General features: G+C 61.4%; 55 protein-coding genes, 1 tRNA gene and 4 pseudogenes (2 of these 60 cut by a window edge). 39 read left to right on the plus strand and 21 right to left on the minus strand.

Going from position 1 to position 54,239, the window contains the following annotated elements; translation table 11 throughout:
- The 3 genes from ABCR88_RS11400 to ABCR88_RS11410 all read left to right on the plus strand — a co-directional run.
- A protein-coding gene (locus tag ABCR88_RS11400; RefSeq protein WP_053150255.1) for a glycosyl hydrolase family 18 protein crosses the window boundary here: on the plus strand, positions 1-975 show its 3' portion. 492 nt of this gene lie to the left of the window's left edge; the window shows 975 of its 1,467 coding nt (coding positions 493-1,467); its start codon lies beyond the left edge, outside the window; its stop codon occupies positions 973-975.
- A 163-nt stretch (positions 976-1,138) separates the two neighbouring features.
- Positions 1,139-1,600, plus strand: coding sequence for a DUF2214 family protein (locus tag ABCR88_RS11405; RefSeq protein WP_041120597.1), 462 nt, complete (start codon positions 1,139-1,141; stop codon positions 1,598-1,600).
- 79 nt (positions 1,601-1,679) lie between these two features.
- On the plus strand, positions 1,680-2,120 hold the full coding sequence (locus ABCR88_RS11410) for a VOC family protein (protein ID WP_053157365.1): 441 nt from the start codon (positions 1,680-1,682) through the stop codon (positions 2,118-2,120).
- Between the two features lie 238 nt (positions 2,121-2,358).
- Here ABCR88_RS11410 and csrA read toward each other — a convergent pair whose 3' ends face one another.
- Positions 2,359-2,553: a carbon storage regulator CsrA gene (gene csrA, locus ABCR88_RS11415; protein ID WP_350404565.1), complete on the minus strand. Its 195-nt coding sequence runs from the start codon at positions 2,551-2,553 to the stop codon at positions 2,359-2,361.
- 265 nt (positions 2,554-2,818) lie between these two features.
- Here csrA and ABCR88_RS11420 point away from each other — a divergent pair, with 265 nt between their 5' ends.
- Positions 2,819-3,169, plus strand: coding sequence for a hypothetical protein (locus tag ABCR88_RS11420; protein WP_011060401.1), 351 nt, complete (start codon positions 2,819-2,821; stop codon positions 3,167-3,169).
- A 51-nt stretch (positions 3,170-3,220) separates the two neighbouring features.
- On the opposite strand, the gene ABCR88_RS11425 is transcribed toward ABCR88_RS11420, so the two are convergent.
- From ABCR88_RS11425 to ABCR88_RS11435, 3 genes are all read right to left on the minus strand, one after another.
- A complete protein-coding gene (locus ABCR88_RS11425) occupies positions 3,221-3,910 on the minus strand; it encodes an endonuclease I family protein (RefSeq protein WP_011060402.1) in 690 nt (229 codons plus the stop codon).
- Positions 3,911-3,914: 4 nt separating this feature from the next.
- Positions 3,915-4,184: a DUF1654 domain-containing protein gene (locus ABCR88_RS11430; protein ID WP_015634917.1), complete on the minus strand. Its 270-nt coding sequence runs from the start codon at positions 4,182-4,184 to the stop codon at positions 3,915-3,917.
- Positions 4,185-4,372: 188 nt separating this feature from the next.
- Complete coding sequence (locus ABCR88_RS11435; RefSeq protein WP_011060404.1) at positions 4,373-5,461, minus strand: asparaginase; 1,089 nt, start codon at positions 5,459-5,461, stop codon at positions 4,373-4,375.
- A gap of 338 nt (positions 5,462-5,799) precedes the next feature.
- Between ABCR88_RS11435 and ABCR88_RS11440 the strand changes: the two genes are divergently transcribed.
- The 8 genes from ABCR88_RS11440 (at position 5,800) to ABCR88_RS11475 (ending at position 13,500) form a co-directional block, all read left to right on the plus strand.
- Complete coding sequence (locus ABCR88_RS11440) at positions 5,800-6,249, plus strand: hypothetical protein (RefSeq protein WP_232644240.1); 450 nt, start codon at positions 5,800-5,802, stop codon at positions 6,247-6,249.
- A 272-nt stretch (positions 6,250-6,521) separates the two neighbouring features.
- A complete protein-coding gene (locus ABCR88_RS11445; protein ID WP_011060406.1) occupies positions 6,522-7,478 on the plus strand; it encodes a sugar ABC transporter substrate-binding protein in 957 nt (318 codons plus the stop codon).
- 57 nt (positions 7,479-7,535) lie between these two features.
- Positions 7,536-9,089 (plus strand): sugar ABC transporter ATP-binding protein, encoded by a 1,554-nt coding sequence (locus tag ABCR88_RS11450; protein WP_041117041.1) that lies wholly within the window; start codon positions 7,536-7,538, stop codon positions 9,087-9,089.
- Positions 9,086-10,060: an ABC transporter permease gene (locus tag ABCR88_RS11455; protein WP_011060408.1), complete on the plus strand. Its 975-nt coding sequence runs from the start codon at positions 9,086-9,088 to the stop codon at positions 10,058-10,060. The genes ABCR88_RS11450 and ABCR88_RS11455 overlap by 4 nt, the downstream gene beginning before the upstream one ends.
- A 3-nt stretch (positions 10,061-10,063) precedes the next feature.
- On the plus strand, positions 10,064-11,086 hold the full coding sequence (locus tag ABCR88_RS11460; RefSeq protein WP_011060409.1) for a LacI family DNA-binding transcriptional regulator: 1,023 nt from the start codon (positions 10,064-10,066) through the stop codon (positions 11,084-11,086).
- Positions 11,087-11,110: 24 nt separating this feature from the next.
- A complete protein-coding gene (gene rbsK / locus ABCR88_RS11465) occupies positions 11,111-12,028 on the plus strand; it encodes a ribokinase (RefSeq protein WP_283987604.1) in 918 nt (305 codons plus the stop codon).
- The gene (gene rbsD, locus ABCR88_RS11470) at positions 12,025-12,429 is read left to right on the plus strand and encodes a D-ribose pyranase (RefSeq protein WP_041117045.1); all 405 of its coding nucleotides are present in this window, start codon (positions 12,025-12,027) and stop codon (positions 12,427-12,429) included. The genes rbsK and rbsD overlap by 4 nt, the downstream gene beginning before the upstream one ends.
- 42 nt (positions 12,430-12,471) lie before the next feature.
- On the plus strand, positions 12,472-13,500 hold the full coding sequence (locus tag ABCR88_RS11475) for a nucleoside hydrolase (RefSeq protein WP_325985778.1): 1,029 nt from the start codon (positions 12,472-12,474) through the stop codon (positions 13,498-13,500).
- Positions 13,501-13,533: 33 nt separating this feature from the next.
- Here ABCR88_RS11475 and ABCR88_RS11480 read toward each other — a convergent pair whose 3' ends face one another.
- The gene (locus ABCR88_RS11480) at positions 13,534-13,746 is read right to left on the minus strand and encodes a hypothetical protein (RefSeq protein ID WP_011060413.1); all 213 of its coding nucleotides are present in this window, start codon (positions 13,744-13,746) and stop codon (positions 13,534-13,536) included.
- A gap of 165 nt (positions 13,747-13,911) precedes the next feature.
- On the opposite strand from ABCR88_RS11480, the gene ABCR88_RS11485 reads away from it, so the two are divergent.
- Both ABCR88_RS11485 and ABCR88_RS11490 read left to right on the plus strand, forming a co-directional pair.
- Positions 13,912-14,217: a hypothetical protein gene (locus ABCR88_RS11485; RefSeq protein ID WP_011060414.1), complete on the plus strand. Its 306-nt coding sequence runs from the start codon at positions 13,912-13,914 to the stop codon at positions 14,215-14,217.
- Positions 14,218-14,378: 161 nt separating this feature from the next.
- Positions 14,379-14,690, plus strand: a complete 312-nt coding sequence (locus ABCR88_RS11490; RefSeq protein WP_041117049.1) for an I78 family peptidase inhibitor — start codon at positions 14,379-14,381, stop codon at positions 14,688-14,690.
- A gap of 71 nt (positions 14,691-14,761) precedes the next feature.
- On the opposite strand, the gene ABCR88_RS11495 is transcribed toward ABCR88_RS11490, so the two are convergent.
- A complete protein-coding gene (locus tag ABCR88_RS11495) occupies positions 14,762-14,974 on the minus strand; it encodes a cold-shock protein (RefSeq protein WP_003179963.1) in 213 nt (70 codons plus the stop codon).
- A gap of 292 nt (positions 14,975-15,266) precedes the next feature.
- A complete protein-coding gene (locus ABCR88_RS11500) occupies positions 15,267-15,566 on the minus strand; it encodes a hypothetical protein (protein ID WP_350023847.1) in 300 nt (99 codons plus the stop codon).
- A 384-nt stretch (positions 15,567-15,950) separates the two neighbouring features.
- Between ABCR88_RS11500 and thrS the strand changes: the two genes are divergently transcribed.
- From thrS to ABCR88_RS11545, 9 genes are all read left to right on the plus strand, one after another.
- The gene (gene thrS / locus ABCR88_RS11505; RefSeq protein WP_011060417.1) at positions 15,951-17,873 is read left to right on the plus strand and encodes a threonine--tRNA ligase; all 1,923 of its coding nucleotides are present in this window, start codon (positions 15,951-15,953) and stop codon (positions 17,871-17,873) included.
- Entirely contained in the window at positions 17,873-18,424 is a 552-nt protein-coding gene (infC, locus tag ABCR88_RS11510) for a translation initiation factor IF-3 (protein WP_169893379.1), read from the plus strand. Before thrS ends, infC begins: the two co-directional genes overlap by 1 nt.
- Positions 18,425-18,484: 60 nt before the next feature.
- The gene (gene rpmI / locus ABCR88_RS11515; protein WP_002553160.1) at positions 18,485-18,679 is read left to right on the plus strand and encodes a 50S ribosomal protein L35; all 195 of its coding nucleotides are present in this window, start codon (positions 18,485-18,487) and stop codon (positions 18,677-18,679) included.
- Between the two features lie 30 nt (positions 18,680-18,709).
- The gene (rplT, locus tag ABCR88_RS11520; protein ID WP_011060418.1) at positions 18,710-19,066 is read left to right on the plus strand and encodes a 50S ribosomal protein L20; all 357 of its coding nucleotides are present in this window, start codon (positions 18,710-18,712) and stop codon (positions 19,064-19,066) included.
- A gap of 110 nt (positions 19,067-19,176) precedes the next feature.
- On the plus strand, positions 19,177-20,193 hold the full coding sequence (gene pheS, locus ABCR88_RS11525) for a phenylalanine--tRNA ligase subunit alpha (protein ID WP_011060419.1): 1,017 nt from the start codon (positions 19,177-19,179) through the stop codon (positions 20,191-20,193).
- A gap of 35 nt (positions 20,194-20,228) precedes the next feature.
- Positions 20,229-22,607 carry a phenylalanine--tRNA ligase subunit beta gene (gene pheT / locus ABCR88_RS11530; protein WP_015634924.1) on the plus strand — a complete coding sequence of 793 codons (2,379 nt, stop codon included), beginning with the start codon at positions 20,229-20,231 and terminating at the stop codon, positions 22,605-22,607.
- 3 nt (positions 22,608-22,610) lie between these two features.
- Positions 22,611-22,913: an integration host factor subunit alpha gene (ihfA, locus tag ABCR88_RS11535; protein WP_002553164.1), complete on the plus strand. Its 303-nt coding sequence runs from the start codon at positions 22,611-22,613 to the stop codon at positions 22,911-22,913.
- On the plus strand, positions 22,894-23,250 hold the full coding sequence (locus ABCR88_RS11540) for a MerR family transcriptional regulator (RefSeq protein WP_007920509.1): 357 nt from the start codon (positions 22,894-22,896) through the stop codon (positions 23,248-23,250). Before ihfA ends, ABCR88_RS11540 begins: the two co-directional genes overlap by 20 nt.
- Positions 23,251-23,338: 88 nt before the next feature.
- Positions 23,339-23,415, plus strand: a tRNA-Pro gene (locus ABCR88_RS11545).
- Positions 23,416-23,497: 82 nt separating this feature from the next.
- Here ABCR88_RS11545 and ABCR88_RS11550 read toward each other — a convergent pair.
- Positions 23,498-24,106, minus strand: a pseudogene (locus ABCR88_RS11550) (tyrosine-type recombinase/integrase); the annotation flags it as partial.
- A 483-nt stretch (positions 24,107-24,589) separates the two neighbouring features.
- On the opposite strand from ABCR88_RS11550, the gene ABCR88_RS11555 reads away from it, so the two are divergent.
- The 3 genes and pseudogenes from ABCR88_RS11555 to ABCR88_RS11565 all read left to right on the plus strand — a co-directional run.
- The gene (locus ABCR88_RS11555; RefSeq protein ID WP_041117058.1) at positions 24,590-25,552 is read left to right on the plus strand and encodes a hypothetical protein; all 963 of its coding nucleotides are present in this window, start codon (positions 24,590-24,592) and stop codon (positions 25,550-25,552) included.
- 479 nt (positions 25,553-26,031) lie between these two features.
- Entirely contained in the window at positions 26,032-26,352 is a 321-nt protein-coding gene (locus ABCR88_RS11560; RefSeq protein WP_041117060.1) for a hypothetical protein, read from the plus strand.
- Positions 26,353-26,661: 309 nt separating this feature from the next.
- Positions 26,662-26,799, plus strand: a pseudogene (locus ABCR88_RS11565) (phage head morphogenesis protein); the annotation flags it as partial.
- 23 nt (positions 26,800-26,822) lie between these two features.
- Here the strand turns inward: ABCR88_RS11565 and ABCR88_RS11570 are convergent.
- Entirely contained in the window at positions 26,823-27,689 is an 867-nt protein-coding gene (locus ABCR88_RS11570; RefSeq protein WP_041117061.1) for an IS3 family transposase, read from the minus strand.
- Entirely contained in the window at positions 27,686-27,979 is a 294-nt protein-coding gene (locus ABCR88_RS11575; protein WP_033974343.1) for an IS3 family transposase, read from the minus strand. The genes ABCR88_RS11570 and ABCR88_RS11575 overlap by 4 nt, the downstream gene beginning before the upstream one ends.
- Positions 27,980-28,362: 383 nt before the next feature.
- On the opposite strand from ABCR88_RS11575, the pseudogene ABCR88_RS11580 reads away from it, so the two are divergent.
- Positions 28,363-28,560, plus strand: a pseudogene (locus ABCR88_RS11580) (lysis protein); the annotation flags it as partial.
- A 21-nt stretch (positions 28,561-28,581) separates the two neighbouring features.
- Here the strand turns inward: ABCR88_RS11580 and ABCR88_RS11585 are convergent.
- The 6 genes and pseudogenes from ABCR88_RS11585 to ABCR88_RS11610 form a co-directional block, all read right to left on the minus strand.
- On the minus strand, positions 28,582-29,121 hold the full coding sequence (locus ABCR88_RS11585; protein WP_080774177.1) for a DUF4189 domain-containing protein: 540 nt from the start codon (positions 29,119-29,121) through the stop codon (positions 28,582-28,584).
- Positions 29,122-29,585: 464 nt separating this feature from the next.
- On the minus strand, positions 29,586-30,263 hold the full coding sequence (locus ABCR88_RS11590; protein WP_041117066.1) for an SOS response-associated peptidase family protein: 678 nt from the start codon (positions 30,261-30,263) through the stop codon (positions 29,586-29,588).
- 128 nt (positions 30,264-30,391) lie between these two features.
- Positions 30,392-30,844 (minus strand): annotated as a pseudogene (locus tag ABCR88_RS11595) (DNA polymerase ligase N-terminal domain-containing protein); the annotation flags it as partial.
- Between the two features lie 623 nt (positions 30,845-31,467).
- Complete coding sequence (locus ABCR88_RS11600) at positions 31,468-31,677, minus strand: hypothetical protein (protein ID WP_053157386.1); 210 nt, start codon at positions 31,675-31,677, stop codon at positions 31,468-31,470.
- A gap of 107 nt (positions 31,678-31,784) precedes the next feature.
- Positions 31,785-32,069, minus strand: a complete 285-nt coding sequence (locus ABCR88_RS11605; protein WP_019094684.1) for a hypothetical protein — start codon at positions 32,067-32,069, stop codon at positions 31,785-31,787.
- 59 nt (positions 32,070-32,128) lie between these two features.
- On the minus strand, positions 32,129-32,857 hold the full coding sequence (locus ABCR88_RS11610; protein ID WP_350404573.1) for a helix-turn-helix transcriptional regulator: 729 nt from the start codon (positions 32,855-32,857) through the stop codon (positions 32,129-32,131).
- Between the two features lie 109 nt (positions 32,858-32,966).
- Between ABCR88_RS11610 and ABCR88_RS11615 the strand changes: the two genes are divergently transcribed.
- Complete coding sequence (locus ABCR88_RS11615) at positions 32,967-33,137, plus strand: Com family DNA-binding transcriptional regulator (RefSeq protein ID WP_072444854.1); 171 nt, start codon at positions 32,967-32,969, stop codon at positions 33,135-33,137.
- Positions 33,138-33,381: 244 nt separating this feature from the next.
- Positions 33,382-34,224 carry a putidacin L1 family lectin-like bacteriocin gene (locus ABCR88_RS11620; RefSeq protein WP_011060428.1) on the plus strand — a complete coding sequence of 281 codons (843 nt, stop codon included), beginning with the start codon at positions 33,382-33,384 and terminating at the stop codon, positions 34,222-34,224.
- A gap of 110 nt (positions 34,225-34,334) precedes the next feature.
- Here the strand turns inward: ABCR88_RS11620 and ABCR88_RS11625 are convergent, their stop codons facing one another.
- The gene (locus tag ABCR88_RS11625) at positions 34,335-34,886 is read right to left on the minus strand and encodes a GNAT family N-acetyltransferase (protein WP_041117072.1); all 552 of its coding nucleotides are present in this window, start codon (positions 34,884-34,886) and stop codon (positions 34,335-34,337) included.
- Between the two features lie 251 nt (positions 34,887-35,137).
- On the opposite strand from ABCR88_RS11625, the gene ABCR88_RS11630 reads away from it, so the two are divergent.
- On the plus strand, positions 35,138-36,061 hold the full coding sequence (locus ABCR88_RS11630; protein ID WP_350404575.1) for a hypothetical protein: 924 nt from the start codon (positions 35,138-35,140) through the stop codon (positions 36,059-36,061).
- Complete coding sequence (locus ABCR88_RS11635; protein ID WP_325985781.1) at positions 36,052-36,177, plus strand: hypothetical protein; 126 nt, start codon at positions 36,052-36,054, stop codon at positions 36,175-36,177. Before ABCR88_RS11630 ends, ABCR88_RS11635 begins: the two co-directional genes overlap by 10 nt.
- Here the strand turns inward: ABCR88_RS11635 and ABCR88_RS11640 are convergent, their stop codons facing one another.
- Positions 36,178-37,095, minus strand: coding sequence for a LysR family transcriptional regulator (locus ABCR88_RS11640; RefSeq protein WP_011060434.1), 918 nt, complete (start codon positions 37,093-37,095; stop codon positions 36,178-36,180). It lies immediately after the preceding gene.
- Between the two features lie 95 nt (positions 37,096-37,190).
- Here ABCR88_RS11640 and ABCR88_RS11645 point away from each other — a divergent pair, with 95 nt between their 5' ends.
- The 3 genes from ABCR88_RS11645 (at position 37,191) to ABCR88_RS11655 (ending at position 40,582) form a co-directional block, all read left to right on the plus strand.
- A complete protein-coding gene (locus ABCR88_RS11645; RefSeq protein ID WP_011060435.1) occupies positions 37,191-38,417 on the plus strand; it encodes an MFS transporter in 1,227 nt (408 codons plus the stop codon).
- A 2-nt stretch (positions 38,418-38,419) separates the two neighbouring features.
- The gene (locus ABCR88_RS11650) at positions 38,420-39,244 is read left to right on the plus strand and encodes a hypothetical protein (RefSeq protein WP_011060436.1); all 825 of its coding nucleotides are present in this window, start codon (positions 38,420-38,422) and stop codon (positions 39,242-39,244) included.
- A 102-nt stretch (positions 39,245-39,346) separates the two neighbouring features.
- On the plus strand, positions 39,347-40,582 hold the full coding sequence (locus ABCR88_RS11655) for an MFS transporter (RefSeq protein WP_350404576.1): 1,236 nt from the start codon (positions 39,347-39,349) through the stop codon (positions 40,580-40,582).
- 71 nt (positions 40,583-40,653) lie between these two features.
- On the opposite strand, the gene ABCR88_RS11660 is transcribed toward ABCR88_RS11655, so the two are convergent.
- Positions 40,654-41,589, minus strand: a complete 936-nt coding sequence (locus ABCR88_RS11660; protein ID WP_011060438.1) for a LysR substrate-binding domain-containing protein — start codon at positions 41,587-41,589, stop codon at positions 40,654-40,656.
- Positions 41,590-41,755: 166 nt separating this feature from the next.
- On the opposite strand from ABCR88_RS11660, the gene ABCR88_RS11665 reads away from it, so the two are divergent.
- The 4 genes from ABCR88_RS11665 (at position 41,756) to aepX (ending at position 46,336) form a co-directional block, all read left to right on the plus strand.
- A complete protein-coding gene (locus tag ABCR88_RS11665; protein WP_015634929.1) occupies positions 41,756-42,985 on the plus strand; it encodes a pyridoxal phosphate-dependent aminotransferase in 1,230 nt (409 codons plus the stop codon).
- 120 nt (positions 42,986-43,105) lie between these two features.
- A complete protein-coding gene (locus ABCR88_RS11670) occupies positions 43,106-43,936 on the plus strand; it encodes a hypothetical protein (protein WP_015634930.1) in 831 nt (276 codons plus the stop codon).
- 81 nt (positions 43,937-44,017) lie between these two features.
- A complete protein-coding gene (fumC, locus tag ABCR88_RS11675; protein ID WP_350404577.1) occupies positions 44,018-45,403 on the plus strand; it encodes a class II fumarate hydratase in 1,386 nt (461 codons plus the stop codon).
- A gap of 42 nt (positions 45,404-45,445) precedes the next feature.
- Positions 45,446-46,336: a phosphoenolpyruvate mutase gene (aepX, locus tag ABCR88_RS11680; RefSeq protein ID WP_011060442.1), complete on the plus strand. Its 891-nt coding sequence runs from the start codon at positions 45,446-45,448 to the stop codon at positions 46,334-46,336.
- 352 nt (positions 46,337-46,688) lie between these two features.
- Here the strand turns inward: aepX and ABCR88_RS11685 are convergent, their stop codons facing one another.
- Together ABCR88_RS11685 and ABCR88_RS11690 are read right to left on the minus strand one after the other, a co-directional pair.
- Entirely contained in the window at positions 46,689-48,119 is a 1,431-nt protein-coding gene (locus ABCR88_RS11685; protein ID WP_350023856.1) for an efflux transporter outer membrane subunit, read from the minus strand.
- Between the two features lie 59 nt (positions 48,120-48,178).
- Positions 48,179-48,979 (minus strand): helix-turn-helix transcriptional regulator, encoded by an 801-nt coding sequence (locus ABCR88_RS11690; protein ID WP_041117082.1) that lies wholly within the window; start codon positions 48,977-48,979, stop codon positions 48,179-48,181.
- Between the two features lie 595 nt (positions 48,980-49,574).
- Here ABCR88_RS11690 and ofaA point away from each other — a divergent pair.
- Positions 49,575-54,239, plus strand: the 5' portion of a protein-coding gene (ofaA, locus tag ABCR88_RS11695; RefSeq protein ID WP_350404578.1) for an orfamide A non-ribosomal peptide synthetase OfaA. The gene runs 1,701 nt beyond the window's last position; 4,665 of the gene's 6,366 nt are visible here — the first part of the coding sequence; its start codon is at positions 49,575-49,577; its stop codon lies beyond the right edge, outside the window.

Genomic DNA, 54,239 nt, shown 5'->3' on the forward strand with positions numbered 1-54,239 from the left:
GATCATTACGCCGGCCAGGGCAAGCACTTCATCATCAGCATGGCGCCTGAGTTTCCCTACCTGACCAGCAATGGCAAGTACGTGGCCTACCTACAGGCCCTGGAAGGCTATTACGACTTTGTCGCGCCGCAGTTCTATAACCAGGGAGGCGACGGGCTCTGGGTGCAGGAGGCCAATGGTGGGCAGGGCGCCTGGATCGCCCAGAACAATGACGCGATGAAAGAGGATTTCCTCTACTACCTGAGCGAAAGCCTGGCCTCCGGTACCCGCGGTTTCACCCGCATTGCCGCGGACAAGCTGGTGATAGGTCTACCAAGCAATGTCGATGCTGCGGCCACCGGCTATGTGATCGACCCGTCGGCGGTGAGCAATGCGTTCAAGCGCTTGCAGGGCGCCGGTCACGCCATCAAGGGGTTGATGACCTGGTCGGTGAACTGGGATGCCGGCGTCAGTCGGCAGGGCGTGCCCTACAACTGGGAGTTTCGTCATCGCTATGCGCCGCTGATCCATGGCGATGGCGGTGAGCCGGAGCGCCCAGGTGCACCTGGAAACCTGATGGTACTGGGCACCAGTCGCAGCAGCGTCAACCTGAGTTGGGGCGTTTCCGGTAGTGTGCGGCCGGTGGAGTTCTACACCTTGTACCGCGACGGCAATGCGGTCGCTCGCACCCCCTCTCCGGGCTTCGAGGATCAGGGGCTGAGTGCGGACACCCAATACAGCTATTTTGTGACCGCTACCGACACTCAGGGCCAGGAGTCGCTCCCCAGTCGCAGTGTGAGTGCCAGGACCGCAGGCGGTGCGGTCGATCCGAGCTTTCCCGAGTGGCGCACCAGCCAGCACTACCTCAGGGAGGATGGAGTGACTTACGAAGGCAATCGTTACCTGTGCCTTCAGGAGCACACCTCCAACCCGGGCTGGACGCCATCCGTAGCGTTCACCCTGTGGAGCAAGGTGCTGCAGGAGCGTCATGGCTGAGTTGTGACGGCCATTGCTGAAGTTGAGTGGCCAGGCGGTTCTCGCGGAAGTTGTCGATCCGTGCGAGCCGCCTTTTTCGTTTCCGCTGGCCGGCAACTGCCCGGGTTATGAGCTATTACTGAGCTGCCCGGATGTGTCGATCAATCAAGCGGAGATGGGCTCGATGTTGCAGCAATGGTTGTGGGCGGCTGTGCATTTGCTGGCGTTTGCCAGTGCCTTTGCCGGGGTGCTGGCGCGCGCTTCGGCATTGCGTCGCCTGAGCGGCGGCGCTGCGGCGCCCGGGCAGGTGTTGCGGGCCGACAATGTTTGGGGGTTGATGGCCGCGGTGTTGTTGATCACCGGGTTGTTGCGGGCTTTTGGCGGTTATGGCAAGGGTACAGAGTATTACCTGCACCAGCCGCTGTTCCACCTGAAGATGACGCTGTTCGTGATCATCCTGTTGCTGGAGATCCTGCCGATGCTGACCTTGATCCGCTGGCGCATGGCCCTGGGGCGAGGGGTGGCGCCACAGATCGGGCGGGCGCTGCTGTTCGCCCGTATCAGCGATGTGCAGGCCCTGCTCATGGTGTTGATGGTCATCGCCGCCAGCGGCATGGCGCGTGGGGTGACCTGGGCTCAGTTGTAATCATTGGTAAGCGGGGCTGCACTGCGTGGCTGCTTGAGAGTAGGCTCGCGGCTCTATCAATGAGCAATGGAAGCCTTCGATGTTTCAAATGAATGACCTGGTGCCGGAGATGCTGGTCACCGACCTGCAGCGCAGTCTGGCCTTCTACTGCGATCTTCTGGGCTTCAAGGTGGAGTATCAGCGGCCGGAACACTTCTTTGCCTTCCTCTCCCTCAATGGTGCCCAACTGATGCTGGAGCAGGATGACCAGCAGGAATCGGAGTGGCGCGTGGGGCCCTTGCAGGCTCCATTTGGCCGCGGCATGAACCTGTCCATCGAGTGCCCGGACATTCGCCAGTTGGCAGCCGCCCTGGCTCGGGCGGGCATTGCCTTGCGTCGAGAGATTCAGGAGTGCTGGTACCGTCACGACGAATTGCTGCACGGCGAGTTGAACCTGCTGGTACTCGACCCGGATGGTTACCTGCTGCGCTTTACCCAGGACCTGGGCTTCAAGCCTGTGGAGCCTGCAGCGGGCGCCTGACCGCCGCACCGGTGCGCCGCCTGCAATGCAGCGGCGGCGTGTGTCGGGAATCAACGGTCGGGCTCGCTATCGCGAAAGGGCGATAATCAGTGGTTGACGACAGTCTGATGGGCGGGAATCTGCTGTGGCTGCAACTGGGCGAGGGTGTGCGGGCCGTCTGCGGGGAAAAGCTCAAGGCAAACAAGACAGGCGCTGCGCCAGCCGTTGTGCGCGGGCAAAAGGCTGGTGCTCATGCTGTTCAGGGGGGTTCGCGTTTGTCCGGAGCGGTCAGGCCTGCCTGAATGCGTTGATAGATTTCTTCACGGTGTACCGCGACGTCTTTTGGCGCGTTGATACCAATGCGCACTTGCTGGCCGCTGACGCCGAGAATGGTGATCGTAATGTCGTCACCGATGTTTATGCTTTCACCGACTTTGCGGGTGAGTATCAGCATGATCTTCTCCTTGATAGCTTTGTAGGGCACCAGATTCAAACAGTGCAGAGGTCGGTCTTAGGTATAGATTAGTGCGAAGTTCCACTGAGTGGGTGCCTCTTTCTGACGCGCAGAAGATCTATTAATTCCCAAGGCGCAACTATACATAGGCAATAAATATCATTCTTCCTGTTTCGGTCCGATTTTGTGACGAGGTCTCTCGGGTCATGAGTGCTAAAATCGCCACCTCAGACTTTCTAGGGGTTAGGTTGTGCGCACAGTAGCGATGATGATGGCGGTATTGGCGTTGGCCGGTTGTGGGGAAGGCAAGCGGGTCGAAGCGAACAAGAGCACGGCGGTGGCAGTACAGACCCAGCCGGCCTCGACCGAGCCGCAATGGGATGTGCTGGTGGGCAGCCCGCTCCCCCTGGCGGTGAGTGACCTGACCGGCTGGCTGATCGAGCACGGGGTGATTTCCAATGTGGTGACCGTGGACGGCAAGCGTCTGGTCGTGGTCGGTCCGTTTGCTTCCCAGGCCGAGGCCGAGGCGAAGAAGAATGAAGTGACCGAAAAGCTGGTCAAGGCCAAGAAGCGTGACATCGAAGTCACGGTCATCGAGCATCAAGCCGCGCAGTAAGCCCGTTTCCATAGGCTCAATGATCGCCCGCCACCCGCGGGCGATCTGCGTTCAGCCACAAGCCTTGAGGTTGACTGCGCCGACGAATTCATTGCCGCGCCCCATCACGCAAGCCACGCTCTGATTGCGCTGGCGCTCCCAGGCCTGTACTGGATAGGTCTTGTTCCAGGCTTCGAAGAGCTGCCGATCCTGTTTGGAAAGGCGCAGTCCGTACTGCTTGCTCATGTAGAAGTAGGTGCGGGCGATCATCCCGCGAATCGAAGGGCGAGGCATGACCTTCTTGGCCTTGAAGTCGACCTGGGTCAGGCACGAACCGTACTGGCCCGATTGTTCCGGCAGCCAGCCGAAGCTGAAATTGCTGCGGTCACCATTCACTTCGCCAATGCTCGGTACCAGATTGTGCAGGTCGGCCTCGGCGCGCTGATAGACCGAATCGGTGCGTGTGCAGTTCTTGCGACCGCCTTGTTGCCAGCACTGGCGCTGATGGCCGATCTGCCAGGCCGGCACTATATGCTCCCATTCAATGCGTTCGGCGCGCTTGGCGTTCTTGCGCGGAACATAGCCGCAGGCCGCCAGGTTCACCCGGTTGCCGTTGTATTTGCAGCCGCAATAGAACTCGGTGGATTGGGGGGCGTAGAGCTTCCAGGCGACTTTCTTGGCTTCGCTGAAGGTGCGGGGCGCATCGGCTTGGGCGGAACAGGCGAGAAACAGCAACAGCAGGGCAAAACAACGGACGCTCATCGACTCAATCTTCCTTCGGCACGACCCAGAAAATCTGCACACCGCCATCGTCGCGGTAGGCGAGGGTGACGTTGTCGTTTTCGGCGATCTCCTCCAGCAGGCGCTCCCACTCATCCTGTGGCTCATCGGCGAGGCGGAAGATCAGTGCTGCCTTGGCCTTTTGTGCGGTGGGAGAGTTGATGATTTTCTGGATGCGCACACCCAGGCGTTCGTAGGAGCTGAGGGGCGTTTGGGTCGTGGCCACGGAACATTCCTTATTAAGCTGTACGTGCATACAGTATTTAACTGTAGGGCATTTCGCAACTGCTTAAAATTCAAGAAGTTCCTCTGACAACGCTTTATGCATTTGTCTCACGAGGAGAGCAGATTTTTTTGCATGGGGGAAAGAGGGGGGAACCACCCGCCCGGGCGGGCGAGTGGTTGCAAGCATGCTCGACCGGGGCCGGTCGAGCAGAGGGGCTGTCAGTATTCCCAGAACATGCGTTGCAGTTCCTTGCTGTCCTGGGTCTTGGTCAGGGCGACCATGGCCAGGATGCGGGCTTTCTGCGGGTTCAGGTCATGAGCCACGACCCAGTCATACTTGTCGTCAGGCTGTTCGGCGTTGCGCAGTACGAAACCGCCGGCATTGACGTGGGAAGAACGAATGATCTGTACGCCATTCTTGCGCAGTTCCTGCAGGGCAGGGACCACACGGGAAGACACCGAGCCGTTGCCGGTACCGGCGTGGATGATGGCTTTGGCGCCACCTTGGGCCAGGGCCTTGTAGGCGGTGTCGCTGACGTTGCCGTAGCCGTAGGCGATTTCTACGTCAGGCAGGCTCTTGATGTTCTTGATGTCGAATTCCGAATCCATGGTGTGGCGCTTGGCTGGCAGGCGGAACCAGTAGGATTTGCCTTCCACCACCATGCCCAGCGGGCCCCATGGGCTCTTGAAGGCTTCGGTCTTGATGTTGATCATCTTGCTGACATCGCGGCCGGACTGGATTTCGTCGTTCATGGTCACCAGTACGCCTTTGCCGCGGGCGTTCTTGCTGCCGGCCACAGCCACAGCGTTGTACAGGTTGAGCATGCCGTCAGCCGACATTGCGGTACCCGGGCGCATGGAACCGACTACAACGATTGGTTTGTCGGTCTTTTCCACCAGGTTGAGGAAGTAGGCGGTTTCTTCCAGGGTATCGGTACCGTGGGTGATGACGATGCCATCGACGTCCTTGCTGTCGGCCAGTTCGGCAACGCGGCGGCCCAGTTGCAGCAGGTTTTCGTTGGTGATGCTTTCCGAGGCGATCTGCATGACTTGCTCGCCACGCACGTTGGCCAGTTGGCTCAACTCGGGAATGCCGGCGATCAGTTGTTCGATGCCGACCTTGGCCGCCTGGTAGGTGGCGCTGTTGGCCGCGCTGGCACCGGCGCCGGCGATGGTGCCGCCGGTGGCGAGAACCACGACGTTGGACAGTTTCTGTTGGGTTTCAGCTTCTTTGGCTTGCAGGGCTGCAGGTAGAAGCAGGAGGAGGGCCAAAGCGCCCGGGGCGAAGGATTTGAAGGCAGATTTCATTATTTTCTCTCTAGTAGTGAGACGGTGCTGATGCAGGTTCATCTAGAAACACCCCGGCGGCAGATCTGTATGCGCCGGGGCAGCGAGGGTGGAGCAGGATCTGTACCAGCGCTACCTTGGCTGGATGACTATTTTAAGTTACTGATTTATATCAATTTTATTTCTGTTTTTATGCGTAAGAAATCATGTGGCGTCCGGGTTTCCGAACGTTTTCAAGGTGGCGCGTTCGGCAATCCGAAAATGCTCGTCACAAGTCCCGGGATGACTTCTCGCTCATCCATTAAAGATTGTTCTGCAGCGGTCGATGATCCTTCTAGGATTTTTCACCAGGAGTTCCCATGTCACTGTCAGTAGGATTTCCAGGGGCAGGAGCCATTCTGATCAATGGCAAGTCGCCCGCGACCATCGATGCATTGAGTAATGCCGCCGCCGAACAGGCGTCTACGGCGTTGGGTACCGACGAGTCGGGCACTTTGCGGGTCGGTTCCAGCAAGCAGGCCGAACAGTCTGAAAGCGAAAGCCCAAGCGAAGACAAGCACGGCATCGTGGTAAAGATGCTGCTCAAGCGCATGCAGGAGCTGCAGCAGCAACTTCGCGAGCAGCAACAGCAACTGGCTGCCGCCCAGGCCGCCAACTACCCAACCCCTGAGGCCAAGCAGACGGCAGTCATGGCCATTCAAGGGCAAGTCGCCGATACCAACGGCGCGCTGGCGGAAGTCTCTGGCAACCTGGTCCGAGAGTTGGCCAAGGAGTCTTCTTCCGGTGGCCTGGTGAACACCACTGCCTGAATCATCAGCCTGTCCGGGAGCATTTTTCGGGCAGGTTTTTCTCCTCGTGGCCGGCTGCGGATGGCTACCCACTCTCTCTGATCGCATTTTGAACAGCGTTGACAAACGCTGGCGAGGTTCGCATAGTTCGTTTTACGCAAACGTTTGCGCGGCCTTCGGACAAGGATAATCGTCTATCTTTGCAAGGTTCGCCGTCGGCCAGTGGTGCTGCCTACCTGGCGGTTCCGTTTGACGAACGCTGCTCACAATAATCATAAGATCGGAGTGAACCCATGAAGCTGCCCTTTGCTGGACGTCTCCTCGCTGTCGCCGTTCTCGCCGCTGCATCCGCGGCCCTTCCTTTCTCCTCGGCTCAAGCCGATACCCCGCAGAAACCCAAGGTCGCCCTAGTCATGAAATCCTTGGCCAACGAGTTCTTCCTGACCATGGAAGATGGTGCCAAGGCCTATCAGAAAGAGCATTCCGCCGATTTCGACCTGGTCTCCAACGGCATCAAGGATGAAACCGATACCGCCAACCAGATCCGCATCGTCGAGCAGATGATCGTCTCCAAGGTCAACGCCCTGGTGATTGCGCCGGCTGACTCCAAGGCCATGGTTCCGGTGATCAAGAAGGCCGTGGACGCCGGGATCACGGTGATCAACATCGACAACCAGCTCGACCCCGGCGTGCTGAAGAGCAAGAACATCAGCGTGCCTTTCGTTGGCCCTGACAACCGCAAGGGCGCGCGTCTGGTGGGTGAGTACCTGGCCAAGCAACTCAAGGCCGGTGACGAAGTGGGAATCATCGAAGGGGTTTCCACTACCACCAACGCGCAGCAGCGCACCGCCGGCTTCAAGGATGCAATGGAAGCCGCGCAGATCAAGGTGGTGTCGCTGCAGTCGGGCGACTGGGAAATCGACGCCGGCAACCGTGTGGCCTCGGCCATGCTCAGCGAATACCCGAACCTCAAGGCATTGCTGGCCGGTAACGACAGCATGGCGGTAGGCGCGGTTTCGGCAGTCCGGGCTGCCGGCAAGGCAGGCAAGGTACAGGTCGTGGGCTACGACAACATCAACGCCATCAAGCCGATGCTCAAGGATGGTCGGGTCCTGGCCACTGCCGATCAGTTCGCTGCCAAGCAGGCGGTCTTCGGTATCGAGACTGCGCTGAAGATCCTCAAGGGCGAGAAAGTCGACAGCGGTACCAATGGCGTGATCGAAACTCCGGTTGAGCTGGTCACTCAGTAGTCATTGCGGCGGTACAACGGCGCTCGCCCGGTTGGGCGGGCGCATGGAGAGTTTCCTATGTCAGTTTCTGCTGCCAACGCTGTCCTATCGGTCAGCGGTATCGGCAAGACTTATGCGCAACCGGTGTTGACCGGCATCGACCTGACGCTGTTGCGCGGTGAAGTGCTGGCGCTCACCGGCGAGAACGGTGCCGGCAAGAGCACCCTGTCGAAGATCATCGGTGGCCTGGTCAGCCCCACCACAGGGCACATGCAGTTCAATGGTCAGGATTATCGTCCGGGCAGTCGCGCCCAGGCCGAGGATCTGGGCATTCGCATGGTGATGCAGGAGCTCAACCTGCTGCCGACCCTGTCGGTGGCCGAGAACCTGTTCCTCGACAACCTGCCCAGCAGTGGTGGCTGGATCAGCCGCCGGCAATTGCGCAAGGCGGCGATCGAGGCCATGGCCCAGGTCGGTCTGGATGCCATCGACCCCGACACCCTGGTGGGCGAGCTGGGCATCGGCCACCAGCAGATGGTGGAGATCGCCCGTAACCTGATCGGCGACTGCCATGTGCTGATTCTCGATGAGCCCACCGCCATGCTCACGTCCCGCGAGGTAGAAATGCTCTTCGAGCAGATCACCCGCCTGCAGGCCCGCGGCGTGTCGATCATCTATATCTCCCATCGCTTGGAAGAGCTGGCCCGGGTTGCCCAGCGCATCGCGGTATTGCGTGACGGCTGCCTGGTCTGTGTCGAGCCGATGGCCAACTACAACAGCGAGCAACTGGTGAACCTGATGGTGGGTCGCGAGCTGGGCGAGCACATCGACCTGGGCGAGCGCCGGATCGGCGCGCCGGCCTTGACGGTGAGCAACCTCAGCCGCTCGGACAAAGTACGCGATGTGTCCTTCGAGGTCCGCAGTGGCGAGATCTTTGGGATTTCCGGGTTGATCGGGGCAGGGCGCACCGAGCTGCTGCGCCTGATCTTCGGTGCTGATGTCGCCGACAGCGGCACCATCGCCCTGGGCACCCCGGCGCGCCCGGTGAGCATCCGCTCGCCAGTGGATGCGGTGGCCAACGGCATCGCCCTGATTACCGAGGACCGCAAGGGTGAGGGGCTGCTGTTGACCCAGTCCATCAGCGCCAATATCGCCCTGGGCAACATGCCGGCGATTTCCAGCAGCGGCCTGGTCAATGGCCAGGACGAGGAGCATCTGGCGCGGCGGCAGATCGACGCCATGCGTATCCGCAGCTCCAGCCCGGCGCAACTGGTCAGCGAGCTGTCCGGTGGCAACCAGCAGAAGGTGGTGATCGGCCGCTGGCTGGAACGCGACTGTTCGGTGCTGCTGTTCGATGAGCCGACCCGTGGCATCGATGTCGGTGCCAAGTTCGATATCTACGGCCTGTTGGGGGAGTTGACCCGGCAGGGCAAGGCCATTGTGGTGGTGTCCAGCGACCTGCGCGAGCTGATGCTGATCTGCGATCGCATCGGCGTGCTCTCGGCCGGGCGGCTGATCGATACCTTCGAGCGCGACAGCTGGACCCAGGATGAACTGCTTGCCGCGGCATTTGCCGGCTATCAAAAACGAGATGCGCTGATCGATGAAGCGGCGCCTAGGAATGCATCATGAAAACTGCAGCAAGCGGCAAGCGAGGCGGCCACTACTACGGCCTCGGCACTTATCTGGGGTTGGCGGGGGCGCTGCTGGGGATGATCGTGCTGTTCTCCCTACTCAGCAGTCATTTTCTGTCCTATGACACCTTCAGTACCCTGGCCAACCAGATTCCCGACCTGATGGTGCTGGCGGTGGGCATGACCTTCGTCCTGATCATCGGTGGCATCGACCTGTCCGTGGGCTCGGTACTGGCCCTGGCGGCGTCGACCGTCAGCGTGGCGATTCTCGGCTGGGGCTGGAGCGTGGTGCCCGCGGCGTTGCTGGGCATGGCTTGCGCGGCGCTGGCGGGAACGGTGACCGGTTCCATCACCGTGGCCTGGCGCATTCCTTCGTTCATCGTGTCTCTGGGTGTACTGGAAATGGCCCGCGGCGTGGCCTACCAGATGACGGGCTCACGCACCGCCTACATCGGTGACGCCTTCGCCTGGTTGTCGAATCCGATTGCCTTCGGCATTTCGCCGTCGTTTATCATTGCCCTGCTGATTATTTTCCTGGCCCAGGCGGTGCTGACTCGCACCGTGTTCGGTCGCTACCTGATCGGCATCGGTACCAACGAAGAGGCGGTTCGTCTGGCGGGGATCAACCCCAAACCCTACAAGATCCTGGTCTTCAGCCTGATGGGGTTGCTGGCAGGTATCGCTGCACTGTTTCAGATTTCTCGCCTGGAGGCGGCAGATCCGAACGCGGGCTCCGGTCTGGAGTTGCAAGTCATCGCTGCGGTGGTGATTGGCGGCACCAGCCTGATGGGCGGGCGCGGTTCGGTGATCAGTACCTTCTTCGGCGTCTTGATTATTTCCGTGCTGGCTGCGGGCCTGGCGCAAATCGGCGCATCCGAACCGACCAAGCGCATCATCACTGGTGCGGTCATCGTGATTGCCGTGGTGCTGGACACTTATCGCAGCCAGCGCGCCAATCGGCGGGTTTGATTCATGGCAACAATCAAGGATGTGGCGGCGCTGGCGGGGATTTCCTACACCACGGTGTCCCATGTGCTGAACAAGACGCGGCCAGTCAGTGAGGAAGTTCGGGTCAAGGTCGAGGCCGCTATCGCGCGCCTGGACTATGTACCCAGCGCGGTGGCGCGTTCGCTGAAGGCCAAGACCACGGCTACCATCGGCTTGCTGGTACCCAACAGCCTCAACCCGTACTTCGCCGAGTTGGCTCGGGGGATCGAGGATTATTGCGAACGCAACGGCTACTGCGTGATCCTCTGCAACTCCGACGACAACCCGCAGAAGCAGCGCAACTACCTGCGGGTATTACTGGAAAAACGTATCGACGGGTTGATTGTCACCTCGGCCGGTGGCGACAGCGGCCTGGCCCAGGGGCTGGCCGGCGTACGCACGCCGATGGTGATTGTCGACCGTGGGCTGGAAGGGGTGAACGCCGACCTGGTGCGTATCGACCACCAGCACGGTGCCTACCTGGCCACCCGACACCTGCTGGAGCTGGGGCATCGGGACATTGCCTGCATCGGCGGCCCGGGCAATACCAGTGTGGCGCAGATGCGCCTGGCGGGATTCCAGCAGGCGCTGCGTGAGGCCGGTGTCGAGGCGCCTGCCGAGCGCATCCTGGAAAGTGATTTCAGCAGCACTGGTGGTTATCGCGCAGCCGCGCAGTTGCTCGATGGCGGACAGCCGCCGAGCGCGATTTTCGCTGGCAACGACATGATGGGCATCGGTGTGCTGCGCGCGGCAGCGGAGCGCAATATCCGCGTGCCCAGCGAGCTTTCGGTGATTGGCTTCGACGACATCCTCATGAGCCGCTACGTCTACCCGGCGCTGACCACGGTCGGCCAGTCGATCCTGCAACTGGGGGAAACCGCGGCAGAGTTGCTGCTGCGGCGGATCGCCTGCCGGGAGCTGCCGGTCGACCAGCGCATCGTTACGCCGAATATCGTCTTGCGGGAGTCGACGGCGCCGCTCGGTGGCGCTTTCGCCGAATACCGCTGAATCCAACTGATTGAGTACCGATGTATGTCAGCAAAAGTAGTGGTAGTGGGTAGCCTCAACATGGACCTGGTGACTCGGGCCGAGCGCCTGCCCCGAGGGGGCGAGACGCTGATTGGCAAATCCTTCGCCACGGTATCCGGTGGCAAGGGCGCCAATCAGGCGGTGGCTGCGGCCAGGCTGGGAGCGCAGGTGTCGATGGTCGGCTGTGTCGGCGACGATGCCTATGGCGAGCAACTGCGAGGTGCCTTGCTGGCCGAGCAGATCGATTGCCAGGCGGTGAGTGTGGTCGAAGGCTCCAGTGGGGTGGCGCTGATCGTGGTGGACGACAGTAGCCAGAATGCGATTGTCATCGTCGCCGGCGGCAATGGCCAGCTCACTCCCGAGAAGGTCGCCGGGTTCGATGGGGTGCTGCAGGATGGGCAAGTCATCATCTGCCAGCTTGAAGTGCCGCTGGCGACTGTGGGCTACACCCTCAAGCGCGGGCGCGAACTGGGCAAGACGGTGATCCTCAATCCGGCGCCGGCCAGTGGCCCGCTGCCGGCGCAGTGGTATGGCGCGATCGACTACCTGATTCCCAACGAGAGCGAGGCTTCGGCCTTGAGCGGGGTAGTGGTGGACTCCTTGGAGAGCGCTGAAGTGGCTGCCAGTCGCTTGATCGCTGCGGGTGCAGGCAAGGTGATCATCACCCTCGGTGCACAAGGCTCGCTGTTTGCCGATGGCCAGCGTTTCGAGCATTTCCCGGCGCCCAGGGTCAAGGCAATCGATACCACGGCGGCCGGGGACACCTTTGTCGGCGGTTTTGCCGCGGCCCTGGCTGCCGGCAAGAGCGAAGCCGAGGCCATCCGCTTTGGCCAGGTGGCTGCGGCGCTATCGGTGACGCGCGCCGGTGCGCAACCTTCCATTCCCACGCTGTCCGACGTTCAGGCGTTTATCCCTTCATGAAAAAGACACCTTTGCTCAACATTGCCTTGTCACGCTTGATCGCGTCCCTGGGCCACGGCGATATCGTGGTGATCGGCGATGCCGGCCTGCCGGTGCCCCCGGGCGTGGAGTTGATCGACCTGGCGCTGACCCACGGCGTTCCCGACTTTCTCACTACCTTGAAGGTGTTGCTCAGCGAGATGCAGGTGGAGCGTCATGTGCTGGCCGAAGAAATTCTGCTCAAGCAGCCTACGCCGCTGGCGGCGCTTGAAGGCATGACCGCCGCTGGTGAGCTGGGGCAGCGGCAGCTCATGAGCCACGAGGATTTCAAGGTGCTCAGCCGCCAGGCCCGTGCGGTGATCCGCACCGGGGAGTGCCAGCCGTATTGCAATATCGCCCTGATTGCCGGGGTGACCTTCTAGGCCGCTGTCGGGCCTTTTTCCATCTTGCACAAGGAGTGCGCCATGCGCCGCTATGCTCAGTTGTTTCACCACTGGTTCCGGAGTCTGCTGCTCTTGTCTCTGCTCACTGCTACCGGCGCTCAGGCGGCGGAAAAAATCGATCTGATCATCGACACCGATCCGGGGGCCGACGATGTGGTAGCCCTGCTGTTCGCCCTGGCTTCCCCCGAGGAGCTGCAGATCCGCGCCCTGACCACGGTGGCGGGCAACGTGCGGTTGGACAAGACCTCGCGCAATGCGCGCCTGGCCCGTGAGTGGGCGGGGCGCGAGGAGGTGCCGGTATACGCCGGAGCGCCCAAGCCGCTGCTGCGTACCCCCATCTATGCCGAGAATATCCATGGCAAGGAAGGCATTTCCGGGGTGACGGTGCACGAGCCCAAGGCGCCTCTGGCCAAGGGCAATGCGATCAACTACCTGATCGATACGCTACGGGCGGCCAAGCCCCACAGCATCACCATCGCCATGCTCGGCCCGCAGACCAACTTGGCGCTGGCGCTGATCCAGGCACCGGACATCACCCAGGGCATCAAGGAAGTGGTGGTCATGGGCGGTGCGCACTTCAACGGTGGCAACATCACGCCGGTGGCCGAGTTCAACCTGTTCGCCGACCCCCAGGCGGCCGAAGTGGTGCTCAAGAGCGGCGTCAAACTGACCTATCTGCCGCTGGACGTGACCCACAAGGTGCTGACCAGCGATGCGCGGCTGCAGAAGATCGCGGCGTTGAACAATAACGCCAGCAAGGTGGTGGGGGACATCCTCAACGAGTACGTCAAGGGCGACATGGAGCACTACGGTATTCCCGGCGGCCCGGTGCATGACGCTACAGTGATTGCCTACCTGCTCAAGCCCGAGCTGTTCAGCGGCCGTCAAGCCAATATGGTCATCGACAGCCGCGAGGGGCCGACCTTCGGACAGACCATCGTCGATTGGTACGACGGCCTGAAGCAGGAAAAAAACGTGTTCTGGGTTGAGAACGGCGATGCCCAGGGCTTCTTCGACTTGCTCACTGAGCGCCTGGCGCGTCTCAAGTAAACCTTGCCCCCGCAGGTACCTGCCTGTGGGGGTCTATTCCCGTTCCGGGTCCTGTACGCCCAGGTGGTCGGCCGGGTATTTCTCGAAGACTTGTTCAATAAAGGCTCGGGCGGACTGGGTGCCCAGTTCCTTGACCAGCAGGTCTATGCCAATGATCGCCAGCTCCTCCGGGCTCCCCGGGCTGTAGGAGCATTGGCCCTGGGGCCATTTGGCTTTGATGTCGGCGTCGATACTCACGGTGGCCATGAAAGTCTCACGAATTCGGATAAGGCGGGCGCCAGGGCAGGGCTCTGGGCGGGTATTTGCTGCGTCGCAGAGTTAACCATGTTGCCGGGCGTTTGGCACTCCGACTTAGGCATCAGGCGAGTGCTGTGTGACACTGCGGCTTTTCCTGTGCTCAAGGAAGCCTCCGTGCAAATCGATTTGAACCAGCCTGATGCCCTGACCCTGGAGGCGGTGCGTCAGCTGCTGGCGTCTGCCAGCGACAACGTGCATACCCAGTTGCGCGTGAGCAAAACCGGAATTGCCTATATCTCTTCGGGGGTGGTGGGCGGTGCCGAGATAGAAGGTTTGCTGTTTCGCCTGGAAACCTGGGCGGCCGGCTCCGGGTATGTCGGCAAGGTGGCTGCCGCCGACGAGGTCTGGGTGATGCAGATCTTCAATGCGCTCAAACAGAACTGGCCCAAGCCGGCGTTCGACTACATCGACATCTATTGAGCGTCGTTCATATCCGGTGACGATTGTCCCGTGAAAGAGTGGCACCGGCTGAGGCAGACTTGCCCGCTGTTCACCTGATACGGCAAATGGCCATTTGTTTTGAAACCAAAAGCCAAATCGGCTGTCGCACGATCTCTGCTTAATTTTGAAAAGGAGGCTTCATGCCTTGGAAGCTCGCTTCATTCGGAACCTTGTTGGCCGCTGTCGTCCTTGGTGGGTGCAGCACTGCCGGGTCGACAAAGGAGCCTGTGGCCGCTGAGTCCGGGCACACTCGTTGTGAAGCATCGGCCGCCGAATTCGCCGTCGGCAAGAAGGCTTCTCCCGAGTTGCTCGAGCAGGCCCGTACACGCGCAGGCGCGCAGTACGCGCGGTTCCTCAAGCCCAACGACATGATCACCCTGGAGTACCGCTCGGATCGCCTGAACCTGAACACTGATGCCGGCCTGGTGGTGACCCGGGTCAACTGTGGTTGAGGGCTGAGGCCTTTGGATCACGCATAAAAAACCCCGTCACATGGACGGGGTTTTTTTAGCTCGCTGAGAAATTACTCAGGGCGAACTTGTGCAGCTTGCATACCCTTTTGGCCTTTCTCAGCCACGAAGGAAACGGTCTGGCCTTCTTTCAGGCTTTTGAAACCGTCGCTTTCAATAGCTTTGAAGTGTACGAACAGGTCGTCACCGCCACCTTGAGGAGTGATGAAGCCGAAGCCTTTTTCATCGTTGAACCATTTTACGGTGCCGGTTTGGCGATTAGACATGGTGTATCTCCAAGAAACATATATTTTCAGTAGTGCTGTGCTGCTCAGGCCAACTGGGCACACCGAGCTATCATAGTCGAAATGTTCGGCTTGGGAGCCCCCCAGAGGCGCTCTTTGCCCGATGTACCTGTGTATTTTGCCATCTGAGTTGGCTGCAGGCCCCGGTTTAAGGGGCTTTGGCGTAAAACAGAGGGTAATAAAAAAACCCGTAAAAGCTGCGTAAATTGTGAAAAAGACCGCGTTTCAGGCTCTGTGGCGAGCACTGGCGCAGCCTGTTCCGGGCATCAGCAGCTTATTTGGCCACCCGGCAAGCAGCGATGGCGTCCAGTGCTCGGGTTCGCAGATCTGCGCTGGGTTGCTTGGTTTTGCTCATCAGCTCCTTGATCTCCTCGGTGGTGAATTTTTCATTTAGCTTGTCGGCGCCGCAGGCACAGTGCTTTTCAGCGCTCTTGGCGTCGATGTTCTGGCTGGCCGCCGCGGTGCAGTCCTTCATGTAGTCGGCGCGTGCTCCGGCAGGCCATGCCGCCTGTGCACTCAAAGGCAGTAGCAGGGTGAGCGGTGCGGCAATGGCGAGCAGTTTGATAAGGCGCATGAGTCGGGTTCTCCTGAAGTCGGTAGCAAGGACGACGATTCTCCGGTTATTTGAGGCTCGACGTACATCTCAAGTTCACTTTCAACAATAAAAGACTGTAAACCAGGCTCGCGATAATTTGCTGCACGGCGATTGCGATGTATCTGTGCTAGCATGCCCGGCTTCGGTGTTTTCAAGCTTTGGGCCTTTTCTAGCCCTTGCCGTCTATGCCTCATTAATCTTGATGTGAACCCCAGTCACTCTGGTTCGGTTTTTCGGTTGGCCGCAAGGCTCTTGCCACTGTGAGGCAGGCGTTCGTAGCAGAACGGCCGGACTGAATCGCGTACTGGCTCATCCCAACCCACGTGACCTTTGGTAGGGGTCACCACTAGGAGAGGAGGCGCCATGCCCACTATTACTCTTCCCGACGGCAGTCAACGTTCATTCGATCATGCAGTATCCGTAGCCGAGGTCGCCGCTTCCATTGGCGCGGGCCTGGCCAAGGCCACATTGGCTGGCAAGGTCAATGGCAAGCTGGTCGACGCCTGCGACGTGATCGACGGCGATGCAACCCTGCAAATCATCACGCCAAAGGACGAAGAGGGGCTGGAGATCATTCGCCACTCTTGCGCTCACTTGGTGGGGCATGCGGTCAAGCAGTTGTATCCGACCGCGAAAATGGTCATCGGTCCGGTCATCGATGAAGGCTTCTATTACGACATCGCCTATGAGCGTCCTTTCACGCCTGAGGATATGGCCGCCATCGAGCAGCGCATGCAGCAGCTGATCGAGAAGGACTACGACGTGATCAAGAAAGTCACGCCGCGCGCCGAAGTGATCGAGGTGTTCAAGGCTCGTGGCGAGGACTACAAGCTGCGTTTGGTCGAAGACATGCCGAACGAGCAGGCGATGGGCCTGTACTACCACGAAGAATATGTCGACATGTGCCGCGGTCCGCACGTGCCGAACACGCGTTTCCTGAAGTCCTTCAAGCTGACCAAGTTGTCCGGTGCCTACTGGCGCGGTGATGCCAAGAACGAGCAGTTGCAGCGGATCTACGGTACTGCCTGGGCGGACAAGAAGCAGCTCGCTGCCTACATCCAGCGTATCGAAGAGGCCGAGAAGCGCGATCATCGCAAGATCGGCAAGCGCCTGGGCCTGTTCCATACCCAGGAAGAAGCGCCGGGCATGGTGTTCTGGCACCCTAATGGCTGGACCCTGTACCAGGTGCTCGAGCAGTACATGCGCAAGGTGCAGCGTGACAACGGTTACCTGGAGATCAAGACCCCGCAGGTGGTTGACCGCAGTCTCTGGGAAAAATCCGGGCACTGGGCCAACTACGCCGAGAATATGTTCACCACCGAGTCGGAAAGCCGCGACTACGCAATCAAGCCGATGAACTGCCCTTGCCATGTGCAGGTGTTCAATCAGGGACTGAAGAGCTATCGCGAGCTGCCGATGCGCCTGGCCGAGTTCGGTGCCTGCCACCGGAATGAACCCTCGGGCGCTTTGCACGGCATCATGCGTGTGCGTGGCTTTACTCAGGATGATGCTCACATCTTCTGTACTGAAGACCAGATGCAGGCCGAGTCTGCGGCGTTCATCAAGCTGACCATGGATGTCTATGCCGATTTCGGCTTCAAGGACATCGAGATGAAGCTGTCCACTCGCCCTGAAAAGCGCGTGGGCTCCGATGATCTGTGGGACCGTGCGGAAAGCGCACTGGCAGCGGCTCTGGATAGCGCCGGCCTGCCATACGACCTGCAGCCGGGCGAGGGCGCATTCTACGGTCCGAAGATCGAGTTCTCGCTGAAGGACTGCCTGGGTCGTGTCTGGCAGTGCGGTACCTTGCAGTTGGACTTCAACCTGCCGATCCGCCTGGGCGCCGAGTACGTTTCCGAAGACAACAGCCGTAAGCACCCGGTGATGTTGCACCGGGCGATCCTCGGTTCCTTCGAGCGTTTTGTCGGGATTCTGATCGAGCATTACGAGGGCGCATTCCCTGCGTGGCTGGCTCCGACTCAAGCCGTGGTGATGAATATCACTGATAAACAGGCAGATTTTGCCCTCGAAGTGGAAAAAACACTCAATCAAAGCGGATTTCGTGCCAAGTCCGACTTGAGAAATGAAAAGATCGGCTTTAAAATCCGCGAGCATACTTTGCTCAAGGTTCCCTATCTCTTGGTTATTGGAGATCGGGAGGTCGAGATGCAGACTGTCGCTGTGCGTACCCGTGAAGGTGAAGACCTGGGCTCGATGCCTGTCGCCCAATTCTCGGCGTTCCTCGCACAAGCGGTTTCCCGGCGTGGTCGCCAAGATTCGGAGTAATTATTATTAAGCGTGATATGAGACAAGATAAACGAGCTGCACCGAAAGCCCCGATCAACGAGAATATCTCGGCACGCGAGGTTCGGTTAATTGGCGCTGACGGCGAGCAGATTGGCATCGTCTCGATTGATGAAGCGCTTCGTATAGCTGAAGAAGCCAAGCTGGATCTGGTGGAAATTTCCGCCGACGCAGTCCCACCTGTTTGCCGGGTGATGGATTACGGCAAGTCGATCTTCGAAAAGAAGAAGCAGATTGCTGCTGCGAAGAAGAACCAGAAGCAGATTCAGGTTAAAGAAATCAAGTTTCGTCCAGGGACGGAGGAAGGGGATTACCAGGTAAAACTGCGCAACCTGGTACGTTTCCTGAGTGACGGGGACAGGGCCAAGGTATCCTTGCGATTCCGCGGCCGTGAGATGGCCCACCAGGAGCTGGGGATGGAACTCCTCAAGCGGGTTGAAGCTGACCTGCAAGAGTACGGTTCGGTCGAACAGCATCCTAAGATGGAAGGACGCCAGCTGATCATGGTCATCGCCCCGAAAAAGAAGAAGTAATCAACAGGGCACGGCAGGCCTTCTGATTATGTTTATCAACTGAATGCGGAGTATCCGAACATGCCAAAGATGAAAACCAAAAGTGGTGCTGCTAAGCGGTTTCTGAAAACTGCTAACGGTATCAAGCACAAGCACGCTTTCAAGAGCCACATCCTGACCAAAATGTCGACCAAGCGTAAGCGTCAACTGCGCGGTAGCAGCTTGCTGCATCCGTCTGACGTGGCAAAAGTCGAGCGCATGCTGCGCCTTCGTTAATTTTTGGATCAAGAATAGAGGAAGTAACTCATGGCTCGTGTAAAGCGTGGCGTCATTGCCCGTAAACGTCACAAAAAAATTCTGAAACTTGCTAAAGGCTACTACGGCGCTCGCTCGCGCGTATTCCGTGTTGCCAAGCAAGCGGTAATCAAGGCAGGCCAATACGCCTACCGTGACCGTCGTCAGAAAAAACGTCAGTTCCGCGCTCTGTGGATTGCTCGTATCAACGCTGGTGCTCGTAATAACGGTCTGTCGTACAGCCGTCTGATCGCTGGCCTGAAAAAGGCGTCCATCGAGATCGACCGTAAGGTTCTGGCTGATCTGGCAGTGAACGAAAAAGCGGCGTTTGCTGCGATTGTCGAGAAAGCTAAAGCCACCTTGGCTTAAGTACCCCCGACAGTCATCCGGGCTCACCTTTCGTGAGCCCAGATGTTAAACGTCATAAATAGGGGAAGAGCCTTCAAGCTCTTCCCCTATTTTGTATCTGGAGTCTGTACATGGAAAACCTGGATGCGCTGGTTTCTCAAGCACTTGAGGCCGTGCAACACGCTGAAGACATCAATGCCCTGGAACAGATCCGGGTTCACTTCCTTGGCAAGAAGGGCGAGCTGACTCAGGTGATGAAGACCCTGGGCAACCTGCCTGCCGAAGAGCGTCCGCAAGTCGGTGCGCTGATCAACGTTGCCAAGGAGCGTGTAACAGAGGTTCTCAATGCTCGCAAAGCGGCTTTCGAGGAGGCGGAACTCAGCGCCAAGCTCGCCGCCGAGTGCATTGACGTCACTCTGCCGGGCCGTGGCCAGACCTCGGGCGGTCTGCACCCGATTACGCGGACCCTGGAGCGTATCGAACAGTTCTTCACTCATATTGGCTATGGCATCGCCGAAGGCCCTGAGGTTGAAGACGACTATCACAACTTTGAAGCGCTCAACATCCCAGGCCACCACCCGGCCCGGTCGATGCACGACACCTTCTATTTCAACGCGAACATGTTGTTGCGCACCCATACCTCGCCGGTACAGGTCCGCACCATGGAGTCGCAGCAGCCGCCGATTCGCATTGTCTGCCCAGGCCGTGTGTACCGTAGCGACTCCGATATCACTCACTCGCCGATGTTTCACCAGGTCGAAGGCCTGCTGGTCGATCGTGACATCAATTTCGCCGACCTGAAGGGCACGATCGAAGAGTTCCTGCGGGTATTCTTCGAGAAGGAACTGGCGGTGCGTTTCCGTCCTTCGTACTTCCCGTTCACCGAGCCTTCCGCCGAAGTCGATATGGAATGCGTGATGTGCAGCGGTAAAGGCTGCCGGGTCTGCAAGCAGACTGGCTGGCTGGAAGTCATGGGATGCGGCATGGTTCATCCGAATGTGCTGCGTATGTCCGGGATCGATCCGGAAGAGTTCCAGGGCTTTGCCTTCGGCATGGGCGCCGAGCGTCTGGCCATGCTGCGTTACGGTGTCAATGACTTGCGCCTGTTCTTCGACAACGACTTGCGGTTCCTTGCGCAATTTCGCTAGTCGCGCGTCCGTAACGAATCTATTAGGAGAGCAGGATGAAATTCAGTGAACAATGGCTGCGCGGCTGGGTTAGCCCGCAGGTAAGTCGTGACGAGCTGGTAGCCCGTCTATCGATGGCCGGTCTTGAGGTCGACAGCGTAACGCCGGCCGCCGGTGATTTCAGTGGCGTGGTAGTGGGCGAGGTGTTGAGCACCGAGCAGCACCCGGATGCCGACAAGCTGCGCGTTTGCCAGGTCAGCAATGGTTCGGAGACCTTCCAGGTTGTCTGCGGCGCGCCGAACGTGCGCCCGGGCCTGAAGGTCCCGTTCGCCATGATCGGTGCCCAGTTGCCGGGCGACTTCAAGATCAAGAAGGCCAAGCTGCGTGGCGTGGAATCCAACGGCATGTTGTGCTCCCAGGCTGAGCTGCAAATCGGTGAGGGCAATGACGGCCTCATGGAGTTGCCGGTCGATGCGCCAGTGGGTGAGGACGTTCGCACCTACCTGAGCCTGGACGATGCCAGCATCGAGGTCGACCTGACCCCTAACCGCGGGGACTGCCTGTCCCTGGCCGGCATGGCCCGTGAAGTGGGTGCCTTGTACGCGGCCAAGGTGCAGCGTCCGGAAGTGCCGGCGATTCCTGCGGCGCATGACGAGGTGCGTCCAGTGGAAGTGCTGGCTCCGGCTGCCTGCCCACGTTACCTGGGGCGTGTCGTCCGCAATGTCGACCTGTCCAAGCCTACTCCGCTGTGGATGGTCGAGCGCCTGCGTCGCGCCGATGTGCGCAGTATCGATGCTGCAGTGGACATCACCAACTACGTGATGCTCGAACTGGGCCAGCCGCTGCATGCCTTCGATCTCGCCGAGATCAATGGCGGCATCCGTGTACGAATGGCTGAAGAGGGCGAGAAGCTGGTATTGCTCGACGGTCAGGAAGTGACCCTGCGCAGCGATACCCTGGTGATTGCCGACCATACCCGAGCCCTGGCGATTGCCGGCGTGATGGGGGGGGAGCACAGTGGCGTCACCGCCAATACCCGTGACGTATTCCTGGAAAGTGCCTTCTTCGACCAGATCGCGGTTGCTGGCAAGGCACGCTCCTATGGCCTGCATACCGATGCTTCCCATCGCTATGAGCGTGGTGTGGACTGGCAGCTTGCTCGCGAAGCCATGGAGCGGGCTACTGGCTTGCTGCTGGAAATCACGGGCGGCGACGCGGGGCCGATCATTGAAACGCTCAGCGAGCAGCATCTGCCATCCGTTGCGCCTGTCACCTTGCGCGCTGAACGCATCACTCAGATGCTGGGCATGGAAATCGACGGCCTTGAGGTAGAGCGTTTGCTCACCGCCCTGGGCCTGACTGTAACTGCCGATGGGGCAGGGCAGTGGCGTGTTGAGGTGCCGAGCCATCGCTTCGATATCAGTCTTGAGGTTGACCTGATCGAAGAACTGGCACGTCTTTATGGTTACAACCGTCTTCCGGTTCGCTATCCGCAGGCTCGTCTGGCGCCTCAAGCCAAGGCCGAGGCCGAGGGTGACCTGCCTGCTTTGCGTCGTTTGCTGGTTGCTCGTGGTTATCAGGAAGCGATCACCTACAGCTTCATCGATCCGAAGCTGTTCGAACTGTTCAACCCAGGCGTCGAACCGCTGTTGCTGGCCAATCCGATTTCGGCCGACATGGCAGCCATGCGTTCCTCTCTGTGGCCGGGCCTGGTCAAGGCGCTTCAGCACAACCTGAACCGTCAGCAGGACCGTGTCCGCATGTTTGAAAGCGGCCTGCGTTTTGTTGGTCAGCTGGAAGGTTTGAAGCAGCAGCCGATGCTGGCAGGTGTTGTATGTGGCAGCCGCTTGCCTGAAGGCTGGGCGCAAGGTCGCGATGGCGTGGACTTCTTCGACGTCAAGGCGGATGTCGAAGCGGTACTGGGTTTTGCCGGTGCTCTTGATGCATTCACCTTTGTGCCGGGCAAGCATCCAGCGCTTCATCCTGGTCAGACGGCTCGCATCGAGCGTGACGGTCGTGAAGTCGGTTTCCTGGGGGCCATTCACCCAGAGCTGGCGAAGAATCTCGGTCTGGACCGCCCTGTCTATGTGTTTGAACTGGTCCTGAGTGAAGTGGCTCAAGGGCGTTTGCCGAAATTCCATGAGCTGTCGCGCTTCCCGGAAGTGCGTCGCGACCTGGCATTGCTGGCGGATCGTGACGTGGCGGCCAGCGCCGTTCTGGACGTAATCCGTGAAAATGCAGGTGAGTGGCTGACAGACCTCAGGCTGTTTGACGTCTATCAGGGTAAAGGCATTGATCCTCATAGAAAAAGCCTTGCCGTCGGCTTGACCTGGCAGCATCCATCGCGCACTCTTAACGACGATGAGGTGAACTCTACGACGCAAAATATCCTCACCTCGCTCGAACAAAGGTTGAACGCCACGTTAAGGAAGTGACGTATGGGGGCTCTGACGAAAGCTGAAATGGCCGAACGTCTCTACGAAGAGCTAGGCCTGAATAAACGCGAGGCCAAGGAATTGGTCGAGCTATTCTTTGAAGAAATCAGGCACGCTCTCGAAGATAACGAACAGGTCAAATTGTCCGGTTTCGGTAACTTCGACCTTCGGGATAAACGCCAGCGTCCTGGCCGCAACCCGAAAACGGGTGAAGAAATCCCGATCACGGCGCGCCGTGTGGTCACCTTTCGTCCAGGGCAGAAGTTGAAGGCCCGAGTTGAGGCTTATGCTGGAACCAAGTCATAACGACGAGCTCCCGGTCATTCCGGGCAAGCGCTACTTCACCATTGGTGAAGTCAGTGAGCTCTGTGCGGTCAAGCCGCATGTGCTGCGTTATTGGGAGCAGGAGTTTCCTCAACTCAACCCCGTCAAGCGCCGCGGAAATCGCCGGTATTATCAGCGCCAGGATGTGCTGATGATCCGGCAGATCCGCGCGTTGCTTTATGACCAGGGGTTCACCATCGGCGGGGCGCGCCTGCGTCTTTCCGGTGATGAGGCCAAAGACGATACCACCCAGTACAAGCAACTGATCCGTCAGATGATCTCTGAGCTGGAAGACGTGCTTGTGGTGCTAAAAAAGTAATTCTCTGTTTTAAATACTTCCACTTTTCAAAAGCTTGCGGTATATTCCTCAACGTTTCCTGAGAAGTGAAACAGGTTTCACGCCTAGTCGGGGCGTAGCGCAGTCCGGTAGCGCACTAGCATGGGGTGCTAGGGGTCGAGTGTTCGAATCACTCCGTCCCGACCATATTTTTCAATGACTTAGCCGCTTTCGAGCGGCTTTGTTGTTTCTGCCATAGTGACTTTACGAGTGACCCTGGCCTTTTTCTTCATGCCTCCCTCCTTTTCAAAATCGTCAGCGCTGGTGCACGTGAGTCAGTTGCTGATACCTTGTTTGCCGCCTCAATGAGCTGATCCAGTTCTGCTGCCGAGTAGTGACTGGTGATGCTTCCGTTCTTGTGGCCGAGCAGTGCTTTCCGATCTTCCTCTGTCACCCCTGCAGCGCGTAGTCTTCTCCCAAAGGTGTGCTTCAGGTCGTGAATGCGGATCCTGGCAAAGCCATCATGCGCCGGCCGCAGGAACTTCTCCTGCCACTTCTTTGCCGCTCTGATCCTGGCCTTCTTCCAGGCCGAGTCATTCATGCGGTGCACCGTCGTTTCATTCCCCTCGCCATCAGGCTTGCCAAACGGGAACACGTAGAGTGGGGGCTTTCCGCGCTGCTTCTCGATCACCGACTTGGCCACGTCATTCAAAACGACCAAGCGCTCGTCTCGGTTCTTAACGCCAGATCTGGCGCTCCTTCCCCCAAACCCGGCCGGTATCAGAAACACACTGGTTCCAAGTTCCGGCACCGCAATATCCCAATTCCACTGAAGCTTGCAAACCTCCTGCTCCCGGCACCCCGTGTTTACCTTGAACATCGCCATGGTCTGTAGGTGAGCCTAAGCATTGGAATCGTGACTGGCTCGCCTTATGGGAATCACTGAAAGCAGTGATCAAGGAAGTGGATATTCAGGCTCATCAGCTGATCTGGCAGGTGATTCACTCGGAAAATGATGAAATAGCGGCATAAAGATATTGACATGGTGGGGTTCTGTGCGTACTTTTCCCATAGTGCACAAGTAACGCGAAACGCACACGAAACCCTGAACCCGGCCAAGCGCCGGGTTTTTATTACTCCGATTTCAGCAGAATGATTTTTGTAGGGGGGGCAGCAGTATGAAAAATACTGTTTGCATGTACAGTATTTTGATGAGAGAGTAATTTCACTCCTCGGGTGTATCAGAAGCGAAACCCACCGCATTGCTGGTGCTTACCTTCTCGACTCGTGTGAAGGCCTTGAGCCCCGAGCAATCGCCCATGAGCGCCATACGCCCGATACAGAGGCCTGAACTTAAATCAGCTCAGTAACGGAGTTTAAAATGGAAAACGCAAACTCAGCCTCTCAAACCTTGCAAGATCTTTGGACTCAATTGGAACCGGTGGATAACACCGGCATGCTTAGGCGCGTGGTTTTTGCGGACGGCAAGTTTTATGCGGCTGGTGGCAACGGTCTTCCCACAACCACTCAGCTTGTCAGCGGAGGCGCGACTGGTACAGCGTGGACCAAGCTTAAGGGCGCCGTCACCTCTGATAGCGGAAAGGTCCTCAACGACCTGTACTGGAACGGTCTTGGGACACAGCTTCAAGCCCTTTCTCAATCCGGCAATGTGGTCTATGGCAGCACAGCACGCCCTGAAAGGGCTTGGACAGACATTACGACAACTGTTCGCGCGTCCGGAGACTTGCAAGGCATTGTGTATTATCAGCCAATTAACGGCAGCAACACGACCTGGATACTGGTTGGGTCCAACGGTAAAGTCTTTTCCCGTTATGGCGATTGGTCAGGCCAGGTGGAGCGCACTACGACCTTCACTTCTAGCGAGACTGTGTACTGCGTCAATGTCATTGGCGTTTTTGTGTTGGTTGCTGGATCGAATGGGAAGCTGCTTAGCGCTGTGAAGATGGCGACGAATGATTCGCAATCATTCGCGACCAGAACCAGCACCTTCGGTACTAGCACCATCCTTTCCATGAAGCTTTGCAACGGGAAAATGTTTATCGTTGGTGCGGATGGCAAGATGGCATATTCATCCGATGGGCTTACCTGGACTGCTGTTGGAGATACCAGTTTCGGTGGAACCATCATCCGCGACATTGCTTACGGTAATGGCAAGTATGTAGCTGTCGGCGACGGCGGCAAGACAGCTGTTTCCGAGGATGGGATCGGCTGGGTTCAGCAAGCCAACACTTTCGCAGGAACCGATATCCGGAGCGTCGCCTACGGCAACGGCAATTTTGTAGCTGTTGGTGCAGGCGGCAAGATTGCTTACTGGACTCCATGATCTTCTATCTCCTTGCGTAATAGAGCCCGGCCGTTGCGCTGGGCTTTTTCATTTCTGATTCAGGCACGCCAAAGCCAGAGTGGCCCTTCGGGGGATGCCTGGACGCGAATAAGCCGGTAGTGCCGCGATGCAAGAAAACGCCGGCAGCTCAAGCACCCTGACCTCAAACTTGCTTTCGGGGGGGGGGGCGCGAGACTGGATCAGCGAGATTGATGCAATGGGGCGTCCGCGCCGGGAGCGTTATCGGTAGAGTGAGATTTGTAGGGATGGAAAATAGCGCGTGAAATACTGGTTGCATGTACAGTATTTTGTTGAGATAGTCATTCCACTCCTCGGACGCACAGGATGCGGAGATCAGCTCGATATAGGTTCTGATCTACACGTGTCCGAGTGAAGGTCTTGAGCCTCGAACCATCGCCTTTGAGCGACATGAAAGCGGAACTATCCGCACCACTCATTTCATTCAAAAGGTATATCTCATGACTCAAGTTACTGTGGGTAGCAAGTTCATCAACCAAGTAGGTTACAGGCAATACGTCAATGCTCTTGTAGAGCCAGCGGCAAACACTACTGGCATCGTCATTCGTACGGTCTCAGCATGCGGTGGTCGTTTGTATGCGGATACCGTGAAGCCGCCTCTCAGCCATCGGATGGATAGCTACCCTGCAATTTTTGCGGCGTCGTCCGGCTCCAACTTCGACACTCTTCCTTATGAGCTGGTGGTTCCCGCTGGGCTTGGTATTTTCTGGGCCCCAGGGAATGACAACTCCAGCGTATGGATGACCTACGACAACCTGTAAGCGTTCATGAGCGTCCGACTTTTGTGCCGGACGCTCTGCTTCCTGCAAAAAAGCATACGAAATCCTCAATCCCATTGTGCTTCCGATGCCCCCTTTTTCTTGAATCATGCCCACGGAGTCGAGCGCATGGAGTTTCTATACCGCCTGCTCGACAGGTTGGATACCTGCTTTACCGCGGGGTTGGTTGGCGCGTTCGCCGCGAGCTGGTGGCACCGCGACGACCTGGTAGACCGAAAGGCCTGGGCCGTCTTCATTTTCTCGGGTGCTGTCTGCGGCCATTACCTGACTGGACTCGTAAGCGCTTACCTGGGAGTGGTCGAGCCCCGTAACCGCAATGCGGGCGCCATTGTGCGGACGGCAGTGCAGCACGTCGCCACCCAGGCGCGCATGGAGACACTGAAAGAGAACCCCGACGTCGTCCAGGCCGTGGAGTGGGTCAGTGGTCTGTCCCGGAGCTGGTGGACAGGTAGTTAAGAGTTACTGCTCGCATAGCGCCGCTCAAACTCCATCGGGCTGAGATAGCCCAGCGTCGAGTGGCGGCGACGGTTATTGTAAAAGCGGATGTAGTCGAACAGGTCGGTTTTCGCCTCGTGGTAGCTGGCATAGCGCGTCAGGTACACCCGCTCAGCCTTCAGCGAACGGAAGAAGCTCTCCATCGCGGCGTTGTCCCAGCAGTTCCCGGGACGTGAATGGCTGGGCACGATTCGATGTCGTCGAAGTAAGGCCTGGTAGTCGTACGCGCAGTATTGGCTGCCTCGATCCGAGTGCAGCAGCACTTCTTCTTTCGGCTGTCGGCGTGCAATGGCCATCTCCAGTGCGGCGTGTACCAAGGCCTGCTGCATGCGGTGGTGCATCGCCCAACCGACGACGGCTCGTGAATAGAGATCGAGCACGACTGCCAGATACAGCCAACCTTGGGCCGTCCGCACGTAGGTCATGTCCGAGACCCAGTGCCGATTGGCGCGATCCGAGGCGAACTGGCGATCCAGGTGGTTCGGGGCAATCGGCAGAGTATGACGACTGCTGGAAACCAGCCGCCAGCGCTTGCGCGAGCGAACGCGCAGACCGGCTTCGCGCATCAGTCGAGCAACCCGGTGTCGACCACAAGCATGCCCCATGGCCGCCAACTCGGCCTTGATTCGGCGATGGCCATAGATCCCATTCACCTCGTGGTGAATGGTGCGGATCTCCTTGCTCAGACGCAGATTCGCCATCTCTCTCGCCGAAGGTGGCCGCTGCTGCCAGGCATAGAAGCTGCTGCGGGATACCCGCAGCAGCCGGCACATTGGCGCTATGGGATAGCGACCAGCCAACGCCTCGATGGCGCGGAACTTCACTTCGTGGGCTGCGAGAAGATGGCGAGCGCCTTTTTTAAAACATCGCGCTCCATGGTGACCTGAGCCAGTTGCTGGCGTAGACGACGCAACTCCGCGCTCTCACCACGCTGCTTGCCGTTGCCCGGAAAGGCATCGTCACCTTGCTGCTCGTACTGGCGCTTCCATTTGCCCAGCAGGCTTTCAGCGATGCCGAGCGTCTCGGCTACATGACGAAGCGGCGTGCCGGCAAGTACCTGGTCTACCGCCTCGCGTTTGAAGGATTCGGGAAAACGTCGTCTGGTCTGGGTCATGAACACTCCTTGCGGTGGACATTGTCCACCTTAAGTCAGTGTCCACTCAGCTCGGGACAGACCAGCTTGGTGCTTAGCCGAATGCGGTAACGTAGTTGAAGCGAAAGCTAGGTGGTTGATTCGGAATTGCTGCGGTGACTGCTGGCGGCGTTACGCGCTAAACCTCAGTTACACCAAGCCATGGCCGTTATCACATCGTCATCAATAAGCTCGAGCGCGATTCCAAAGGCGTCGTAGTGGTGGAAAGTGACTCCCCATTTCCGGACCGATTCTTAAAGTTGCCATATGAGAAAAGGCTTGATGGTTCGAATGGGATCGTTGCCTACCAGTTCTGTGCAACGCTGCAGGCACGAAACTCACTTCGAGTGCTTCAGCCGCATGGTCGTCTTGCTACTGCTGACTTGCGGCTGTCAGTCCTTCTCAACACTGCCGCCTCGGGTGGTAGCGGTGGGGTGTCAGCCACCGCCGGCACCTGCGGCGTGGTTCATGGAGGCGCGCGAGCCGAACTTGCCCCTGTGGCTGCTCAACGAATTGTCGCCATCGCCGGAGACGGTGACCAAGGATTGATCGCCCTGGCGGCCAGCAATCACAAGTTACTCACTTCAAAACGCTTCATACACAGGTTTGGTGCAGTCTTCGTATACCACCTGGCAAGCTTTGCCTCCCGTGTCGACACATGACTGTTGAGCCACCATGCGGGCTTCTTCAGGGTCTTTGGCACTGCCCAGGCCAGAGCGGGACGGCCCGTCCTTGCTGCTGGGAACCACCCATGCGACACATTGGTTTCGATACGTAAAAATTACTTTGCAATCAGTCGCCCCCCGCCTGCTGCAATCGGACAAGGCCGACTTCTCGGCACTCTCCTTGCTGGGCCTGTTGACGGCAACACCTGCATCTGCGGTTGCTCCAGATGAAGCGATTGCGCCCCAGGTCTTATGCCACTGCCCAGCGGGCTCCTGCTCGCGGGGGCTCCCGCCAGCGCCTGGAATCGGAGCGCAGCCGCCAACCCCTTGATCGCCGATGGGATATTGCCCAGCAGGACATCTCCCCTCCGCATTTGCAATTGCCGGAAAGGCAAGAGCCAATAGCAAAAGCAAATTGGCCCCGTGAAGCGGTACCGTGCCCAACGTAGACGATTTCATATAAACCTCAGTTTCACGCAGAGCCCATGTTTGCGCACTACCCAACCGATGCGTTCCCTCGTGTTCGGGGATGTATCACCAATCGCTGATCGCCTTGAGGGCTGTTGTCCTCGGCCGCGCAGGGCCGTTCAGAAAAATAGTTTGGGTATGCCAGTTGCGGCGGTCAACATAGGACGGACGTGCTAATGGCCTATTGCCGGTATCGGTTGGGGCCGCGAAAGTTACCTTGAGCCTTCAAAAAGGGCACCACCCCCGGCCCAGGTTTACCCTCGATTACGCATATAGGCTGGGAACACATCAACCTGACTGGCGATTACGTCTGGCGGCAGGCCGCATGCTGGAAGGCGGGAAGTTCAGGCCGGTACGACAGCTCGGAAAACGTTAGCGTACGATTTTTTCCGAATTCTGCAGGCTCCCCTAGTCGGGGCTTTTTTCATATCAAGTGAGTTAGGGAGCGATCGCGCTCATGCTTGGTCGATCAGTTCCGGCCCGTGATTCTTGACGTTACCGACGGCAGTGCTCACCTTGAACCATTCGAAGGTCTCGGCGGCTTCTCCCTGCTGTAGCGCTATCTGTTCGGCGCGCTCCTTCGGGGGGGCCGGATCGAGCCATTCCCAGGCCAGTTCCGGCCCAAGCACTACCGGCCGGCGGTCGTGGATATCGACCATGCCGCCGGCACTGTCGGCGGTGATGATCACAAAACCGTCGTGCTCCCCGTGACCTTCGTCTGGATCCGGCAGTTGTCCAATTGAGGCGCAGAGGATGGGGGAGCCGTCCCGGTGCCGGATCAAATAGGGCTGCTTCTTCGGGCCGCCGTCGTCCAGCCATTCAAACCAGTTGTCGATTGGGCATATGGCTCGGTGTGGCCAGATCTGGCGGAAGAAAGGCCCATGGGCCACTTTCTCGACACGGGCGTTTATCGCTGTAGCACGGTCGGTAGCCCAATGCGGCCGCCAGCCCCACGACACAGGGTCTGCATAAAGCTTATCGCCGGCGACATGGAAGAGGGCGAGCTGCATCGTCGGCGCGGCGTTGTAGCGCCCCAGGGGTTGATCACCGACGCTATTGATCAGGGCCCCAGGCATGCCCAGGGCTGCGACGAAGTCGTGGATGTATCGGTACTGGGACAGTCTTCCGCACATGATCGCCCCTGGGGCAGTACGCAACTCTAAGACTATAGATGTCCGCTGCTAAGGTTCTGTAGATATTCAACTCAGGGTGTCTCTATATTCTCTTTGCGGTACTTCCTGCCTGCGACGCACACGTCGGCCACGCTACCGGGCTTCTCAATCAGAATGTCATATTCACTTTCCGGGCGGGCTTCACTGTCGTTTGATTTCGTTAGAAGCCACTGTTCTTTTTTTCCAGCGAGACGGGTGCGGAACAACCTCCACATGCCGGATAGTTTTTCTCCTTTTAAGCGAAAATACAGCTGTCCTTTTGCGTAGCTTTTTTGTGGATCACCTTCGGGAAGCCAAACCCCGTAATCCCAAACGATGACATCACCAGCCCCGTACTGCCCCGCGGGGATGCTCCCTTCAAAGCATAGGTAATCCAGCGAATGATCTTCTACGTGCACTGCCATTCGTCGCACTCTTGGGTCCAGTGATGGTCCTTTGGGGATTGCCCAGCTTTTTAGCGATCCATCAAGCTCTAAACGAAAGTCATAGTGGAGGTGACTGGCATAGTGTTTCTGTATGCAATATTGGCGGGGACGTTGCATTGGGAGGTCAGGGTCTTTCTCATGCTCCTTTGCATTCAGTGACGGTTTCATTATGACCTCTTCGCATACTTTATTTGGTCATCTGCCGCTTCTGCAGCCATGTTGTTTGAGAAGGTCAGTCTTCGCGTAAGTTCATCCTTTTTTAACTGTGTCATCACAGATGAGTTTCTGGCGACTTGAGAGCTCAAGTCAGCGAAATAACTCGAACAATTGAACGTGTTCCTTTGTCTTTTCGTTATTCGGCTACCAAAGAGGTGGCTCGGAGAAGATCCTGAGATGAAAGGAGCTCCTGATGATTGGTGTCGTGATCCCGGCGCATAACGAAGAGCGCTTTATCAAAAAATGCCTCCGGTCAGTCATTAAGGCTGGTTGTCATCCAACGCTTCAGGAGGAGGTGAGGATAGCTGCCTGAGTAGATCCTCATTCGCCCGGTCCTTGCTGCGCGCAATCAACTCGAGGTCGCTGACTTTCTTGCGCAACTGCGAAGCTTCACCGGCCTTTTTCACGCACGCGGGTTCGGCCTGCCTTGCTAGGTTTCGGCTCGATGGGAGGAGGGCGCACGGGTGGCAACTACCTTCTGCCACGTCCATGACTTGGCGCTTGTCACGGCTGGCTCACGCTGTCTAGTGGAGGGTGGCAATGCGCCGGTTTTCGCCAATTCTGATCCGGTCCAGCGCTCGGTTGAGTGCGTCCAGGGCGTTGAGCAGGGCTTGTGCCTCGGTTTCCCGACCCTGCCCCCAGAGGCGCTCGGCCATCTTGTTCAAGGCCTGGATGGAGCGCTCGATATCGGCGGCAGTCACTGCCTTGGTATCCTCCGGCTCTTTTCTAGGCATGGGCTGAGGCCTCGATTGTGGTTTGCTGGCGAAGTGGATGATGGATTTGCCAGTGTTCGATGGAGGGCTGTTTCCGGTTCGGTCTGGCGAGATTCATGGAAGGCCTGTCACTGACGACATTTCAAGGCCGCGGCTTGTATGTCGGAGGCGCTACCGACGTTGACGACGCTCATGCTGTCGGCGCCAAGTTCGGCTGCTTTATTGAAGGCCATATTCAGCGCGTCCCCGTTGGAGGAGCCCTTCACGGTAAATGCCGTCAGAACCTTGCAGGCCTGTGCCGAGGAGGCCGTCACCAGATCGACCTGCCTTCCTGCTTCCGTCAGTTGTGTGGTGCAAGCCGAGACCGAAGCCGCAGCGACGACAAGCAAGACAAGGCCACGCAGATTGCGCATCACTGAATACTCCTGTCGACGAGGTTGCCGGCCTATTCCGGCCTGCCGGCCCCGGGCAATCATCGCGAGTACATCGCCCACCAGAACACATGGCCCAGGATCGAGATCTGCTGTTCCTGGATTTCGGCGAAGCTATAGTCTTCGTCCGGATGTTCATCCCGATTGAAGCTGCGCAGGCGCAGCCCGACCGGCAAACGGTAAACCTGCTTCACGCGCAACTGGCCATTGTGGTTGAGTGCATACATCTCCCCGTCGACTACATCCTTCAGGGCATTCCTGCCGACGTTCACGCCAACGGTTGCGCCGTCGCGCAGCACCGGGAGCATGCTGTTGCCGCTGACCGACACGCACTTGGCGTTGCTGAACTGCACGCCGTTCTGACGCAGGTCTTTCTTGAAGAAGCGCAGTCGGGCGGTATCGCTTTCTTCGATGACAAACCGGCCCGAGCCTGCAGCCAGCTCCACCTCGTGAAGAAAGGGGACGTAGACCTCGTTGTCATCGAGCGGGGTCGCATCGTCCCAGGTCTCGATATCGTCCAAATGCACGCTTGGCTGGGTGCGTGACGATGCGGTATCCGCCGCCTTGAGCATTTCTCCAACGCCTTCAGCGAGCCACATGGAGGAAACGCCGCATACCGAGGCAATCTGGGCGACAAAGGCCGTGGCCTTCGATTTGCCACGTTCCAGGTCGGAGATTGAGGTTTGGGTCAGGCCGGCACGTTCAGCGAGCTCTGTTTGATTGAGCTGGGCGTGGCGACGAGCTGTTTTGAGTCGATCTTTAAATTCCATCCGCCCAGTATTACGGGGGTTCCCATAAGCTTGCAAATGGGTATTCCTATATCGTACTATATGGGTGTTCCCGTAAGGGCGTCAGGCAGATAATCAAATGGATTTGCAGATGTTAAAAGAATGCAGATGTGGAAGTTGCAATCGACTTCTCGCTCGAGTGGGCGAGTTTACTGAGCTCCAGATCAAATGTTCCCGCTGTGGAACCTTGAATCATGTAAAGGCCGCGAGTCTCGAGCTATCGCCAGGAGCGGCCAGGTGTGACAGCGGCGTCGGTCATTGAGCCTGTGATGCAACGGCTCGTCCGGGCCAGAGGCCCGAACTCCTGTTGCATGAGGGTTCCAGGCCGCGCGTAGCGCTGTCGCAGTCATTATTGGAATGGGTGGAGCTCTCACGCCGCGGCGGTCATCACTGCGCGTTGAAGCTATCGCCCCCTTCGTGAAAGCCAAGAGCTTCGATTTCCTCGCCTTTGAGCGACATGCAGGCGGAATCCTCCGCATCCATCATTCGACTCAATAGGTAACACCATGGCTTGGATTCGATACGACTTTACCGATAACGGCTCTTCTGTACTGCCGGCTCGCTACTACATGGCGCCGAACCAGTATCTTCAATCCCCCAACAAGCGCTTCAAGCTGCTCTTCCAGCCCGATGGCAACCTGGCACTGTATGACGGCGCCCAGTTGGCATGGGTGGCTGACCAGAACACGCCGTTCACCAACGTGAGCAAGGGCAACAAGAAAGATCCGATGATGGTCTTCATGAACTACGGCTTTGTCCTGGATGACCCGCTGCGTGGCCGTATCTGGTCGACCACTCCGAGCGACCCCACCATGGGTTCGCGCGAAGATGCCTCGCTGCGTGCGTTCACCCAGCTTCAGGACGACGGGAACATCGTCACTGTCGACACCATCCCGCACTGGTATGCACCCAATGGTCGTGTATTCACCCCGGCGGTGGGTACGGCAATGATCATCAGCGGTCCGGCCGAGCTGGTACCGGGCCAGCTCTACAGCGCTGGCGATCACGCTCTGGTCTTCCAGGGCGATGGCAACCTGGTGGTGTACGGGCCGAACTGGAGCGTGGTCTGGGCGACCTATACCCAGAACAAAGGTGGTGTGCGCTGCGTCATGCAGGCAGACGGCAACCTGGTGATCTACGCCGCGAACAATGCGGTCGTCTGGCAGAGCGGCACGGCTGGTCACCCCGGCGCAACCATCCGCCTGCAGGCCAACGGAAGTTTCACGATAGTGACCGAGCGGCCGATCTGGGCCCGCTTCGGCTATACCCCGACCATCAAGCCGCCGCGTGTGTTCTACCCCGATCACAAGTGGAAAACCGGTAGCTACACCTGGGACAACGTGTTCTAACGGCCTGCAAGAGGCCCCGCGACGATGCGGGGCTTCTACAGGCTTCACTCAAGGGCCCGGCAGGCTTGTTCCGCCGGGCTCTGCCCATTGGTGGCGCGGATTGAACGGGGTCACGAACGGGCAAGCGACAGCTGGCCGTCAAAGGCCGTGCGCTCAACCTTGAAAAACAGATTCTCCTGAGTACCTCCATTCACCTGCTTCAGGACGGTGTGCGACAACTGCCCGCCGATTTTCTCCATGGCTCGCTGTGAGCGGATATTCGAACCCGCAACATGGAACCAGACGGTGTCGACCCACTGAAAGGCGTGCCCGAGCATCAGGTACTTGAGTTCCTTGTTGGCACTGCCTCCCCATTTTTCGCGCGCCAGAAAGGTGTAGCCGATGGCAACTTCACGCTGGTCCTCGTTGAACTCGTAGTAGCGGGAGCTGCCTGCAACCTTGCCGCTGTCGCGGTCGATCACGATCAGGGTGCTCTTGGCCGCCAGTGCGTCGTCGAACCATTGGCGAAATACCGGCTCCTGATAGCGGGTCGAGCTTTGGTGCTGAGCCCAGATCAAGGGATCGCAGGCGACGCCATACAGCGCCGCGAAGTCCACGGCCTCAAGTGGGCGCAGTTCAAGTGATTCACCAACGAGCAGGGGCGAGAGGGGCAGCGATTGCATCAGTGGTCTCCAAAGGACGAATGCATCTGTTTCGTTGCGCGAGGCTTGCTGGATGAGCAATATGCTCCGGTTGCACCACGGCTACGCGGGAGCCGGAACCTTAACAAGGCTCTGGCAGGCCTGAATAGCGCGGCACGGCTGCTGTTGGCCGCGAGCATCCCTGATCGGCCTCTGGCGCATCACCTGGTCAACCCAGCGCAATACTCAATAAGAGCGTAATCGCTCTGAGCACATCAATGGATGGCAACGCGATGATGAAATACCCCATTGGCCTGTTGGCATGCACGCTCTTACTGGCCTCGCCCGCGTGGGCGCAGGGCAAGCGGGTGATTCCGGGTAGCGAGCAGGTCGAGGCGGGTTATCTCTCGTCGCAATTGTTGCTGAAGCCCTGTACGGACGTGACGACGCTGGGCTTCAGCGCGGACGACAGCGCCCTGCACGATGCCGCCGCCGCGCGCCAGGCCTTGCCTGCGGGAACCTGCAATGACGCAGTGCTGGTGGAGAAACTGTTCAAGGCGCGCTTTGTGCAGTACGGCTCGATCACGCAGGTGTTCACCCCGTGGCAATTGGCACGGCAGGTCGACAGGCAGAACCGCGCCATCAGCCGTTGCCCGGATACCCGATGCCTGGGCCGCGAGCTGGATGCAGTGATTGCCGCGCTGGCGCCGGTGTATCTCGGCGCCCGCCGGGCCTGGCCCAGGGGCAAGGGGCTGTGCGCCAGCGAGCCGGTGGACAGCCCGGTGAACCAGGCCCTGGCGGTTCTGGGCGCCGACACCCGTCAGCAGATCAATGCTCAATGCGCGCAGGAGGGGGTGATTGCCACAACCTGCCGCGGCCCCCATGGCCAATTGCTGTTCTTGAGCTGTGGCATGAGCGGCAATCAGGTCAATTCAAGCCAATGGCTTTATCGTGCCGGCAAGGCACACGCCGAGCCGCTGTTCGCCGTCGAGGATGGCCCCCTGGGCGTACTGGCGACTTCCTGCAACGGCATGCCCGACCTGATGACCAGTGCACGGGTCAGTGCCGGGGAGCACAACGACACCTTCTACCAGTACGACGGCAAGGCCTATCAGCAGGTGTATTCCTACATCAGCACCTTTGTCGGTATCGATGCCAACGGCAATGACCTGGCTATCGCCCAGGCCGGCGCACTGGCCAAGGTCGCGTGCCGCTAGGGGGGGGGCGCATTCATGGGCTGCGCCTGGTAGATGCCAAGCTGTTCAAAGGGGCGATCATTTCCCGCAGCCAGGCCGGCATGCTCCTGGCCGGGCTGGGCCTGACCGTGCTCTGACTAGAGCCCGGCCGCTGCGGGTTGAGCCTGCAGCAACTCGTCGAGCACCCCCATGAAGGCTTCCACCAACTGGCTACGGCCCTGCTTGCGGGTCAGTACCAGCAACTGGGCGGTGGCGCTGGGGTCGGCGAGGGGGCGGTAAGTCACGCCTTTTTTCGCCAGGGTCTGGGTGCAGCGGGGCACCAGGGCAATGCCCTGGCCGGCGGCGACCAGGGCGATGATCGAGGTGATCTGCCGGCCGCTGGGGCCCGGGCGCAATGGCAGGCCGTTGCGTCGGTAGAGTTGTTCGATGGCTTCGTTGAGCCCCGAGCCGTAGTCGGCGGGAAACAGGATCAGCGGATGCTCGCTAAGCTCGGCCAGAGTCACTTGCGCCTGCGCGGCCAGGGGGCTGTCGCTGGAGATCGCCGCCACCAGCGGTTCGTCCCCCAGGGACAGGGACTGGATATCGCTCTGCTCGCTCGGCGGTTGCATGCGGCTCATGCCGATGTCGATGCGCCCGTCGACAATCTGCGACCACTGGCTGACCGAAGCACCTTCCACCAGGGTCAATTGCACGTCCGGGAAGCGCTGGGCGAAGGCCTGGATCGCCTGGCTGAACAGGTCCGAGAGGGCGATGGAACTGGCGTAGCCCAGGGCCAGTTGCCCGGCGCAACCTGCAGCCAGCTTGCCGGCCATGACCTGGGCCAGGTCCACCTGTTCCAGCACGGCCCGGGCGTACGGCAGGAAATGCCGGCCCTGGGCGGTGAGGGTCACGGTGCGGCTGGTGCGGTCGAACAGGCGAAACCCCAGTTCGGTTTCCAGGGCCGAAATCTGCCGGGTCAGCGGCGGTTGCGCCAGGTGCAGGCGCAGGGCGGCGCGACCAAAATGCAGCTCTTCGGCGACCGTCAGAAAATAACGCAACTTGCGTAGATCGAGCATCCTGTTCCCTGGGTATTGATCGGTCGGAATTCGGTATTGGTCTTGGCTTGGCGACGTATTTTATAAAGGCCTTTGGTCATAAAACGAGAGGTTTCATGAATTCGCGTCAGCATTGTGCGCGCATCGCCCTGTTTCTGTGTGGTTGTGCGGCATTTCTCAACCTGTATGCGACCCAGGGCATTCTCCAGGAATTTGCCCAGAGCTTTCAGGTGAGCATCCGGGAAGCCGGCTGGAGCATCACCGTCACCACCCTGGCGGTGGCCCTCACTGCGCCCTTTGTCAGCCGCTTTACCGGGCGTTTCGATCAGCGCCGGGTGATTGTGGTGGCCGCGCTGTTGCTGGCGGTGCCAGCGGGGCTGGCGGCCTATGCCGGCAGCTTTACCCAGCTGCTGGTCTGGCGCCTGGTGGAGGGCATGCTGATCCCGGTGGTGTTCGCCACCAGCGTGGCCTACATCGGCGACCGCTGGAGCGGCGGCACCGTGACCGAAGTCACCAGCCTGTATGTCGCCGGCACCGTGCTGGGCGGCTTTGCCGGGCGTTTTGTCACCGGTTTCATGACCGAATACGTGGGCTGGCGCGAAGCCTTTGCCTTGCTCGCGGGCCTGAGCCTGCTGATCGGAGTGGCCATTCATTTGCTGCTGCCGGCCAACCCGCCCCTGACCGCGCCCCGGGCATCCGGCGGCCTCAGCGCCCTGCGCGAGCTGTGCCGGCGGCCCTTGCTGGCGGCCTACGGCGTGGGCTTCTGCGTGCTGTTCTCGCAAGTGGCCACCTTTACCTATGCCGGGCTCTACCTGAGCCAGGCGCCGTTCGACCTGGGCGCCGCAGCCCTGGGCGCGATCTACAGCGTGTTCCTGCTGGCCCTGGTGGTGATCCCCATCGCCGGGCGCCTGAGCAAGTCGCGGCCCCAGGCCGAGCTGCTGGTGGCTGCGGCGTTGCTCGGGGTCTGCGGTTCGGCCCTGACCCTGCTGCCGTCGCTGTGGCTGATCGTGTTGGGCCTGGCCCTGAGTTCCACCGGGGTGTTCCTGGCCCAGGCCGCCGCCAACTCCTTTACCACCGCCACCGCCCGCCACAACAAGGCCGGCGCCGTGGGCCTGTACCTGACCTGCTACTACCTGGGCGGCAGTTTTGGCGCCGTGGTCCCGGCCCTGCTCTGGAGCCACTGGGGCTGGCAGGGCTGCGTGGCGCTGATCGTGCTGTTCCAACTGCTGTCGCTGCTGATTGCCTGGGGCGGCTGGAAGCCCCTCGAACCCCAAACCCCGGTCGCGGCTCGCGAACCGTCCAACCCGATAGATTCATCATCCAACAAGGAATACGTGAGGTGACCATGAATAACGTACTGACCCGGCAGAGCCAGTTGCTGAAGATTGTCGAACCTGTGTTGAACGACATGCCGGCCAGTGTCTTGAAGCATGCGCTGTTCGAGGCGTTCTGGAGCGAAGAGGGTGCCCTGGTGGACATCGAGCATGCCTTCGAGAAGCTCACCTCCCGTCGCCACGAGCCGGCGGTGCTGCGCAAGTTCTTCGCCAGCTGGTCGAAGACCAACAACTCCGCCACCAGTGTGTCCGGGCTGGCCAACCGCATCACCTTGCTGGCCCGCTCCGGGCAGGGCTCGGAAGCCGCCGACGGCCTGTACCGGGCCTGCGGCAGCCTGCAGCGGATCACCGATGAAGACCTGGGCGCCCTGGGCAATACCCTGCATTCGGACCTGTTCTACAACATGGCCACGCCGATCTGCGGCGATGACCAGTGGCTGCTCAAGGAAAACTGCTTGCCCTCGGCCCAGGGCTTCAAGGACTGGACGGATTTTCGCCGCCTGCGTGACCGCGACCTGCTGCAGGGGCTGCTGACCACCCTGATCCACGAGGTCTACACCCACGGCGAAGTGGAGTTCATCCACCCGCTGTACAAGCAGTGGTTCGTCCGCGACATGGGGGTGCCGGCAGAGAAGGCGCGCACCACCGTGGCCTGGGTCACGGTGCACACCGGCGGCACCGAGAGCAATCACTTCGCCCATGCGGTGGCGGCGGTCAACGAGTTCGTCGATGCCATGCAGGTGCGGGTCGACCCGCAGGCCGCGCGGGAAATCTTCGCCGAATACCTGCAGCGCAAGGCTCGGGTAATGCGCGACTGTGCCCAGCTGTTGCGTTGATGGCTCCGGCCCGGCCCCGGCAACGGGGCTTGTGGCTGACCCAGGCTCGCCTATCCTGTTGCTGATTGACCCTTCCTTTTCATTTTGCAGCCTGCCTCGACAATGAATGACCTGAAACATCACGCCTCCCCGGAGGCATTGCCGGCGTCCGATGTGTCGGTGCGCCGCCGTTCCCTGGTGGCCGGTTGCGGCGCCCACGCGGTGCATGACGGCCTGACTGACGTGATCTATGTACTGCTGCCGATCTGGCAGGCGCAGTTCGCCATGAGCTACGCCCAGATCGGCCTGCTGCGCGGTGCCTATTCCGGGATGATGGCCGGCTTCCAGTTGCTGGCCAGCCGTGGAGCCAAGCGCTGGGGGCGCGAGCGCCTGCTGGTGGGTGGCACTGCCCTGGCCGGGCTGGCCTACCTGCTGGCGGGGCAGGCCGGGGGGTTGGGGGTGCTGCTTCTGGCGCTGCTGCTGGGCGGCCTGGGGGCCAGTACCCAGCACCCGCTGGCGTCCTCGATCATCACCGATACCCACGAGGCTGGCGGCGGGGTCAAGGAAGCGTTGTCCCAGTACAACTTCGCCGGGGACATCGGCAAGACCCTGATTCCCGGGTTGGTGGGGCTGCTGCTGACCGTGATCAGCTGGCGTGCCAGCGTGACCCTGATCGGCCTCCTGGGGCTGGCCGCTGCGCTGGCGCTGTGGTGGCTGATCCCGTCCCGGGCGGCGACCCTGGCCATGCAGGAAAAGGCGCCGAAGACGGTCAATGGCCAGGGCTCGGTCGGCGGCCTGCGGGCACTGATCTTCACCGGCACCCTGGACAGTGCGGTACGCATGGGTTTTCTGACCTTCCTGCCGTTCCTGCTCAAGGCCAAGGGCGCCGGCACCGCCGGTATCGGCCTGGCCCTGACCCTGCTGTTTGTCGGTGGCGCTTTCGGCAAGCTGCTGTGCGGTTACCTCGGGGCGCGCATCGGCATGATGAAGACCGTTTGGATCACCGAGTTCACCACCGCCAGCCTGATCGTGCTGGCGGTGTTCCTGCCCTATGTGGGGTTGATGGTGATGCTGCCGCTGCTGGGGCTGGCGCTGAACGGCACCTCGTCGGTGCTCTATGGCGCGGTGCCGGACCTGGCGGGGGCGGGCAAGCGCGAGCAGGCGTTCTCGCTGTTCTACACCGGCACCATCGGCGGCGGGGCACTGGCGCCGGTGCTGTTCGGCAGCCTCGGCGACGTCACCGGGATTCCCCTGGCGGTGATGGCCCTGGCCGCGACCCTGCTGCTGACCCTGCCGCTGTCCTGGTACGTGCAGCGTGGCCTGGACGCCGACGCCCGGTCCTTGCCCAGCCCCGGCTGAGGTCCCGCCAATGCCCTGACAGCGCAGGCCCGGCGCGAGATTGTCCGGGCCTGCTGCTTGCTGGTGGAGCGCTAGCCGCGCAGGCGCCATTCGGGCCCCGCGGCAGGGGCCGGCAGCGGCGCTGCCAGGGTTCTGGCCAGTTCGACGAAGCGCTCCAGGCAGCGCGACCCCAGGGGCGTGCGCCAACTGACCGTCTGTTCCAGCACATAGGGCTCGGCCAGCGGCACATAGACCACCCCGGGACGCTGTAGGGTCGCGGTGTAGTCGGGCACCACGGCCACCCCGCGCTCCGCCGCCACCAGGGACACCAGGGTGGTCATCTGCGACGCCGTGGGCCCCAGGCGCGGGATGATCCCGCTGTGGGCGCAGAGGTCCTCCAGGGCGGTGTTCAGGGCCGATCCGTAGGCGCTGGGAAAGGTCACGAAGGATTCCCCCGCCAGTTCGCAAAACCCCAGGCTGCTCCTGCCGGCGAAGGCGCTGCGCGACGGCACCGCCACCACCAGGGAATCGCGCGAACTCACCAGCGACTGCAAACCGTGGGCCGGCAAGTTGGGCGCCCCCCAGCCAAAGCCGATATCCAGGCTGCCATCGATCAACTGCTGGCGCTGGCTGGCGGTGGACACCTCGCGAAACGCCAGCTCCACCTCCGGCAGGCTGCGGCTGGTGTTGCGGATCATCTCGGAGAAAGCGTTGGACAGGGGAATCGAGCTGGCATAGCCGATGACGATACGGCCGATGGCGCCATGGGCGATCTTGCGCGCGGTGGCCTCGGCCTCGCCGACGGCACTGATCACCCCCCGGGCCTGCTGCAGGAACAGTTCACCCTCCGGGGTCAGGCACACGGTGCGGGTCGAGCGTTCGAACAGGCGGATGCCCAGGCGCGCCTCCAGGGCGGCGATATGCCGGGTCAGCGGCGGTTGGGCGATCCGCAGGCGCAGGGCGGCGCGGCCGAAGTGCAATTCATCGGCAACGGTGACGAAATAACGCAGACGACGGAGCTCTAGCATTTCTTGTTTTTCCAGTATCAATCACGACGCAAACAGTATTGGCCGCTATTTGCGACTGTCATCAGAATGTAAGACGACCAGCCTAGACCAGCTTTCCAGGTTGCCGCAGGCGCATGGGTACAGGCTCGGTTCACTCTGTTTTCCGATTGTTTTCGCAGGTACAAAAATGACAAGCAGCGAAGCCACGGCCGTCCGTTTTTCCTTGTCCCAGCGTGCGCTGGGCCTCAGTGCTCCAGGCACCTCGAGCATGCGCAGCAAAGCCAACGCCCTGAAGGAAAGCGGGATCAAGGTGATCAATTTCGCCGCCGGCGAATTGTCCTTCGATGCCTGCGAGGACATGCGCGCCGGGGCCATCGAAGCCATCGCCAATGCGCGCAATCGCTACACCCCGCCCATCGGCCTGCCGGCCCTGCGCGAGAAGCTCGCGCAACGGGTCAGCCAGCGCACCGGGGCTGCGTTCGCCGCCAATGAAGTGGCGGTCACCGCCGGGGCCAAGCAGGCGCTCTACAACGCCTGCATGGTGCTGCTCAACCCCGGGGACGAGGTGATAGTGCCGACTCCGTACTGGGAAACCTTTCCCACCCAGATCCGCCTGGCCGGCGCCACTCCGGTGTGCGTCCAGACCCGCGCCGACCACTATCGGCTGACGGTGGACGCGGTGCGTGGCGCGCTCACCGAGCGCACCCGGATGATCGTCATCAACACCCCCAACAATCCCACCGGCACCGTCTATGAACGCGAGCAACTGCTGGCCATCGCCCAGATGGCCCAGGAGCGGCAACTGTGGGTGATGTTTGACGAGTGCTATCGCGGCCTGGTGCGCCAAGGCCACGAGCACCACAACATCCTGGCGCTGTGCCCGGCATTGAAAGGGCAGACAGTGCTGATCGATTCCTTCTCCAAGAGCCAGGCGGTGACCGGCTGGCGGGTCGGCTACGCCTGCGCCCCGGCGCCGGTGATCGCGGCCATGCACAACCTGCAGGGGCACACCACCTCAAACCCCAGCAGCCTGTCCCAGTACGCCGCGCTCAATACCCTGAACGCCGATTCGTCGCACTTTGCCGACCTGGTCAACCCGTTCCTGCAACGCCAGCTGCACGCCGCACGCACCTACCTCGACCGTCTGGAAGGGGTGAGCTATGCGCCGCCGGAAGGCGCCTTCTACCTGTATATCGATGTCTCTTCCCGGCTCGGCGGCTACTACCACGGCGAAGCGGTGCGCGATGTGGATCACCTGGCCGACCTGCTGCTGACCGAGGCGCACATCGCGGTGGTGCCCGGCTCCGGTTGTGGCGACCCCCACTGCATCCGCATTTCCTACGCCGTGGAATATGAGGAACTGATCGAAGGCCTGGGCCGTTTCGCCCAGTTCATCTCGGCGATCGTCATCGACTGAAGCGGCTCCCGGCAGCCCAGCCCCCAGGGGGACCAAGCCCGTTCCCGAGCCCGCCGAGGCCCGGGCCGGCGTCGTTCATCTTGTTGTCCGTGAAGTGAAGAACAATTACAGGAGAAAAACATGGAGAGTTCCCGCAAGGAGTTCATCGGCTACGTGCACCAGGCCCTGGTGGATGTCGAGGACCGCAACCTGGTGGAGGCCCTGCTGACGGGCTTTGAAAACCACCCCGACAAGCTGGACGGCTACTGCCTGACCTACCAGCGCATGACCTCGCGCAAGTGGTCCGAGGACTCGCTGTGCACCTTCTTCTGCGGCTGGCGCAGCCCGGATGGCGCGGCCCATGCGGTGTCCAGCATCATCGTGCGGCTGCTGCAGGAGTCCGAGGACCTGCCCGGTGATGACAACAAGCTCAAGCTGCTGGAGGCGGCCCGGCACTGCGGCGAGATCATCGTCGAGGACGTCGGCCTGGGTGAGATGCACGGCCATCCCCACCATTCCAAGCTCTACCACCGCATGGCCTCGGCCATCTGCGGCTCGGACAACTGGCGCCTGCAGGACAAGTACCTGAACCCCATCACCAAGGAGTTCTCCACCTGGGTCGGCGAGAAGCGCCCGCTGGCCCCGAACCTGGTGGAAGCCCTGGAGATGATGGCCCTGACCGAGCTGTTCAACACCGGCGAGTACAACCTGATGACGCCACTGTGGAAGAACTGGCTGCGCGAATCCTGCGGTTACCCCGCCGGGGAAGCCAACCGCATCGCCGGCTTCCTCAGCGTTCACTGCGGCGCCGTCGAGGCCCGGCATTTCCGCCACGCCACCGACGCCCTGAAGCTTTACACCCAGGCCACCGGCCAGCAGGTCAACTACCGGCGCATCGCTGCGCTGTCCGATGAGTACGTGCTGCGCGCCTGCCAGCACCTGGAGAAGATGGCCTCCGTACTCAAGGAATAAGCGCCTGCCATCCAGGCCGGGCAGGGCGCCTGCCCGGCACCGCAGGCCGGACCCTCATTCATTTATTGGAGAACTACCCACATGCGTCTTGAATCCGACTCGATGGGTTCCATTTCGGTACCGTCCAACAAGTACTGGGGAGCCCAGACCGAACGCTCCATCCACAACTTCCCCATCGGCCGTGCACGCTTCCAGTGGGGCGCGCCGATGATCCGCAGCATGGGCATCCTGAAGAAGGCCGCGGCCCTGGCCAACCTCAAGCTCGGCGAGCTGCCGGAAGCCATTGCGCTGCCCATCGTCAAGGCGGCGGATGAGGTGATCAGCGGGCAACTGGATGAGCATTTCCCGCTGGTGGTGTTCCAGACCGGTTCCGGCACCCAGTCCAACATGAACGCCAACGAAGTGATCGCCAACCGGGCCATCGAGATGCTCGGCGGCGAGCTGGGCAGCAAGAAGCCGATCCACCCCAACGACCACGTCAACCGTGGCCAGTCGTCCAACGACACCTTCCCCACGGCGATGTACATGGTGGTGGTGACGGAGATCTTCGAAACCCTGCTGCCGGGCGTCTCGGTGCTGCGCGACACGCTGTTCGAGAAGGCCGAGCAGTACCGCGATGTGGTCAAGGTCGGACGCACCCACTTGCAAGACGCTACCCCCATCACCCTGGGCCAGGAGATCGGTGGCTGGGTCGAGCAGATCGACTACGCCCTGGCGGGCATCCAGCACAACCTCACCGGCCTCTACGATCTGGCCATCGGTGGCACGGCGGTGGGGACCGGGCTCAACTCCCATCCGCAGTTCGGCGACGAATGCGCCCGGGTCATCGCCGAGCTCACCGGCTACCCGTTCAAGTCCTGCGCCAACAAGTTCTTCGCCCTGTCGGCCCACGATGCCCTGGTCAACACCTCGGCGGCGATCCGCACCCTGGCCATGGCCCTGATGAAGATTGCCAACGATGTGCGCTGGCTGGCCAGCGGGCCACGCTGCGGCATCGGCGAGATCGACATTCCAGAGAACGAGCCGGGCTCCTCGATCATGCCGGGCAAGGTCAACCCGACCCAGTGCGAGGCGTTGACCATGGTCTGTACCCAGGTCTTCGGCAACGACGCCACCGTGGCCTTCGCCGCCAGCCAGGGCAATTTCCAGCTCAACGTCTACAAGCCGGTGATGGTGCACAACGTGCTGGAAAGCATCACCTTGCTGGCCGAGTCCTGCCGGGCCTTCAACGACCACTGCGCGGTGGGCATCGAGCCGAACCGGGCGCGCATCGAGGCCAATATCGAGAAGAACCTGATGCTGGTGACCGCCCTCAACCGCCACATCGGCTATGACAAGGCCGCGATCATCGCCAAGACCGCCCACCACGAGGGCAAGTCGCTGCGGGAAGTGGCCCAGCAGCTGGGCTATGTCTCGGCGGCGGATTTCGACCGCTACGTGGTGGCCCTGGACATGACCCACCCCTGAGCGAACCCGGTGTTCCCCAACCACAAGAGGCGTGTGAATCCCATGCAGGAAGCTGATATTCGCCGAACCAACCTGAGCCAGTTGCTGCGCCGCAAGCGCTGCCTTCGCGTGCTTGAAGCCCACAGCCCGATCTCCGCCCTGCTGGCGGAGCAATCCAGGCTGGAGCGGGGCAGCGGACCGAGCCTGGTCTACGACGCCATCTGGTCCAGCTCCCTTACCGACTCGACCCACAAGGGCCTGCCGGACATCGAGATCCTTTCGCCGAGCAACCGCTTGCACGGCATCCGCGAGATCTTCGATGTGTGTTCGTTGCCGATGATTTTCGACGGCGATACCGGGGGCAAGGCCGAGCACTTCGCCATCCACGTGAAGATGCTGGACCGGGCCGGGGTTTCGGCGGTGGTGATCGAGGACAAGTGCGGGCTGAAGAAGAACTCGCTGTTCGGCAACGCGGTGAGCCAGCTCCAGGACTCCATCGAGGAGTTCTGCGAAAAGATCCGCGTGGGCTGCGCCAACCGCAGCCACGAGGATCTGCTGATCATCGCCCGTTGTGAAAGCCTGATCCTCGACAAGGGCATGGACGACGCCATCGAGCGCTGCCTGGCCTATGTCGCGGCCGGCGCCGACGGGATCATGATCCACAGCCGCAAGAAGGACGGCCTGGAGATCCTCGAGTTCGCCCGGTTGTTCCGTCGCCATTGCCCGCGGGTGCCGCTGATCTGTGTGCCCACCAGCTACGCTCACTTGAGTTTCGACGAGCTGGAGGGGGCCGGCTTCAACGCGGTGATCTACGCCAACCACATGCTGCGCAGTGCCTACATGGCCATGCGTGATGTGGCGGTGGGGATTCTCGAGCATGGCCGGACCCTGGAGGTGGAGCCGCGGTGCCTGGGCATCGACGAGATCCTCGACCTGGTGCCGGGCACCCGTTAGGCACTCGCGGCCAACCCCCGTCGCAGGGCCTTCGAAGGGCGTGCTTTATCCGGTGTCGCGGCAAGATTCGGAACGTCCTGAAATCAGAATTTTCCTACAGACGCTGTGGAGGGTGCTGTCTAGACTCGCTCCCTGTTCGCCCGGCCAGCTACCACAGGCAACACGCTGAATGGCGGTGGTTGGTCAGGGCGGGCTGCAACACGGCTGTACCTGCCTGCCCGGTCCATGTTTCGCCTACTGCCCAGGCTGACCGGGTTGGTTCTACAGCGTGGGTCACTCATGGCCCCGGTCCCCGCATTCCCTCCAACATTTCATCGCCCCAGCCCCCTGATACCCGGCCATCGCCAGTGGCTCAGGGCAAGGTCTGGGCGCGGGCCAGGCTCGGTGCCTGCGCGTCTTCCTCCCAGGCACCACCCAGGGCCCGGAACAGATTTACCTCGGCCAGCAACTGCGCCAGGCGGTCATTGATCAGCCCTTGCTGGGCGCTGAACAGCGAGCGCTGGGCATCGAGGAACACCAGGTTGCTGTCGACGCCGATGCGGTAGCGGTGCTCGGCCAGGTTGTAGTAGTCCTGGCTGGCCTGCACCAGGCTGTGCTGGGCACTCAGTTGCTGCTGGAAGGTCTGGCGCGCGGCCAGGCCGTCGGCGACTTCCTGGAAGGCGGTCTGGATGGCCTTTTCATACTGGGCGACGCTGATGTCCTTCTGCAGCCGGGCGTAATCCAGGCTGGCCCGCAGGCTGCCGGCATTGAAGATCGGCAGGTTGATCTGCGGCTGGAAGGTCCAGGCCCCGGCACCGCCCTTGAACAGCCCGGACAGCTCCTTGCTGGCGCTGCCGGCGTTGGCGGTCAGGCTGACGCTGGGGAAGAACGCTGCACGGGCCGCGCCTATATTGGCGTTGGCGGCCTGCAACTGGTACTCGGCCTGGAGAATGTCCGGGCGCCGCTGCAGCAGGTCCGAGGGCAGGCCCGCGGGCACCTGGGCCAGCATGCCCTCGGCCAGCCCGCGCCGGGGCAGGGCGTCGGGCAGCGGCGCCCCCACCAGCAGCGTCAGGTTGTTCAGGTCCTGGGCCACCTGGCGCTGGTAGCGGGCCAGGCTGGCGCGGGCACTGTCGACGCTGGTGCGGGCCTGGGCCACGTCCAGGGCCGAGATCTTGCCGGCGCTGCCATTGCGGGCGGTCAGACGCAGGCTCTGTTCGTCCGCGGCCAGGGTCTTGCGGGTCAGCTCCAGCAACTCCTGGTCGGCACACCAGCTCAGGTAGGCCGTGGCGACATTGGCCACCAGGCTCAACTGCGCGCTGCGCCGTGCCTCTTCGCTGGACAGGTAGGTCATCAGCGCCTGCTGGCTGAGGCTGCGGATGCGCCCGAAGAAGTCCAGCTCATAGGCACTGATGCCCAGGTTGGCGGAGTAGCTGGAGCTGATCAGTGCCTTGCTGCCGGTCATCTGTTCCGGCAGGCGCTGGCGCTTGCCCGAGGCGCCGGCGCTCACCGCCGGGAACAGGTCGGCACGCTGGATGCGGTACTGGGCCTGGTAGGCCGCGACATTCAGCGCCGCCACCCGCAGGTCGCGGTTGTTCTGCAGGGCGCTGTGAATCAATTGCTGCAGCAACGGGTCCTGGAACAGTCCCTGCCAGTCGGCCTCCGGGTTGCCGGCAGCGGGGGCGAAGGCTGCGCCCTGTGGGTAATGGGGCGCCACGGGAGCGGTCGGGCGCTGGTAGTCCGGGGCCAGGGAGCAGCCGCCGAGGGCCAGGGCCAGGGCCGCCAGGGTCAGTGGGGAGTTACGCATTGATCAGCCTCGTGACAAGGACATCCTGATGGCGGACAGCCAGGGGTGTGCGGGCGGTTTCAGGCGCCGACCATCCACTTGGCCAGCCCGTGACGGCCGCTGACCCCGAGCTTGGCGGCAGCGCGCTTGAGGTAGGTTTCCACCGAGCTGTTCTTGACGCTCAGGCGCTGGGCCATTTCCGGCACGGTGCCGCCGGTCAGCAACCCCAGGCAGACTTCCTTCTCCCGCGCCGAGAGGGTGATGTCGCCCAGGGACAGGCGCTCATCGAACTCCCGTTGCAGCGGTGTCTGCTGCAAGGCATCGGCGGGCTTAGCACTCCAGCTGCGCAGGTTCTTCAGGGCCTGTTGCCGGTGCAACTGGGCGTGGCGTTCCAGCAACGGCAGCAGGGTCTGCGACAGGCTCTTGAGAAACGACAGTTCGGACAGGGAAAAGCCGCCCTGGTCGGGAGCCCGGTAGAGGGCGATGACACAGCGGCGATTGGCTTTGCGCGAGACCAGGTGGCATTGGTGCGCGGTGGTGCGGGAAGGGCCGCTGCGGGCCTGGGCATTCATTTGAATCAGCAGCGAGTCGTCCATTTCCAGCATCTGCTGCAGCAGCGGGTCATGGCGTCGCGGTGGCTCCGGCAGTGGCAGATCCTTGTGCAGCCCGGCGCGCCCCAGCAGGGTAATGGCCAGGGGGCTGGCCTGGCGTTCGTCCAGGGTCCATTCGCTGAGCACCAGTTGGGTCAGTGGCACCAGCTTGTCCACCAGTTGCAGCATTTCGCTGGCGAACTGCGGGTGGCCGGAGCTGGAAATCAACTGCCCCAGTTCGAAGTAGAAGTGCGGGGTTTCCATGTTCGCAATACTGCTGGTCAGACTCATATCCTTATCATCCTTGATCGAGACAAATCGCTGATCGACGCGCGCTTGCCGCGGCATGCCGTGGCAGATTCCCGATGAACCTGATCCAGTTCCCGGGCGTTGATTTAAGCCTATGGCTTTGCCTGGCGTCTGTAGGGGGAAACCGGGACATCATGGCCCTGCCAGGGCCTTGCCAAGGCTCTGGGTCAAGCCCTTGCGACGGCCCCGTCGCCCCCGCCGACGGGGTGTTTCCCGGCGTCAAGGTTGCCCGAGGGGCAAGCCTGCGGTGGAACGCAAAAGCCCTCCGCCAGGCCATGAGCGTCGTTCACGCGTAGCCAATGTCCTACAGCCGATTCAGCTGATCAGCAGAGCTGCTGCAACAGCCCGGCGCGGTGCTGCCCGAGGTGGCCGACCGGGGCCGGAACTGTCCGGGTTTCGGGTGACATACAGGCCCTGGGGCCGATGCTTAAATCCGCGGACGCCGGTGCCCGGGCCCATCACATGAGAAGGATCTTATGACGCATTTTTCCGCCGCAGCCGTGGGCGCTTTCGTCGCGCCAGTCACCCCAGCCAGCCACTGCCCGCCATGGGCCGGGCACCCCGCCCGGGGGCGCGCATGAACGCCGGTCCGGTACAGGCCCGGGGCCTGCCGCTGACCGCCGGGCAGCGCGATATCTGGCTCGACCAACTGAGCCGGGGCGACTCGCCGCTGTACAACATCGGCGGTTATGCCGTGCTCAAGGGGCCGTTCCGGCCCGAGCTGATGCAGCGCACCGTGGAGCTGCTGGTGGACAAGCACGACGTGCTGCGTACTGTGCTGTCCCTGGAGGGCAGCGTCGACGGCCTGCCCTTGCAGTACTTCGACCGACACTGGCCGGTGGAGCTGGTGTTCCATGACCTGTCCGCGGCGGCCGATCCGCTGGCGGCGGCCCAGGCGCAGATCCGCCGGCAGATGCAGCAGGCGTTCAAGCTCGACGGCGAACGGCTGTGCCGCTTCTCGCTGTTCCGGGTGGGCCCCGAGCATCACCTGATGGAAGTCGAGGCCCATCACCTGATCCTCGACGGCTGGGGGTTCGCCCAGCTGTCCCAGTCCCTGGGCGGGCTCTACAGCGCCCTGGCCAGCGGCGAGGAGCCCCAGGCCACGGCGCCGTCCTTTGTCGACTTCATCGAGGACGACGCCCGCTACCACCAGTCCAGCCGCTATGCGCGGGACCGCGACTACTGGCTGGACAAGTACCAGAGCCTGCCGGAGCCGGTGCTGCGCCCGCGCTACCGGCCCGCCGCCGACGCCGCGACCCCGGGGGCGACCCTGGTCCAGGCGTTCCCCGCGGCCTTGCACGAACGCATGAAGGCCCTGGGCAAGAGCACCGGGGCCTCAGCCTTTCATGTGCTGCTGGCGGCGCTGCATGTGTACTTCACCCGCACCCTGCAACGGGACGAATGGGTCCTGGGCATGCCGGTGCTGAACCGCCCCAATGCGGCCTTCAAGGTGACCCTGGGTTCCTTCACCCAGGTCAGCGCGGTGCGCATGGACTTCGGCCGCGAACTGAGTTTCGAGGCCCTGGTGGGGGCGGTGCGCGATGTACTGAAACAGGACTTCCGCCATCAGCGCTTTCCCCTGAGCGAACTCAACCGCGCCCTCGGCCTGCTGCGTGAAGACCGCGCGCAGCTGTTCGAGCTGTCGCTGTCCTATGAACTGGAGGACCTGGACTACCGCTACGGCGAGGCGGCGGCCTCGTCGGTGAAAGTCTCCAACCGCCACGAGCCCACGCCCCTGGCCATCCACCTGCGCAGCAACAGCTTCGATGACAGCGCCTGGATGCACTACGTCTACGACTCGGCGTATTTCCAGCCCGAGGAAATCGAGGCCCTGGCCGCGCGCCTGCTGCATGTGCTGGAGCAGGGGCTGGACAATGTGCAACTGCCGGTGGCCCGCTTCTCCCTGCTGCCTGCCGCCGAGCTGCGCCGCTTGCAGGCCTGGAACGCCAACGAACAGCCAGCCGCCGCCGAACAGCGGATTCACGCCCGGGTCGCGGCCTGGGCCCGGCGCACGCCCCAGGCCATTGCCCTGGTCGCCCAGGGCCAGGCCCTCAGCTATGAACAGCTCGACCGCCGGGCCAACGCCCTGGCCCTGCACCTGCGCGAGCAGGGAGTGGGGCCGGATGCGCGGGTGGCCATCGTCGCCCGGCGCAGCCCGGAAACCCTGGTGGGGCTGCTGGCCATTCTCAAGGCCGGCGCGGGCTATGTGCCCCTGGACCCGGCCCATCCGGCTGAGCGCCTGGCCTTCCTGCTGCACGACAGCGCGCCGCGGGCGGTGTTGACCCAGGGCGCCCTGCGCCAGTGCCTGCCGACGCTGAACGTGCCGCTGATCGACCTCGACAACGGCCAGTGGCTGGATGGCCCGGGCGAGATTGCCGAGGCCGCCGGGCTGACCGCCGAGCACCTGGCCTACGTGATCTACACCTCCGGCTCCACCGGCCAGCCCAAGGGCGTGATGGTGGAGCACCAGAGCCTGTCGAACCTGGTGGACTGGCATGGCCGGGCTTTCGACCTCCAGGCTGGCAGCCATACCTCATGCCTTGCCGGTTTCGGCTTCGATGCCATGGCTTGGGAAGTCTGGCCGGCCCTGTGCGCCGGGGCGACCCTGCACCTGGCGCCGGTCAGCGACGGCCCCGAGGAGCTGGACCGCCTGCTGGCCTGGTGGCGCGCCCAGCCGCTGGAGGTGAGCTTTCTGCCGACCCCGGTGGCCGAGTACGCCCTCAGCCAGCAACTGGGCCACCCGACCCTGCGCACCTTGCTGATCGGCGGCGACCGCCTGCGCCAGTTACCTGCTGACCCCGGGTTTGCCGTGATCAACAACTACGGGCCCACCGAGGCCACGGTGGTCGCCACTTCCGGTGCCATCGAGGCCGGGCAGGCCCTGCATATCGGCCGGCCCATCGCCAATACCCGGATCTACCTGCTGGATGAACAGCAGCAACTGCTGCCCATTGGCGTGCCCGGCGAGCTCTATGTGGGCGGTGGCGGGGTGGCCCGGGGTTACCTCAACCGCGATGGGATGAATGCTGAACGCTTCCTTGCGGACCCCTTCAGCGACCGCCCCGGCGCGCGCATGTACCGCAGCGGCGACCTGGCTCGCTGGCGGGAGGACGGCAGCCTGGAATACCTGGGGCGCAATGACGATCAGGTGAAGATCCGCGGCCTGCGCATCGAGCTGGGGGAAATCGAGACCCGCCTGGGGGATCACCCGTCAGTGCGCGAGGCGCTGGTCCAGGCCCGGGACGGCCAGTTGCTGGCCTGGTTCATTCCGCGCCAGGCGGTCACGGCCCTGCAACTGCGGGAATTTCTGCGCCAGCAGTTGCCGGAGTACATGCTGCCCATGGCCTACGTACCACTCGACGCCTGGCCGCTGACCGGCAACGGCAAGCTGGACCGCCGGGCGCTGCCGGCGCCGGGGCCCGAGGACCTGATCAGCCGCGCCTACGAGGCGCCCCAGGGCCCGCTGGAAATCACCCTGGCCGGGCTCTGGAGCGAGCTGCTGCAGGTGGAGCAGGTGGGCCGCCACGATCACTTCTTCGAACTGGGCGGGCATTCGCTGCTGGCCCTGCAACTGATCCAGCGCATGGCCCAGGCCGGCCTGCAGGCCGATGTGCGGGTGCTGTTCGGCCAGCCGACCCTGGCCAGTCTCGCTGCGGCGGTGAGCACCGGGCAGGTCGTCGAGGTCCCGGCCAACCGCGTTCCGCCCGACTGCCAGCGCATCACCCCGGCGATGCTGCCCTTGGTGGAACTGGACCAGGACAGCATCGACCGGGTGGTGGCCTGCATCCCCGGCGGCGCTGCCAATGTGCAGGACATCTACCCCCTGGCGCCGTTGCAGGAGGGCCTGCTCTATCACCACATGACCGCCGCCCGCGATCCCTACCAGCAGCACGCGCTGTTCGCCTTTGCCCGGCGCGAGGACCTGGACGCCTTCGCCCTGGCGCTGCAGGCAGTGATCGAGCGCCACGACATCCTGCGCACCAGCCTGGTCTGGGACGTGTTGGAGCAACCGCTGCAGGTGGTCTGGCGCCACGCCCGGCTGACGGTGCAAGAGTGGCAGGCCGGGCCCGGCGGCCATGTAGCGGAGCGACTGCGCGAGCACTTCGACCCGCAGCACAACCCGCTGGATATCCGCCAGGCGCCGATGCTGGCCCTGGCCTGGGCCGAGGACCGGGCCAATGGGCGCTGGATCGGCCTGCTGCGCTTCCATCACCTGGTCAACGACGCCACCAGTACCGCGGTGCTGCTGGCGGAAATCGCCGCCCATGTGCAAGGCCGGCAAGCCAGCCTGGCGCCGGCCTATGCCTACCGTGACTACGTGGCCCGCACGCGCCAGGGGCAGGGCGCCCACAAGGCGTTCTTCGAGGCCGGCCTGGGCACGGTGGACGAGCTGACCCTGGCCTTCGAACTGCAGGAACGGCCCGGGGAACAACTGGACCTGCAGCACGCCAGCGGCCTGCTGGAAGCCGAGCTTGGCCAGCGCCTGCGAACCCAGGTGCGCCAGCTCGGGGTCAGCGCCGCCAGCCTGTTTCACCTGGCCTGGGCCCTGGTACTGGGGCGTACCAGCGGCCGTGAGGACGTGCTCTTCGGCAGCGTATTGCTGGGCCGCCTGCAAGCCGGGGCGGGGGCCGACCGGGCCCTGGGCATGTTCATCAACACCTTGCCACTGCGCCTGGAGCTGGCGGGGCTGACGGTGGCCGAGGGGCTGGGCCAGGCCCAGCAGCGCCTCAGTGCCTTGCTCGCCCACGAGCAGGCGCCACTGTCCCTGGCCCAGCGCTGCAGCGCGGTGGCGGCGCCGACCCCGCTGTTCAATGCCTTGCTCAACTATCGCCACAACCTCGGCGGCGACCTGTTGCAGGGTTTGCCTGGGGTCGAGTTGCTGAGCAGCGAAGAGGTGCTCAGCTACCCGCTGATGCTGGCGGTGGACGACCTGGAACCGGGTTTCCGCCTGGGCTGCCGGGCCCCGCGGCGGATCGGCGCGCAACGCCTGCTGGGCTACCTGACCACCGCTCTCGAAGCGCTGGTGCTGGCCTTGGAACAGGCGCCGCAGACGCCGTTGCACAGCCTGTCGATCCTGCCGCCGTTGGAGTCGCGCTACCTGCTGCAAACGCTCAATGCCACCCGTTCGCAATACCCCCGGGAGCTGACCCTGCATGCCCTGTTCGAGGCCCAGGTGCGGCGCACGCCCGAGGCCATTGCACTGCAGGCCGGCGCGCGGCAACTGAGTTACCGGCAGCTCAAC

Source organism: Pseudomonas sp. W17, from assembly GCF_040268305.1.
GTDB lineage: Bacteria > Pseudomonadota > Gammaproteobacteria > Pseudomonadales > Pseudomonadaceae > Aquipseudomonas > Aquipseudomonas protegens.

What these genes read in the sequence shown, in the direction of transcription:
- ABCR88_RS11405 (WP_041120597.1), top strand. Translation starts at nt 1,139, where the DNA reads ATGTTGCAGCAATGGTTGTGGGCGGCTGTGCATTTGCTGGCGTTTGCC.
- ABCR88_RS11410 (WP_053157365.1), top strand. Translation starts at nt 1,680, where the DNA reads ATGTTTCAAATGAATGACCTGGTGCCGGAGATGCTGGTCACCGACCTG.
- csrA (WP_350404565.1), bottom strand. Translation starts at nt 2,553, where the DNA reads ATGCTGATACTCACCCGCAAAGTCGGTGAAAGCATAAACATCGGTGAC.
- ABCR88_RS11420 (WP_011060401.1), top strand. Translation starts at nt 2,819, where the DNA reads ATGATGATGGCGGTATTGGCGTTGGCCGGTTGTGGGGAAGGCAAGCGG.
- ABCR88_RS11425 (WP_011060402.1), bottom strand. Translation starts at nt 3,910, where the DNA reads ATGAGCGTCCGTTGTTTTGCCCTGCTGTTGCTGTTTCTCGCCTGTTCC.
- ABCR88_RS11430 (WP_015634917.1), bottom strand. Translation starts at nt 4,184, where the DNA reads ATGCACGTACAGCTTAATAAGGAATGTTCCGTGGCCACGACCCAAACG.
- ABCR88_RS11435 (WP_011060404.1), bottom strand. Translation starts at nt 5,461, where the DNA reads ATGAAATCTGCCTTCAAATCCTTCGCCCCGGGCGCTTTGGCCCTCCTC.
- ABCR88_RS11440 (WP_232644240.1), top strand. Translation starts at nt 5,800, where the DNA reads ATGTCACTGTCAGTAGGATTTCCAGGGGCAGGAGCCATTCTGATCAAT.
- ABCR88_RS11445 (WP_011060406.1), top strand. Translation starts at nt 6,522, where the DNA reads ATGAAGCTGCCCTTTGCTGGACGTCTCCTCGCTGTCGCCGTTCTCGCC.
- ABCR88_RS11450 (WP_041117041.1), top strand. Translation starts at nt 7,536, where the DNA reads ATGTCAGTTTCTGCTGCCAACGCTGTCCTATCGGTCAGCGGTATCGGC.
- ABCR88_RS11455 (WP_011060408.1), top strand. Translation starts at nt 9,086, where the DNA reads ATGAAAACTGCAGCAAGCGGCAAGCGAGGCGGCCACTACTACGGCCTC.
- ABCR88_RS11460 (WP_011060409.1), top strand. Translation starts at nt 10,064, where the DNA reads ATGGCAACAATCAAGGATGTGGCGGCGCTGGCGGGGATTTCCTACACC.
- rbsK (WP_283987604.1), top strand. Translation starts at nt 11,111, where the DNA reads ATGTCAGCAAAAGTAGTGGTAGTGGGTAGCCTCAACATGGACCTGGTG.
- rbsD (WP_041117045.1), top strand. Translation starts at nt 12,025, where the DNA reads ATGAAAAAGACACCTTTGCTCAACATTGCCTTGTCACGCTTGATCGCG.
- ABCR88_RS11475 (WP_325985778.1), top strand. Translation starts at nt 12,472, where the DNA reads ATGCGCCGCTATGCTCAGTTGTTTCACCACTGGTTCCGGAGTCTGCTG.
- ABCR88_RS11480 (WP_011060413.1), bottom strand. Translation starts at nt 13,746, where the DNA reads ATGGCCACCGTGAGTATCGACGCCGACATCAAAGCCAAATGGCCCCAG.
- ABCR88_RS11490 (WP_041117049.1), top strand. Translation starts at nt 14,379, where the DNA reads ATGCCTTGGAAGCTCGCTTCATTCGGAACCTTGTTGGCCGCTGTCGTC.
- ABCR88_RS11495 (WP_003179963.1), bottom strand. Translation starts at nt 14,974, where the DNA reads ATGTCTAATCGCCAAACCGGCACCGTAAAATGGTTCAACGATGAAAAA.
- ABCR88_RS11500 (WP_350023847.1), bottom strand. Translation starts at nt 15,566, where the DNA reads ATGCGCCTTATCAAACTGCTCGCCATTGCCGCACCGCTCACCCTGCTA.
- thrS (WP_011060417.1), top strand. Translation starts at nt 15,951, where the DNA reads ATGCCCACTATTACTCTTCCCGACGGCAGTCAACGTTCATTCGATCAT.
- rpmI (WP_002553160.1), top strand. Translation starts at nt 18,485, where the DNA reads ATGCCAAAGATGAAAACCAAAAGTGGTGCTGCTAAGCGGTTTCTGAAA.
- rplT (WP_011060418.1), top strand. Translation starts at nt 18,710, where the DNA reads ATGGCTCGTGTAAAGCGTGGCGTCATTGCCCGTAAACGTCACAAAAAA.
- pheS (WP_011060419.1), top strand. Translation starts at nt 19,177, where the DNA reads ATGGAAAACCTGGATGCGCTGGTTTCTCAAGCACTTGAGGCCGTGCAA.
- pheT (WP_015634924.1), top strand. Translation starts at nt 20,229, where the DNA reads ATGAAATTCAGTGAACAATGGCTGCGCGGCTGGGTTAGCCCGCAGGTA.
- ihfA (WP_002553164.1), top strand. Translation starts at nt 22,611, where the DNA reads ATGGGGGCTCTGACGAAAGCTGAAATGGCCGAACGTCTCTACGAAGAG.
- ABCR88_RS11540 (WP_007920509.1), top strand. Translation starts at nt 22,894, where the DNA reads ATGCTGGAACCAAGTCATAACGACGAGCTCCCGGTCATTCCGGGCAAG.
- ABCR88_RS11555 (WP_041117058.1), top strand. Translation starts at nt 24,590, where the DNA reads ATGGAAAACGCAAACTCAGCCTCTCAAACCTTGCAAGATCTTTGGACT.
- ABCR88_RS11560 (WP_041117060.1), top strand. Translation starts at nt 26,032, where the DNA reads ATGACTCAAGTTACTGTGGGTAGCAAGTTCATCAACCAAGTAGGTTAC.
- ABCR88_RS11575 (WP_033974343.1), bottom strand. Translation starts at nt 27,979, where the DNA reads ATGACCCAGACCAGACGACGTTTTCCCGAATCCTTCAAACGCGAGGCG.
- ABCR88_RS11585 (WP_080774177.1), bottom strand. Translation starts at nt 29,121, where the DNA reads ATGAAATCGTCTACGTTGGGCACGGTACCGCTTCACGGGGCCAATTTG.
- ABCR88_RS11590 (WP_041117066.1), bottom strand. Translation starts at nt 30,263, where the DNA reads ATGTGCGGAAGACTGTCCCAGTACCGATACATCCACGACTTCGTCGCA.
- ABCR88_RS11600 (WP_053157386.1), bottom strand. Translation starts at nt 31,677, where the DNA reads ATGCCTAGAAAAGAGCCGGAGGATACCAAGGCAGTGACTGCCGCCGAT.
- ABCR88_RS11605 (WP_019094684.1), bottom strand. Translation starts at nt 32,069, where the DNA reads ATGCGCAATCTGCGTGGCCTTGTCTTGCTTGTCGTCGCTGCGGCTTCG.
- ABCR88_RS11610 (WP_350404573.1), bottom strand. Translation starts at nt 32,857, where the DNA reads ATGGAATTTAAAGATCGACTCAAAACAGCTCGTCGCCACGCCCAGCTC.
- ABCR88_RS11615 (WP_072444854.1), top strand. Translation starts at nt 32,967, where the DNA reads ATGTTAAAAGAATGCAGATGTGGAAGTTGCAATCGACTTCTCGCTCGA.
- ABCR88_RS11620 (WP_011060428.1), top strand. Translation starts at nt 33,382, where the DNA reads ATGGCTTGGATTCGATACGACTTTACCGATAACGGCTCTTCTGTACTG.
- ABCR88_RS11625 (WP_041117072.1), bottom strand. Translation starts at nt 34,886, where the DNA reads ATGCAATCGCTGCCCCTCTCGCCCCTGCTCGTTGGTGAATCACTTGAA.
- ABCR88_RS11630 (WP_350404575.1), top strand. Translation starts at nt 35,138, where the DNA reads ATGATGAAATACCCCATTGGCCTGTTGGCATGCACGCTCTTACTGGCC.
- ABCR88_RS11640 (WP_011060434.1), bottom strand. Translation starts at nt 37,095, where the DNA reads ATGCTCGATCTACGCAAGTTGCGTTATTTTCTGACGGTCGCCGAAGAG.
- ABCR88_RS11645 (WP_011060435.1), top strand. Translation starts at nt 37,191, where the DNA reads ATGAATTCGCGTCAGCATTGTGCGCGCATCGCCCTGTTTCTGTGTGGT.
- ABCR88_RS11650 (WP_011060436.1), top strand. Translation starts at nt 38,420, where the DNA reads ATGAATAACGTACTGACCCGGCAGAGCCAGTTGCTGAAGATTGTCGAA.
- ABCR88_RS11655 (WP_350404576.1), top strand. Translation starts at nt 39,347, where the DNA reads ATGAATGACCTGAAACATCACGCCTCCCCGGAGGCATTGCCGGCGTCC.
- ABCR88_RS11660 (WP_011060438.1), bottom strand. Translation starts at nt 41,589, where the DNA reads ATGCTAGAGCTCCGTCGTCTGCGTTATTTCGTCACCGTTGCCGATGAA.
- ABCR88_RS11665 (WP_015634929.1), top strand. Translation starts at nt 41,756, where the DNA reads ATGACAAGCAGCGAAGCCACGGCCGTCCGTTTTTCCTTGTCCCAGCGT.
- ABCR88_RS11670 (WP_015634930.1), top strand. Translation starts at nt 43,106, where the DNA reads ATGGAGAGTTCCCGCAAGGAGTTCATCGGCTACGTGCACCAGGCCCTG.
- fumC (WP_350404577.1), top strand. Translation starts at nt 44,018, where the DNA reads ATGCGTCTTGAATCCGACTCGATGGGTTCCATTTCGGTACCGTCCAAC.
- aepX (WP_011060442.1), top strand. Translation starts at nt 45,446, where the DNA reads ATGCAGGAAGCTGATATTCGCCGAACCAACCTGAGCCAGTTGCTGCGC.
- ABCR88_RS11685 (WP_350023856.1), bottom strand. Translation starts at nt 48,119, where the DNA reads ATGCGTAACTCCCCACTGACCCTGGCGGCCCTGGCCCTGGCCCTCGGC.
- ABCR88_RS11690 (WP_041117082.1), bottom strand. Translation starts at nt 48,979, where the DNA reads ATGAGTCTGACCAGCAGTATTGCGAACATGGAAACCCCGCACTTCTAC.